55 protein-coding genes (1 of these 55 running past the window's edge) are annotated in these 57153 nt (G+C 62.5%); 24 read left to right on the top strand and 31 right to left on the bottom strand.

Translation table 11 applies throughout. The features are described from left to right. The 6 genes from QCE64_RS15040 to QCE64_RS15015 form a co-directional block, all read left to right on the top strand. Window positions 1-1298, top strand: partial view of a cytochrome c gene (locus tag QCE64_RS15040; RefSeq protein WP_310004589.1) — the 3' portion only. It extends 76 nt beyond the left edge of the window; the window shows 1298 of its 1374 coding nt (coding positions 77-1374); its start codon lies beyond the left edge, outside the window; it ends in the stop codon at window positions 1296-1298. Between the two features lie 222 nt (window positions 1299-1520). Beyond that, complete coding sequence (locus QCE64_RS15035) at window positions 1521-2294, top strand: class II aldolase/adducin family protein (RefSeq protein WP_310004587.1); 774 nt, start codon at window positions 1521-1523, stop codon at window positions 2292-2294. Window positions 2295-2305: 11 nt separating this feature from the next. After that, the gene (locus QCE64_RS15030; protein WP_310004585.1) at window positions 2306-3289 is read left to right on the top strand and encodes an aliphatic sulfonate ABC transporter substrate-binding protein; all 984 of its coding nucleotides are present in this window, start codon (window positions 2306-2308) and stop codon (window positions 3287-3289) included. Window positions 3290-3308: 19 nt separating this feature from the next. Next, entirely contained in the window at window positions 3309-4124 is an 816-nt protein-coding gene (locus QCE64_RS15025) for an ABC transporter permease subunit (protein ID WP_310004583.1), read from the top strand. Window positions 4125-4127: 3 nt separating this feature from the next. Further along, window positions 4128-4850: an ABC transporter ATP-binding protein gene (locus tag QCE64_RS15020; RefSeq protein WP_310004581.1), complete on the top strand. Its 723-nt coding sequence runs from the start codon at window positions 4128-4130 to the stop codon at window positions 4848-4850. 24 nt (window positions 4851-4874) lie between these two features. Beyond that, entirely contained in the window at window positions 4875-6062 is a 1188-nt protein-coding gene (locus tag QCE64_RS15015) for an acyl-CoA dehydrogenase (protein ID WP_309922523.1), read from the top strand. 51 nt (window positions 6063-6113) lie between these two features. Here the strand turns inward: QCE64_RS15015 and QCE64_RS15010 are convergent, their stop codons facing one another. The 7 genes from QCE64_RS15010 to QCE64_RS14980 are packed head-to-tail and all read right to left on the bottom strand — an operon-like array spanning window position 6114 to window position 13977. Next, on the bottom strand, window positions 6114-7412 hold the full coding sequence (locus QCE64_RS15010) for an NtaA/DmoA family FMN-dependent monooxygenase (protein ID WP_310004578.1): 1299 nt from the start codon (window positions 7410-7412) through the stop codon (window positions 6114-6116). Between the two features lie 14 nt (window positions 7413-7426). After that, entirely contained in the window at window positions 7427-8656 is a 1230-nt protein-coding gene (locus tag QCE64_RS15005; RefSeq protein WP_310004577.1) for an acyl-CoA dehydrogenase family protein, read from the bottom strand. Between the two features lie 19 nt (window positions 8657-8675). Continuing rightward, window positions 8676-9746 (bottom strand): ABC transporter substrate-binding protein, encoded by a 1071-nt coding sequence (locus tag QCE64_RS15000; protein WP_309922532.1) that lies wholly within the window; start codon window positions 9744-9746, stop codon window positions 8676-8678. A gap of 43 nt (window positions 9747-9789) precedes the next feature. Further along, complete coding sequence (locus QCE64_RS14995; RefSeq protein ID WP_310004576.1) at window positions 9790-10608, bottom strand: ABC transporter permease; 819 nt, start codon at window positions 10606-10608, stop codon at window positions 9790-9792. Then, complete coding sequence (locus tag QCE64_RS14990; RefSeq protein ID WP_310004575.1) at window positions 10605-11510, bottom strand: ABC transporter permease; 906 nt, start codon at window positions 11508-11510, stop codon at window positions 10605-10607. The genes QCE64_RS14995 and QCE64_RS14990 overlap by 4 nt, the downstream gene beginning before the upstream one ends. Continuing rightward, entirely contained in the window at window positions 11507-12583 is a 1077-nt protein-coding gene (locus QCE64_RS14985; RefSeq protein WP_309922539.1) for an ABC transporter ATP-binding protein, read from the bottom strand. The genes QCE64_RS14990 and QCE64_RS14985 overlap by 4 nt, the downstream gene beginning before the upstream one ends. 26 nt (window positions 12584-12609) lie before the next feature. Next, window positions 12610-13977 (bottom strand): LLM class flavin-dependent oxidoreductase, encoded by a 1368-nt coding sequence (locus QCE64_RS14980; protein WP_310004574.1) that lies wholly within the window; start codon window positions 13975-13977, stop codon window positions 12610-12612. A 248-nt stretch (window positions 13978-14225) separates the two neighbouring features. Here QCE64_RS14980 and QCE64_RS14975 point away from each other — a divergent pair, with 248 nt between their 5' ends. Beyond that, window positions 14226-14975 carry an SDR family oxidoreductase gene (locus QCE64_RS14975; protein ID WP_310004572.1) on the top strand — a complete coding sequence of 250 codons (750 nt, stop codon included), beginning with the start codon at window positions 14226-14228 and terminating at the stop codon, window positions 14973-14975. A 24-nt stretch (window positions 14976-14999) separates the two neighbouring features. On the opposite strand, the gene QCE64_RS14970 is transcribed toward QCE64_RS14975, so the two are convergent. The 6 genes from QCE64_RS14970 to QCE64_RS14945 all read right to left on the bottom strand — a co-directional run bounded on the left by QCE64_RS14970 (window position 15000) and on the right by QCE64_RS14945 (window position 19522). Continuing rightward, window positions 15000-16268 (bottom strand): FAD-dependent oxidoreductase, encoded by a 1269-nt coding sequence (locus tag QCE64_RS14970; RefSeq protein ID WP_310004570.1) that lies wholly within the window; start codon window positions 16266-16268, stop codon window positions 15000-15002. A 67-nt stretch (window positions 16269-16335) separates the two neighbouring features. Next, window positions 16336-16860, bottom strand: coding sequence for a DUF4142 domain-containing protein (locus tag QCE64_RS14965; protein ID WP_309932832.1), 525 nt, complete (start codon window positions 16858-16860; stop codon window positions 16336-16338). 223 nt (window positions 16861-17083) lie between these two features. Next, the gene (locus tag QCE64_RS14960; RefSeq protein WP_310004568.1) at window positions 17084-17818 is read right to left on the bottom strand and encodes an LrgB family protein; all 735 of its coding nucleotides are present in this window, start codon (window positions 17816-17818) and stop codon (window positions 17084-17086) included. Continuing rightward, a complete protein-coding gene (locus tag QCE64_RS14955; protein WP_309922557.1) occupies window positions 17815-18186 on the bottom strand; it encodes a CidA/LrgA family protein in 372 nt (123 codons plus the stop codon). The genes QCE64_RS14960 and QCE64_RS14955 overlap by 4 nt, the downstream gene beginning before the upstream one ends. A gap of 167 nt (window positions 18187-18353) precedes the next feature. Continuing rightward, window positions 18354-18575: a hypothetical protein gene (locus QCE64_RS14950; RefSeq protein ID WP_309922560.1), complete on the bottom strand. Its 222-nt coding sequence runs from the start codon at window positions 18573-18575 to the stop codon at window positions 18354-18356. Between the two features lie 65 nt (window positions 18576-18640). After that, window positions 18641-19522 carry a LysR family transcriptional regulator gene (locus QCE64_RS14945; RefSeq protein WP_310004566.1) on the bottom strand — a complete coding sequence of 294 codons (882 nt, stop codon included), beginning with the start codon at window positions 19520-19522 and terminating at the stop codon, window positions 18641-18643. 100 nt (window positions 19523-19622) lie between these two features. On the opposite strand from QCE64_RS14945, the gene QCE64_RS14940 reads away from it, so the two are divergent. Further along, entirely contained in the window at window positions 19623-20564 is a 942-nt protein-coding gene (locus tag QCE64_RS14940; protein ID WP_309922565.1) for an AEC family transporter, read from the top strand. A 100-nt stretch (window positions 20565-20664) separates the two neighbouring features. Further along, a complete protein-coding gene (locus QCE64_RS14935; RefSeq protein ID WP_309922568.1) occupies window positions 20665-21447 on the top strand; it encodes an SDR family oxidoreductase in 783 nt (260 codons plus the stop codon). Between the two features lie 5 nt (window positions 21448-21452). On the opposite strand, the gene QCE64_RS14930 is transcribed toward QCE64_RS14935, so the two are convergent. Genes QCE64_RS14930 through QCE64_RS14915 form a run of 4 tightly spaced genes read right to left on the bottom strand, consistent with a single transcriptional unit; the run spans window position 21453 to window position 25813 of the window. Beyond that, window positions 21453-21671, bottom strand: a complete 219-nt coding sequence (locus QCE64_RS14930; protein WP_309932681.1) for a hypothetical protein — start codon at window positions 21669-21671, stop codon at window positions 21453-21455. Between the two features lie 17 nt (window positions 21672-21688). Continuing rightward, window positions 21689-22522: an ammonia-dependent NAD(+) synthetase gene (gene nadE / locus QCE64_RS14925; RefSeq protein WP_310004564.1), complete on the bottom strand. Its 834-nt coding sequence runs from the start codon at window positions 22520-22522 to the stop codon at window positions 21689-21691. A 22-nt stretch (window positions 22523-22544) separates the two neighbouring features. Continuing rightward, window positions 22545-24284, bottom strand: a complete 1740-nt coding sequence (locus QCE64_RS14920) for an ATP-binding protein (protein WP_309922574.1) — start codon at window positions 24282-24284, stop codon at window positions 22545-22547. Beyond that, window positions 24281-25813 carry an ATPase domain-containing protein gene (locus QCE64_RS14915; RefSeq protein ID WP_310004562.1) on the bottom strand — a complete coding sequence of 511 codons (1533 nt, stop codon included), beginning with the start codon at window positions 25811-25813 and terminating at the stop codon, window positions 24281-24283. Before QCE64_RS14915 ends, QCE64_RS14920 begins: the two co-directional genes overlap by 4 nt. A 433-nt stretch (window positions 25814-26246) precedes the next feature. Here QCE64_RS14915 and QCE64_RS14910 point away from each other — a divergent pair, with 433 nt between their 5' ends. The 4 genes from QCE64_RS14910 to QCE64_RS14895 all read left to right on the top strand — a co-directional run bounded on the left by QCE64_RS14910 (window position 26247) and on the right by QCE64_RS14895 (window position 29035). Further along, the gene (locus QCE64_RS14910) at window positions 26247-27122 is read left to right on the top strand and encodes a manganese catalase family protein (protein WP_310004560.1); all 876 of its coding nucleotides are present in this window, start codon (window positions 26247-26249) and stop codon (window positions 27120-27122) included. Window positions 27123-27188: 66 nt separating this feature from the next. Beyond that, window positions 27189-27569, top strand: coding sequence for a hypothetical protein (locus QCE64_RS14905; protein WP_309932686.1), 381 nt, complete (start codon window positions 27189-27191; stop codon window positions 27567-27569). Between the two features lie 39 nt (window positions 27570-27608). Continuing rightward, a complete protein-coding gene (locus QCE64_RS14900) occupies window positions 27609-27848 on the top strand; it encodes a hypothetical protein (RefSeq protein ID WP_310004558.1) in 240 nt (79 codons plus the stop codon). 17 nt (window positions 27849-27865) lie between these two features. Beyond that, the gene (locus QCE64_RS14895) at window positions 27866-29035 is read left to right on the top strand and encodes a zinc-dependent alcohol dehydrogenase (RefSeq protein WP_310004556.1); all 1170 of its coding nucleotides are present in this window, start codon (window positions 27866-27868) and stop codon (window positions 29033-29035) included. 55 nt (window positions 29036-29090) lie between these two features. On the opposite strand, the gene QCE64_RS14890 is transcribed toward QCE64_RS14895, so the two are convergent. From QCE64_RS14890 to QCE64_RS14865, 6 genes are all read right to left on the bottom strand, one after another. Continuing rightward, window positions 29091-29525, bottom strand: a complete 435-nt coding sequence (locus QCE64_RS14890) for a pyridoxamine 5'-phosphate oxidase family protein (RefSeq protein ID WP_309922588.1) — start codon at window positions 29523-29525, stop codon at window positions 29091-29093. Between the two features lie 78 nt (window positions 29526-29603). Further along, window positions 29604-31403, bottom strand: a complete 1800-nt coding sequence (locus QCE64_RS14885; RefSeq protein WP_309922591.1) for a methyl-accepting chemotaxis protein — start codon at window positions 31401-31403, stop codon at window positions 29604-29606. Window positions 31404-31500: 97 nt separating this feature from the next. Continuing rightward, on the bottom strand, window positions 31501-33279 hold the full coding sequence (locus tag QCE64_RS14880) for an ABC transporter transmembrane domain-containing protein (RefSeq protein WP_310004554.1): 1779 nt from the start codon (window positions 33277-33279) through the stop codon (window positions 31501-31503). 54 nt (window positions 33280-33333) lie between these two features. Continuing rightward, a complete protein-coding gene (locus QCE64_RS14875; protein ID WP_309922596.1) occupies window positions 33334-33657 on the bottom strand; it encodes a hypothetical protein in 324 nt (107 codons plus the stop codon). Window positions 33658-33674: 17 nt separating this feature from the next. Next, window positions 33675-34247 carry a sigma-70 family RNA polymerase sigma factor gene (locus QCE64_RS14870; protein ID WP_309922599.1) on the bottom strand — a complete coding sequence of 191 codons (573 nt, stop codon included), beginning with the start codon at window positions 34245-34247 and terminating at the stop codon, window positions 33675-33677. 88 nt (window positions 34248-34335) lie between these two features. After that, window positions 34336-35175: an oxidoreductase gene (locus tag QCE64_RS14865; RefSeq protein ID WP_309922604.1), complete on the bottom strand. Its 840-nt coding sequence runs from the start codon at window positions 35173-35175 to the stop codon at window positions 34336-34338. A gap of 96 nt (window positions 35176-35271) precedes the next feature. Between QCE64_RS14865 and QCE64_RS14860 the strand changes: the two genes are divergently transcribed. Further along, on the top strand, window positions 35272-36216 hold the full coding sequence (locus QCE64_RS14860) for an AraC family transcriptional regulator (RefSeq protein WP_310004551.1): 945 nt from the start codon (window positions 35272-35274) through the stop codon (window positions 36214-36216). A 6-nt stretch (window positions 36217-36222) separates the two neighbouring features. On the opposite strand, the gene QCE64_RS14855 is transcribed toward QCE64_RS14860, so the two are convergent. The 5 genes from QCE64_RS14855 to QCE64_RS14835 form a co-directional block, all read right to left on the bottom strand. Continuing rightward, window positions 36223-37320 (bottom strand): hypothetical protein, encoded by a 1098-nt coding sequence (locus QCE64_RS14855; protein WP_310004549.1) that lies wholly within the window; start codon window positions 37318-37320, stop codon window positions 36223-36225. Continuing rightward, window positions 37317-38264, bottom strand: a complete 948-nt coding sequence (locus QCE64_RS14850; protein ID WP_310005782.1) for an ATP-grasp domain-containing protein — start codon at window positions 38262-38264, stop codon at window positions 37317-37319. The genes QCE64_RS14855 and QCE64_RS14850 overlap by 4 nt, the downstream gene beginning before the upstream one ends. A 359-nt stretch (window positions 38265-38623) precedes the next feature. Continuing rightward, window positions 38624-39346 (bottom strand): class I SAM-dependent methyltransferase, encoded by a 723-nt coding sequence (locus QCE64_RS14845; RefSeq protein WP_310004548.1) that lies wholly within the window; start codon window positions 39344-39346, stop codon window positions 38624-38626. Then, window positions 39339-40331 (bottom strand): aKG-HExxH-type peptide beta-hydroxylase, encoded by a 993-nt coding sequence (locus QCE64_RS14840; RefSeq protein ID WP_310004545.1) that lies wholly within the window; start codon window positions 40329-40331, stop codon window positions 39339-39341. Before QCE64_RS14840 ends, QCE64_RS14845 begins: the two co-directional genes overlap by 8 nt. 202 nt (window positions 40332-40533) lie before the next feature. Continuing rightward, on the bottom strand, window positions 40534-40671 hold the full coding sequence (locus QCE64_RS14835; protein WP_309815055.1) for a hypothetical protein: 138 nt from the start codon (window positions 40669-40671) through the stop codon (window positions 40534-40536). Between the two features lie 458 nt (window positions 40672-41129). Between QCE64_RS14835 and QCE64_RS14830 the strand changes: the two genes are divergently transcribed. Then, window positions 41130-41969, top strand: a complete 840-nt coding sequence (locus tag QCE64_RS14830) for a helix-turn-helix transcriptional regulator (protein WP_310004543.1) — start codon at window positions 41130-41132, stop codon at window positions 41967-41969. 215 nt (window positions 41970-42184) lie between these two features. After that, complete coding sequence (locus tag QCE64_RS14825; protein ID WP_309932836.1) at window positions 42185-42874, top strand: response regulator transcription factor; 690 nt, start codon at window positions 42185-42187, stop codon at window positions 42872-42874. A 14-nt stretch (window positions 42875-42888) separates the two neighbouring features. On the opposite strand, the gene QCE64_RS14820 is transcribed toward QCE64_RS14825, so the two are convergent. After that, entirely contained in the window at window positions 42889-43845 is a 957-nt protein-coding gene (locus QCE64_RS14820) for a GlxA family transcriptional regulator (RefSeq protein WP_310004541.1), read from the bottom strand. A gap of 145 nt (window positions 43846-43990) precedes the next feature. On the opposite strand from QCE64_RS14820, the gene QCE64_RS14815 reads away from it, so the two are divergent. The 8 genes from QCE64_RS14815 (at window position 43991) to QCE64_RS14780 (ending at window position 55746) form a co-directional block, all read left to right on the top strand. Beyond that, entirely contained in the window at window positions 43991-44962 is a 972-nt protein-coding gene (locus QCE64_RS14815; RefSeq protein ID WP_310004539.1) for a nitrilase-related carbon-nitrogen hydrolase, read from the top strand. 38 nt (window positions 44963-45000) lie between these two features. Further along, a complete protein-coding gene (locus QCE64_RS14810; protein ID WP_310004538.1) occupies window positions 45001-45543 on the top strand; it encodes a carbonic anhydrase in 543 nt (180 codons plus the stop codon). 965 nt (window positions 45544-46508) lie between these two features. Continuing rightward, complete coding sequence (locus tag QCE64_RS14805) at window positions 46509-47147, top strand: BRCT domain-containing protein (protein WP_310004536.1); 639 nt, start codon at window positions 46509-46511, stop codon at window positions 47145-47147. 1157 nt (window positions 47148-48304) lie between these two features. Beyond that, entirely contained in the window at window positions 48305-48685 is a 381-nt protein-coding gene (locus QCE64_RS14800; RefSeq protein WP_310004534.1) for a hypothetical protein, read from the top strand. Between the two features lie 20 nt (window positions 48686-48705). After that, entirely contained in the window at window positions 48706-51180 is a 2475-nt protein-coding gene (locus QCE64_RS14795; protein WP_310004532.1) for an Hsp70 family protein, read from the top strand. Between the two features lie 2 nt (window positions 51181-51182). Continuing rightward, window positions 51183-52601 carry an ATP-binding protein gene (locus tag QCE64_RS14790; RefSeq protein ID WP_310004530.1) on the top strand — a complete coding sequence of 473 codons (1419 nt, stop codon included), beginning with the start codon at window positions 51183-51185 and terminating at the stop codon, window positions 52599-52601. Window positions 52602-52644: 43 nt separating this feature from the next. Continuing rightward, window positions 52645-54324, top strand: coding sequence for a hypothetical protein (locus QCE64_RS14785; protein ID WP_310004528.1), 1680 nt, complete (start codon window positions 52645-52647; stop codon window positions 54322-54324). Window positions 54325-54330: 6 nt separating this feature from the next. Next, window positions 54331-55746, top strand: a complete 1416-nt coding sequence (locus tag QCE64_RS14780; protein WP_310004524.1) for a hypothetical protein — start codon at window positions 54331-54333, stop codon at window positions 55744-55746. A gap of 157 nt (window positions 55747-55903) precedes the next feature. On the opposite strand, the gene QCE64_RS14775 is transcribed toward QCE64_RS14780, so the two are convergent. Then, window positions 55904-56656 carry a hypothetical protein gene (locus QCE64_RS14775; RefSeq protein ID WP_310004523.1) on the bottom strand — a complete coding sequence of 251 codons (753 nt, stop codon included), beginning with the start codon at window positions 56654-56656 and terminating at the stop codon, window positions 55904-55906. Between the two features lie 123 nt (window positions 56657-56779). Continuing rightward, the coding region (locus QCE64_RS14770; protein ID WP_310004522.1) for a transposase at window positions 56780-57153 on the bottom strand (374 nt) is incomplete at its 5' end.

Genomic DNA, 57153 nt, shown 5'->3' with positions numbered 1-57153 from the left:
TCGCGCAGCAACCGGCTTCCGCGCCGCGCGTCGAAACGAAGGTCGCGCAGCCGCAGGCGCAAGCAGCGAGCGACGCCGACCGCGCACTGATCGAGAAAGGCCGCTATCTCGCGGCGGCAGCAGACTGCGTGGCCTGTCACACGGCCAAGGGCGGAAAGCCGTTCGCGGGCGGGCTCGGCATCGATTCGCCAATCGGCCGCATCTACTCGACCAACATCACGCCCGACAAGCAAACCGGCATCGGTGACTATTCGGTCGAGGACTTCGACAACGCCGTGCGTCATGGCATCGCGAAGAACGGTTCGTCGCTCTATCCGGCGATGCCCTACGTCTCCTACGCGAAGGTCAAGCCCTCGGACGTGAAGGCGCTCTACGCGTACTTCATGCAAGGCGTGCAACCGGTGAATCAGGCGAACCGCGCAGAGGGCATCGTCTGGCCGCTGTCGATGCGCTGGCCGCTGCGCTTCTGGCGCATGGCCTTCGCGCCGGACGCAATCGCCGACGATACACCGTTGCCCGCCGATCCGGTGGCGCGCGGACGCTATCTCGTCGAAGGTCTCGCGCATTGCAGCGCATGCCATACGCCGCGCGGCGTCGGCCTGCAGGAGAAGGCGCTCACCGATGACGGCCACACCTTCCTGTCGGGCGGCGTGATCGACGGCTATCTCGCGAAGAACCTGCGCGGCGACAAAAAGGACGGTCTCGGAAGCTGGAGCGATGCAGATATCGTCGCGTTCCTGAAGAGCGGACGCACCGCCCATACGGCGGCGTTCGGCGGCATGGCTGAAGTGGTCGAGAACAGCACGCAGCACATGAGCGATGCCGATCTCGGCGCGATCGCCGCGTACCTGAAGACGCTCGCGCCCGTGGATGCCTCGTCGCAGCCGCTGACCGCGAACGCCGATGCAGCGCATGCGTTGCGTGCGGGCACGGATCGCGGCAATGGCGCAATGACCTTCGTCGACAACTGCGCGGCGTGCCATCGCACGAGCGGCAGCGGTTATGACGCGACGTTCCCGACGCTCGCGCTCTCGACCGTCGTCAACTCCGACGATCCCGCTTCGCTGATTCATATCGTGCTTCAGGGCGGCGCCATGCCGTGGACCAAGGCAGCCCCGACGCATTACGCGATGCCCGGATTCGCCGAACGCCTCACCGATCGCGATATCGCCGACGTGCTGACCTTCGTGCGCACGAGCTGGGGCAATCATGCACCGGCGGTGTCGGTGGAGCAGGTCGCGAAGGAACGCAAGGCGATCCACGCGTCGGCCCAACCGACGCGCGCTGAAAACCAGTAAGGCAGCACAGCGCGGGTATGACGATCACGTCACGCCCGCGCCTCTCCCCTCGCCTGCCTCTTCGATCCTCGCGTCATAAGCTCGACGCGCACGCCCTGATATAGATCGAACAATCCATTCGTTTGAACGCTGCTTCGGCTGACTTATGGTCGTGCCAGTGCCGCGCGCCACTTTCACCGCGCCTGCGGCTGCACGATCCGTCACTGCAGGGAGTTCACACGCATGGCTGAAGCAGACCTTGCCGAGGTCGAACGCACTGGCCGCATCGATCTGGCCGCGGCGCATCGCATCGCGGTGATGCAGGACTTGCACGAAGGCATTGCCAATCATTTCTCGCTGTCGCTGCCCGATCCGCGCGGACGCTTTCTGGTCGCGCCGTTCGGACGTCACTGGTCCGAGATCAAGGCAAGCGACTTCCTGACGCTCGACTACGATGCGCAGCGCATCGCGGGCGAAGGCGTGGTCGAGCAGTCCGCGTTGTGCATTCATCTGCCGATTCATCAGGCCGATCCCGTACGCCACGCCGCCGTGCTGCACACCCACATGCCCTACACGACCGCGCTCACGCGTCTGGCCGATCAGCGTCTGCTGCCCATCGGTCAGGCGGAGTTGCTGTTGCTGCGCCATATCGCCTACGACGACGAATACAACGGCCTCGCCTACGACATCGGCGAAGGCCGGCGTCTCGCACGGCGGCTGGGCGACAAGAGCATTCTGTTCCTCGCGAATCACGGCGTGATCGTCACCGGTCGCAGCGTCTCGCAAGCCTATGACCGGCTGTATCTGCTCGAACGCGCGGCGCGCTTCCAGATCCTCGCGTATTCCACCGGCAAGCCGCTGCGGCTGCTGTCACAGGAGCAGCAGGACCGGGTGCATCGTCAATACACCGAGCACGCGCGCGAAGGCGCGGCGTGGTCCGGACGTCCCTATCACGTCGAACATTTCGAGGCTCTCAAGCGGCTCGTCGATCGACACAACCCTGGCTATGAACATTGAGCGACGACAGCATGACATTCAGACCCGATCGACCTGCATCACGCAACCGTCGCAAGCTCATGGCGGGCGGCCTCGCCGCCGCGGCGGGCTTCATGATCGGCGGACCGGCGCGCGCCGCGACGGTGCTGCGCGTGGGCGACATGAACTCCATCGGCTGGAAGGCGTTTCTCGAAGCCTCCGGCGAGGCCAAAAACCTGCCGTATGAAATCGAATGGAGCAAGTTCCCCGCAGGCCAGCAGGAACTGCAAGCCTTCAATGCCGACGCGCTCGATGTCGGCCAGACCGGCGATGTCGTGTTTCTCTTCGCCTACGCCGCCGGCTGCCCGGCTCGCGCGGTCAGCGCCATCACGTTCGCGCCGAGCTTCATTCCGCTGCTCGCGCAACGCGATTCAGGCATCAAGCGCGTGGCTGACCTGAAGGGCAGGAAGCTCGCGGTGAACGCAGGCGGCGGCCCCGAACTGATGACTTACGGCCTGCTGGAGAAAGCGGGCCTCAAGCGCAGCGACGTGAATATCGTATTCCTCGATCCCACCGCAGCGAAGCCGGCGTTCGCATCCGGCGCCGTCGATGCATGGCTCACGTGGGCGCCCTACTCCACGCTCGCCATCCAGCAGAACGGCGCGTATCCGATCGCCAATCTGAGCGATGTGCCGAACCTCTTCAGCGGCAACAACTTCCTGCTGGTTCACGAGAAAGCGGCGCGCGACAAGCGCGATGCGATCCGCGACTTCCTCGCCCGCAGCGAACGTGCGCAACGCTGGGCGCTCGCCAACGTCGATGCGGCAGCGGCCGCGCTCGTCAAGGACACGAAGCTCGATCCCGCCACCGCGCGCTCCCTGCTCGCCGACTTCAAGCCGACGCCCGCGCCGCTCAACGCAGACGTACGCCGCGCGCTGCAACAGTCGGCTGACGGCTTCTATCGCTACGGGATGATCAAGCAGTCGATCGGCAATATCAGCGCGGCCTTCGACGGACAGCTCGCCACCACCGCCTGAACCTTCACGGAGATTCGTCATGTCTCATCCAACGATCGCCGTCGATGCGCCACGTGCGCCGCCCGCACGGCGCAGGCCGCGGGTTCGCTGGCAGCGCTTCGCGGTCCCCACCGTACTGGTTCTGGCATGGGAGCTTGCCGCCACGACCGGCTTCGTCAGCGAGCGGCGCTTCTCGTCGCCTTCGCAGATCGCCGCCACGCTATGGCAACTCGGAGCCAGCGGCGAGCTGGGCATGCATCTGCTCGCGTCGCTGGCGCGCGCGGGCACTGGACTCGCCATCGGACTCTCGCTCGGCGTGGGGCTCGCGCTGCTGGCCGGGCTCTCGCGACGCGGCGAAGACGCCGTCGATGCGCTCCTGCAAATGGCCCGCACCCTGCCGCACCTTGCGCTCGTGCCGCTGTTCATCCTGTGGTTCGGCATCGGCGAGACGCCCAAGATTGCGCTCGTCGCGCTCGGCTGCATGATCCCCGTGTATCTCAATCTGTTCTCGGGCATTCGCGGCGCCGATGCGAAGATTATCGAAATGGCCGGCACGCTCGGCCTCACGCGCACCGAACAGATTGTCCATATCGTGTTGCCGGGCGCGCTGCCTTCGTTTCTCGTCGGCCTGCGCTATTCGCTCAGCATCGCGTGGCTCTCGCTGGTGGTGGGCGAGCAGATCAATGCGTCGAGCGGCATTGGCTATCTCGCGATCAACGCGCAGAACTTCATGCGCACCGACATCATCATGGCGTGCCTGCTGATCTACGCGCTGCTCGGTCTCTTCACCGACGCCCTCGTGCGCGCCGCCGAACGGCGTCTGCTGGCATGGCGGCCCGCAATCATCAAGGACTGAGTCATGGCGACCTGCACTCCAACCGAACCTCTGATCCGCGTGCGTCAATTGACGCGCCGCTTCGGCGAACACACCGTGCTCGACCGCCTGGATCTCGACATCGAACGCGGCGCCTTCGTCGCCTTGCTGGGCCGCTCCGGTTCCGGCAAGTCCACCTTGCTGCGCACGCTGGCCCGGCTCGACAGCGCACCCGCCGGCACCGTCCAGGTACCCGACAAGCGCGCCGTCGTGTTCCAGGAACCGCGTCTGGTGCCGTGGAAGACGGTCGAACAGAATCTCGCGCTGGGTCTGCGCAAACCCGATGCACGCGCCGTGATTGCCGCGGCGCTGAAGGAAGTCGGCGTGGCGCACCGGCTGGATGCGTGGCCGCTGACCCTGTCGGGCGGCGAGGCGCAACGCGTCGCGCTCGCGCGTGCGCTGGTCCGCGATCCGAAAGTCTGGCTGCTCGACGAACCCTTCGCCGCACTCGACGCGCTTACCCGCATCCAGATGCAGCGGCTCATTGCGCAGGTATCGAAGGCGCACGACGCGACGGTGCTGCTCGTCACGCATGACGTCGATGAAGCGCTGCTGCTCGCGGACCGTGTGGTGATGCTGGAGCATGGCCGCATTGGCAGCGACATCGAGATCGATCTGCCGCGTCCCCGACGTCCGACTGATCCCGCCTTCGCCGCCTTGCGCGAACGTCTGCTGGCCGCGCTCGGCGTGGCCGCTGAAACCGCCTGAAGCTCCTTTACCTCATTTGAAACCGTGACTACAGCCCAACTCGAACTGAGCGACCTGCGCGCATTGCTGCCGTGGGTTGCCGAACAGGAAGCCACTCCGCACCGCGACACCGCCGCCTTCAAGGCGACGATGCAGCGCCTGAAAGACGCGCGCCTGGGCGCCTTGCGCTTGCCGCGCGACCGTGGCGGCGCGGGCATCACGCTCGTACAGTTGTTCGACTTCGTCATCGATCTGGCTGCCGCCGATCCGAACGTCGCGCATGCGTTCCGCAACCCGCTGAACTTCGTCGAAGGCCTGTTGATCGATCGCGCACGCGTGCCGGTCTATGAGACCTTCATCGATCGTGTCGCTCGCGGCGAGACGTTCGGCTCATCGGCGACGGAACTGGGCAAGCGCAACGTCGGCAACTTCGACTACGAAACCGCCGTGACGCAAGGCGCAGACGGCCTGCGCCTCAACGGCCAAAAGTTCTACAGCACCGGCAATCTGTACGCGGACCATATCCATGTCTATGCCGTCAATGCGCAAGGCAAGCCGGTCAAGGTCGTCGTGCCGGCGACACGCGCGGGCGTCCATATCGCGGATGACTGGGACGGCTTCGGCCAGCAGTTCACGGCGAGCGGAACGACCACCTACACCGACGTGCGCGTGACGCCCGACGAGATCATCGACAACGAGAACGTGACGAAGCTTCCTTATGTGGCGACGTTCGCGCAGTTGTATCTCTCGGCGGTGGTGGCGGGCGTGCTGCAACGCGTGGTCAAGGATGCCGCGCTGCTGCTCAAGTCGCGCGAACGCAACTTCTATCACGCGGTCGCGGAAGTGCCGGGCGACGATCCCTTGTTGCTGAGCGTGATCGGACGGCTCGAAAGCGTCGCGCATCTGGCGCGCGTCGGCGTACTGGAAGCGACGCAATGGCTGGAACGCGGCTTCGCGAGCGCAGCGTCCGGCGATGTCTCGTCGCATGCCTTCGAGCAAGCAGCCGCGAGCACGGCGAAGTCCAAGGTCGTCATCGATGATCTGGCCATCCGTGCCGCCGGGGAACTATTCGAAGTGGGTGGTGCATCGAGCACGCGCATTGGCAAGCGGCTCGACCGGCACTGGCGCGCATTGCGCACGGTGACCGCGCACAATCCGCTGATCTACAAGGCGCTCGCGATAGGCCGGCAGGCGACGCACGACACACCGCTGCCCAACCTCTCATACTTCTGATCCATGCAACTACGCCGGCGCAGTGCCGGCGTGATTGCAACAACAACCACATCATCCCGCGCGCACGCGTTCACGCAAAGTCGCGTGTTCGTAGGTCTCCGGACGCAGACCGCGCCGCTTCAACTCGGGCACCACGAGATCGACGAACTCGTCCATGCAGGCCGGCAGCGCATGCGTGATGCAGATGAAACCATCGCCGCCGCCTTCGTCCAGCAGCTTCTCCAGCTGATCCGCCACCTCAGCCGCCGTGCCGACCACATGCGGCCCCTGACCCGCCGCGAAATGCCGCGCGATCTCGCCAAGCGGCGTTTCCGGCGCGAAGTCCTCGGTGATGGTCGCAAGATGTCCGCGTATGCCGCTCGTCCCGCCGATATCCGGAAACGGCGCATTCGCATCGAAGCGTGAAAGGTCCGTGTTGAGAAAGGCCGAAAGCATCGTCAGGCCTGCTTCCACCGTCACGTTGCTGCGAATCGCCTGCTGCTTCTGCAAAGCTTCTTCGCGCGTCTGCCCGACGATCGGCACGATGCCCCACAGGATGCGCACGTCATCGGCGTGGCGTCCGGCTTGCGTCGCTGCGCCCTTCACCTTGTCGACGAACTCGCGCATGCCGCGCGCCGAATGCCGCAAGCCGAACACGAGATCCGCGTGACGGCCCGCGAAGGCCGCACCCGCACTCGACGATCCCGCCTGCGCGATCAGCGGCCTGCCCTGCGGCGAGCGCGGCACGGTGAAGCGTCCGTGGCTCGAAAAGAACTCTCCGTCGAAGTCGATCTTTGCGACCTTCGACGGGTCCGCGAACACGCCCGACGCACGATCCGCGACGATTGCATCCGGCTCCCAGCTGTCCCACAAGGTCTGGCACAGGCGCAGATATTCATCGGCACGGCGATAACGCGTGTCGTGTTCATCGAGCGCCTGGCCGAACTGGCGCGCTTCCGGCTCGCCAGCTGTCGTGACGAGATTCCAGCCAACGCGACCTTCGGTCAGATGATCGAGCGTCGCGAACTGGCGCGCGACCCAGTACGGCGGCAGGAACGCGGTGCTCAAGGTCGTGACGAGGCCGACATGCTGCGTCACGCGCGCCATGATGGAAATCAGCGGCAACGGATCGTGACGCGGACACTGCACGGCCCAGCGCAGCGTGTCGTCGCTGTCGCCGCGATAGGTCTCGTAGATGGAGTAGGAATCGGACAGGAAGATCGTGTCGATGCCGCCGCGTTCCGCCGTGCGCGCGACATGCTCCCAATACGGCGCGCGATCATAACGATAGCCCTGGAACGAACGCGGCAGCCGCCATTGCCCGACCGTATGCGGCGACGCCGAATGTGAGAGAAAGAAAGCCAGCAGCACGGTTCGCCTCCTGGTCAGCGCGTGGACACGTTGGGGCGCTCGACGCCCAGCACATGCCGCGCGACGATGCCCTTCTGCTTGTCGACGGAATCGTGCAGCGAGAGCGTGCGCGCATTGCGCCAGTGCCGGTCCGCCGCCACGCTGCGAGTGGCCGAGCGCGCGCCGCCGATCTGGAACAGGCGCGATCCCGCTTCGATCGAACTGCCGCTCGCATGCACCTTGGCCTGATAGACGGCAACGAAGACATCGGCGATATCCGCTTCGCCGCGCGTGAAGGCGTCCATCTTGCGCGCCGCCTCGGCAATCAGCGCCCGGCTCGCCGAGAGCGCGATGCGCACGTCCGCGACATGCGCCTGGAGCGCCGGTTCTTCGGCCGCGCGCGCATAACCGTTGGTCGGCTTCTGCACGTGATGGATGAAGTGCAGCGTGTCGTCGAGCGCCGCTTCGCCGATGCCCGCGAGAATCGCCGCGAAGCCGAGCTGATAGAACGGCGCGAAGATGGCCGCCGCCGGCACGCTGGCCGGATTGCCGACGATCTGCCGCGCCTCAATGATAGTTTCTTCGACAATCAATTTGCCGCTGGCCGTCGAACGCTGACCGATGCCGTCCCACGTATCCAGCACGCGCACCGCTTCATGCTCACGTGGCAGCACCACCAGCACGGACTCGGGCGGTCGGTTCGGGTCCGCGCTCACCGTCGCGCACTGGAACAGCGCGAAGCCGCAACCCACCGAGCCTGTCGCGAACGCCTTCTCCGCCTTCACGCGCCAGCGGCCGTCGGCGAGACGTTCGGCGCTCGACTTGATGTTGATGCGCTTGTTGTCATAGGTGAAGCGCTCGTCCGGTTCGGCGGCCGTGAAGCAGAAGGTCGCGCCTCGCTCGCGCACCGCCTGCGCCACTTCATCGACCAGCGTAGCTTCGCCCAGCAGTTCGAGCGAGAACAGCGCGCCCGTCTGCACGGTGAACAACTGCGCCGTGTTGCTGCATGCACGGGCTATCGCGGTAACGGCATCGAAGTAATGCGCGAAGCTCGTCGTGCGGCCGAAGTCCGCACCGCCGCGTGCGCTCGACAATCCCGCAGTGAGCAAACCGGCCTCATGCAGCGAGCGAATCTGCTCGTACGGATAAGACGCGGCTTCGTCCACTTGCGCCGCACGTTGCTTCAGCAGTGGCGTCGCAATGTCGAGCGCGCGGTGCAGGCGCGCGGGAACATCGTCGGCATGCGCCGGGTCGATCTGGTTCATCGCCATGCTCCTCGTCCTGTTAGCGGCCCGACACGATGGTCCGGTTCCACAGGTCCTGCGCACGTTCATGCGCGGCCCAGAACTTGTCCCAGTTCGGGTGATAGAGCGTCTTGGCCTGCTCGGGCTTGTAGATGAGCTTGGCGGCCAGTTGCGGATCGCCGTCGATGACCGGCGTCAGCAGGCGATTGGTCGGGCCGTAGTAGAAGTCCGTCGCATTGCCCAGCTGATACAGCGCGCCATGGATCTCGTTGAGGAACTGCGCGGCGAGCTCGGGATGCGGCGTGCCCTTCACGATGTCCGCCGTCGAAGCAAAGGCAATCGAGCCTTCCTTCGGACGCACCGCGCGCGCGGGCTTGTAGGCGTCCTGCAGCGCATAGGCGCGGCCATCGGCGATGACGGTCAGCCAGATATCGCCCGATTTGATGAGCTGTTCCGCCTGCTGCGAGGTCTGCCAGAAAGTACGCGCCTTGACCCTCGCAATCTCGGCGACGGCCTTGTCGAGATTGCCTTCGTCGCCGCCATTGAGTCGCGAAGTTTCGATCAGCAACGCGCGCCCCGCGCCGTTCGCGAGATCGGGCAGCGCGACGTGTCCCGCGAGCTTCGGGTTCCACAGGTCCTTCCACGAAGTCGGCGCGGGAATGCCCGCCTGCGCGAACTTGTCCGCGTTGTAGACGAAGATCGCCGACACGAAATCGAAGTCCGGGCCATAGCCTTGCGCGTTCTTCGCTTCGTCGAAAGCGAAGCGCGTATTCGGCACCTTCGCGGGATCGAACTTTTGCAGCACGCCTGCCTTGATGGCCTGCGCGCGCACGTCGCCATCGAGCAGCACGACGTCATAGGGCACGTTGCGGCCGTTCGCGGCGATCAGCTTGGCGACGTGATCGATCGACGCCCCGTCGATGAACTGCACCTTCACGCCGGTCTTGTTGGTGAAGATGTCGCCCGCATACTTGATCTGCGTCTGCGTGGACTTGCCGCCCCAAGACGACACACGTAACACGACGTCCTTCTGGTCGGCGCCTTGCGCATGCGCGACGTACGTGAAGAGAGAGGCGACCAGCGCCAACGCGAGTTTGCCGAGTACTTTCAAAATAAGCCTTTCGTAGAGAAGCGGATGGATCGATGAAGCGCACTCAGCGCCGGGAAAACATGCGTTCGAGATGGAAGAAGCGGTTGAGCACGAGCGCGAGCACCGCCCAGAAGGCGACGATCAGCGTGGACAGCGCGGTGATGGCGTTGTCGAATTCGACTTCCATCGCGTTGAAGAGCTTGACGGGCATTGTCGGACGGCCTGGGTCGCCCATGAACCACGCGACGACGACATCGTCGAAGGACAGGACGAACGCGAACAACATGCCCGCGATCACACCCGGCGCGATGAGCGGCGCTGTGATGCGCCAGAACACCTGCCACGGCGTGGCGCCGAGGCTCTGCGCGGCTTCGTCGAGCGCGTTGTCGTAGTGCGCGAAGCTGGCGATCACGGCGCGGACCACGAGCGGAAACGTGAAGACGGCCTGCATCAGCACGATGGCGGCCGTGTTCCCGTTCAGGCCGATGTCCTGGAACTGCGCGGCCAGCATGAAGAACTTGAAGCCCGCCACCGCGATGACGATGGTCGGCACGCCGAGCGGCGCAACACACAGCGCATTGACGAGGCCGCGGCCCGCGAAGCGCCCGCGCACGATCGACAGCGCGAGCGGCACGCCGACGGCAGTAGCGAGCGCCGTGGTCGCCGCGCCGAGCCAGACGCTGTAGCGCAGCGCGTCGTACCAGCCGGGCGCAATGCCGCGATACCAGCCAAGGGTCCAGTCGCTCGGCGGAAACGCGAGCGCGCCGCTCTTCGAAAACGATGCGCCGACAATGCCGACGAACGGCAGCAGCAGGAACACCGGCACCGCGAAGATCGCGATGCGCAGCAGCCATTTCGGCAGGAAGGAAGCGACGGCGTTCATGTGCGCGCTCCGCTCACGCGCAGCGCGAGCCACATCGACGCGAGCGCGGCGAACATCGTGAGCATGGCCGCGGTGGAGCCGACCGGATAGTTGAGTACGTTATGCATCTGTTGATCGATATAGAGCGCCATGAACATCACGCGATGCCCGCCGAGTATTCCCGGTGTCACCAGCGCGCTGATCGCGGCCATGAAGACCATCGACGCGCCCGCCGCGAGTCCGGGCCGGCACAGCGGCAGCACGACGCGCAAGAAGGCTTGCGCGGGCGTCGCGCCGAGATTGATGGCGGCCTCTTCGAGCGCCGGATCGATCTTGCGGATCGCGCCGGTCAGCATCAGCACCATGAAAGGAAACTCCACGTGCACCATGCCGATCAGCGCGCCGATATAGTTGAAGATCCATTCGAGCGGCGTCTTGATGACGCCGAGCGCGAGCAGCACGCTGTTGAGCATGCCGTGCTCGGTCAGCACCGGAATCCAGCCGAGATTGCGGATCACCGCGCTGATGAGCAAGGGCAGCACGGTGACGAAGAGCATCGGCGTGCGCCAGCGTGAGTGTGTGCGCGCCAGCCAGTAGCTGAACGGAAAGCCGCACACCGCGCAGATCAGCGCGGTCAATGCGCCGAAGCCCAGCGTATCGAGCAGGATATGCAGGTAGTACGCGTCCGACAGGAAGCGCACGTAGTTCGCGAGAGTCCAGGCGTCATCGACCCGTCCCAGCGAACCGCCGCCATGCAGCGACAGCACCAGCAGATAGCCCAGCGGCGCCACGAAGAACACGCCGAGGAAAGCGAGTCCCGGCAACGCGAGCGCGCCATAGACCGCCTGCCGCCGCCGTTCCAGGGAGGGCTGCGCAGGTGCACGGGCGAGCTCCGTCGCGACGAGCAGCGTGTCGTCGCTCATGCGGACACCTCGTCATGCAGCAGGACGCCGTCGCCGCGTTCCCAGCCCAGCGCGACATGCTCGCCGGGCGCGGGCGCGGCGCGGCCGGTGGTGCGCACGATGAGCGGATCGCCCGCAGATGTGCGCACTTCGAGATACCAGCCGTCGCCGGCATAGGTCGCGAGTTCGACGCGGCCCTGCACGCGGTTCGCCGCGCCTTCGCCCATCCTGATGCGTTCCGGCCTGAGCGCCAGCAGCAGCGGATCGCCGGGCCGGGGCGCGGGCCGGCCTTCGAGATCGACCTCGAAGGTTCCGGAGGACCTGGCCCGCACATGCAGGAGGCCGTTGCCGTCCACGTGCGACGCCGCGACTTCGAGCAGATTGATCTTGCCGATGAAACTCGCGACATGGCGATCCACCGGCCGGTCATACAGCTCCTGCGGCGAACCGATCTGGCCGATGACGCCCTGCCGCATCACCACAATGCGATCCGAGAGACTGAGCGCCTCGTTCTGATCGTGCGTAACGAAGATCGTCGTGATGCCGACTTCGCGCTGAATGCGCTTGATCTCGGCCTGCAATTCCTCGCGCAGCTTCTGGTCGAGCGCGCCGAGCGGTTCGTCGAGCAGCAGCACGCGCGGATTGATGACCAGCGCCCGCGCCAGCGCGACACGCTGTTTCTGTCCGCCCGACAGTTGCTCCGGATAGCGGTCGGCATAGCCGGACAGGCGCACGAGCGCGAGCGCCTCGGCCACGCGTGTCCTGATCTCCTTGCCCGCGAGCTTGCGGATGCGCAGGCCGAACGCGAGATTCTGCGCCACCGTCAGGTGCGGAAACAGCGCGTACTGCTGGAACACCATGCCCGTGTTGCGCCGGTGCGCGGGCACGCGTGTCACGTCCTCGCCGCCGATATGCACCGACCCCGCATCCGGCTGCACGAAGCCCGCGACCATGCGCAGGCAGGTGGTCTTGCCGCAGCCGCTCGGGCCGAGCAGCGTGAGGAATTCGCCGTCGCGCACGGAGAGCGAAACCGAATCGACGACGGGTGCGCCGCCATAGCGCTTGACGACGTTGTGCAGCTGGACAGTTGCCATGATGAATCCTTCTTCGCAAGCCGCGTTCAAATGGAGCGATAACGCGCGCCCGGATGGGTGTCGCGCAGATGCGGCCCGCGGCCCGCGAACAGCTTTTCGCGCAAGGTGCCCTCGGCATAAGCCGTGCGATAACGCCCCCGGTTCTGCAACTCGGGCACGACCAGATCGACGAAGGCATGCAGGCTTTCCGGCATCACGGTGCGGCGGAGGTTGAAGCCGTCCACGCCGGTTTCATCGGCCCATGAGATCAGCTGATCAGCAACCTCGGCGGGACTGCCGACGATGAACGGTCCACGCCCGCCGGTCTGGTCGAAGCGCGTCATGTCGCGCGGCGTGATGGGCCGCCCGGCCCGTTTCGTCAGATTCTCGACGGTCGATTGCAGCGCGTTGCTCTTCACATAGCGGATCGGTTCGTCAAGATCCATGGCCGCGAAGTCGATGCCTGTCCATCCCGATACCAGCGCCAGTTGCCCGAGCGTATCGACGTATTCCGCGTATTCAGCGTGCAGTTCGCGTGCTTCCTGCGACGTGGGCGCCACCACCACGGTCGCACCGAGATAGAGCAGCAGATCGTCGGCGGCGCGGCCGGCATCGACCGCATGCGCGCGGATGTCGCGCGCCGCAGCCGCCACTATGGCGGGCGTCTGGCCTTCGAGGAACACGCACTCGGCATGCTTGCCCGCGAACGCCTTGCCGCGTCCGGATGCACCGGCCTGGTACAGCACCGGCGTGCGTTGCGGCGAGGGCTCGACGAGATTGAAGCCATCGACGCGGAAATACGGCCCTTCATGCTGCACACGGCGGATGCGCGACGGGTCCGTGTACGGCTTGCCCGCGCGCCTGTCGCGCACCACGGCGCCATCCAGCCAGCTTCCTTCCCACAGCTTGTAGACGGCCTCCAGAAAGTCTTCGCCGGCCGCATAGCGTTCGTCGTGCTCGCGCGCCTTGTCGAGTCCCATGCCGCGCGCCGCGCTCTCCAGATAGCCAGTGACGACGTTCCATCCCGCGCGTCCGCCGGTCAGGTGATCGAGCGTCGAGAAACGCCGCGCGAACTGGTACGGATGCTCGTAGGTCAGGTTCGCCGTCACGCCGAAGCCCAGGTGCTTCGTCGCATGCGCCATCGCGGGCACGGTCAATAGCGGATCGTGCGACGGCGATTGCGCAGCCGAGAACAGCGTGGCGTCCACGCCGCCGCCATGGACATCGTAGATGCCGAAGACATCGGCGAGGAACATGCCGTCGAACAGGCCGCGCTCGGCGGTCTGCGCCAGCTCGACCCAATAGCCGAGCGTGTTGTGTTCGAGCGAGCGGTCGCGCGGATGCCGCCAGAATCCGGCCCACGAATGCGCCGGGGCATTCATGTGAAACGCGTTGAAATGCAGATGTGTGGTCATGTGCGGGCCTGCGGTCAACAGTCAGCGGTCAGCGCCGACGAATTCGGAGCCATACAGACTAGGAGCGCGCGGGCCTGCGACCAACCAAGTTCATCTGCTAAGTAAAGCGCGCCGCGGCTGCATTGGGCATGGCAAGCCGGGTGGATAACTTAGCCATGCGAGGATCGGAAGCTTTCGCAAAATCATCCGTTGGTTCCGTTCGCGCGACGCAGCACCATGGCAGGCTTTCAGCCACGGTGACTTCAACCATGTCCAGTCAGGATCGGGAACACTTCAAAGACCGCGTGTACTGGGTCACGGGCGCTTTCGGCGCGCTCGGCGCGGCCACCGTACGGCGGCTCGCCGAGGCGGGCGCGCATGTGGTGGCGTCGTCGCGGAATGTCGACGACACGCTGTTCGCCGACTTGCCGCGCGTCGTGCCCTTATCGGTGGATGTCGCCGACGACGCGCGCGTGCGCGAAGCATTCAGGCAGATCGAAGAGCGCTTCCAGCGTCTGGACGGCCTCGTGCTGAGCACGAATGTCGGCGCGTTCGGCGATTTCCTCGATCTCACCGACGCCGACTGGCAACGCGTCATCGACGCGAAGCTGCTCGGCTCCGTGCGGCCCCTACGCGCCGCGCTGCCGCGTTTCATTGCGCAGGGCACGGGGGCGGTCGTCGCGATCTCGGGACGCGGCGGCATCGCGCCGCCGCCGAATCACTTTCCGGGTTCGAGCGTGAATGCAGCCCTCGACTTGCTCGTGCAAGGACTCGGGCGCAAGTACGGGCCGCATGGCGTGCGCGTCAACGCCGTCGCGCCGGGGCCGATCCAGTCGCCGCGTTTCGCGTCGATGGCGTCGGGCCAGAACGACGCGGAGCCCACGCGTCTCACCGCGCTCGATGGACCGGGCACGCCGGAAGACGTCGCGTCGGCGGTAGCCTATCTGCTGTCAGATGAAGCGCGTTTCGTCACCGGCACGCGGCTGTATGTGGATGGCGGCGGGCCGCCTTATGCTTGAACCTTCGCTTCGGGCCGTGCGTCACTAGCCGCCGAAGCGCGACATCGAGAACGGATCGAGTTCGGGCACAGCCTCGCCGTGAATGGCCTTCGCCAGCAGACGCCCGGTAGTCGCGGAACCCGTCAGCCCGAGATGCCCGTGACCGCAAGCAAGCCATAGCCCGGCGTGACGCGGCACCGCGCCGAGCACGGGCATGGAGTCCGGCATGCAGGGCCGGTGGCCCATCCAGGTGCTCGATCCACCGAGCAGATCGAGCGCGGGCAAGCCTTCCTTCGCATGCCGCGCCAGCAACGCCGCGCGGCGCGGATTCGCTTGCCGCACCAGTCCGCCGAATTCCACCGTGCCCGCGATGCGCAAGCCGGTGTCCATCGGCGTGATGAAGACCTTGCGGTCGGTCAGCACAACGGTGCGGGACAGGCGCGTGCCGCTCTCCGGCACGTGGACGTGATAACCGCGTTGCGATTCCAGCGGCACACGCACGCCGAGCGGCGCGAGCAATTGCGTGGACCAGGCGCCCGCGGCCACAATCACGTCGCGCGCGAACAAGGTCGAATCGTCCGCGAGGGTCAGCGCCCAGCCTTGCGCCTCCGGACGCAATGCCTTCACTTGCGCGCGCCTGAAGCTCACGCCCGCCTGCATGACGGCGCGCGCAATCGCAAGCGCATAGCCGTGTGGATTGAGCACCGAGTGATCGTTTTCGACGAACAGGCCCAGCGTGTAGTCCCGTGAGACGTCGGGCTCCATGTCCTGAATCGCGCCGCCCGACAAACGCGTGAGCTTCGCGCCATGTTCGGTCTTGAGCGCCCAGCCAAGCGCGTCCTTGGCCAGTTGCGCGTCCGAGCGGTAAAGGTGCAGTTGTCCCGTCGTCCGCAGGCCGGCTGCATAACCGGCCTCTTCCGCGAGTTCACGGTGATCCGCTTCGGCACTGTCGAAGAACGCACTCAGCGAGCTCGCGATCTCACGGACGCGGCTCTCGCCCGCCGATCGCACGAAACGCCAGAGCCAGCCCGCTGCATGCGGCAAGTAGGACGGCGGCAGATAGAGCGGGCCGTCCTCGTCGCGCAGCATCGACATGGCGTTCTTCAACACGCCCGGCATCGCCAGCGGTGCGACGGAATGGTAAGAGAGCGCGCCCGCATTGCCCATGGAACATTGCGATGCAGGCTCGGCGCGATCGATCAGCGTGACGCTGCGGCCCAGTTTGCGCACGTGATGCGCGACCGCCAGGCCGACGATGCCTGCGCCGATGACGGCGACGTCAGTGGAAACCGAAGAGGAAGGCGTGCTGTGCATCGAAGAGAGAAAGGTGAACGCGTCGATCAGGACTCTAGCATCGACGCGTCACCGCTACCGCTCCGACTTACTGCACGCCCTTCATGGCCGCCAGATCCTGCGCCATCTTCAGGTGCTTCTGGATGGTGGGCAGCGCCTTCTGAGCGGCCTTCCTGAGATCGGCATTCTGGCCTTCCTGCGCTTCCTTCTGGAACGCGGCAACCGCCTTCTCATGTCCTTCCACGCCGACCTTCTGGATATACATCTTGTCGAACTCCTTGCCCTTCAGCGGCTTGAGGGCATCGATCACCGAGGTATCCGAGTTGTCCTTCGGCACCGCGACACCATGCGGCGCGGCCATCTTGAGCTGCAACGTCAGCTTCGTATGGTCGATCATCATGTGATGCGCGAAGTTCTTCACGTCCTTGTCCTGCGACTGGCTTGTCGCGAGCTTGGCGGTATCGATCTCCGTGGAGCTGGATTGGGTGGCGGCCTGGACGAACGCCTTGTCGACTTCAGGCAGATCGTTGGCCTGCGTGGTGCTCGCGGCCTGCGTTTGCGCCATGGCGGCAAGCGGCGTCATGCCGATCAGCGCGGAAGCACACAGGGTCATCAGGGCGGGGCTGGCTTTCATGAGAGTCTCCTCGGTTGACATTCACAGGGGTCCTGATGCGACAGCAATGCGAATGCCACGTCGCCTGTGCCCTTCCTGCTTCCATTGCTCTTGGTAACCGGCGAAAAAAAAGCCCGCTGAAACACCGCGGGCCAAGCCATCAACAACGTCACGTCCCGGAGCGGGGACAAACACTGCCGAGCAACGTACGGACCTGCCCGCGTTAAAACAGCCGCGACAGGAACGGCAGCAGCACCGGCACGACGAACGCCGTCAGGATGCCGTTCAGCCCCATGCCGAGTCCCGCAAACGCGCCCATCTCCTCGCTGACCTGAAAGGCGCGCGCCGTGCCGATCCCATGCGACGCCACGCCCAGCGCAAAGCCGCGCGCCTCGACCTCGGTCACGCGCAGCAGGTTGAGCAGACCCCGCGCAATCACCGCGCCGAACACGCCCGTCGTGATGACCAGCACTGCCGTCAACGACGGCACGCCACCGATTTCCTTCGCCACCGCCATCGCGATGGGCGTCGTCGCGGACTTGGGCGCCAGCGAGGCGATCGACTGATGCGATGCGCCGAGCAGCTTCGCCACGGCCACCGCCGAGACGATCGCCGTCAAGGAACCCGCGACGAGACTGACGACGATGGGTATCGCCAGCCGCTTCAGATTCGGCAGCTGGCGATAGAGCGGCAGCGCCAGCGCGACGGTCGCGGGTCCGAGCAGGAAGTGCACGAACTGCGCGCCGTCGAAGTAGGTGTCGTAGGGCGTCGCGCTCGTCTTCAGCGCGACGACGACGATCGCCACGGCAATCAGCACCGGATTGGCGAGCGGATTGAAGCGGCACGCGGCATAGATGCGCTGCGCGATCAGATAGGCGAGCAGCGTGATGGTGAGTCCCAGCAGCGGCGTGGCCGCGAGGTAGACCCAGATTGCGCCGAAACGGGGAGCCGGGATCATGCGCGGCCTCCGGTCGGATCGGACAAGCGGCGTTGACGCCGCAGCATCGCGCGCATGACGAGCGCGGTGACGGTGATGGCCAGCGCCGTGCTGATGGCGACGGAGAGCGCGACGGCCAGCACGTCGCCGCGCAACGCGCTCGCCGACACCATGATGCCGACGCCCGCCGGCACGAACAGCAGCGACAGATGCCGGAGCAGTTCAAGCGCAGTGCCTTCGAGTGCGGCGGCTTGCGCGGGACGCAGCGTCATCCAGGCAAGCAACAGAAGCATGCCGACGACGGGACCGGGAACGGGAATGCTGAAGAGGTAGGAGAGCCCTTCTCCGAGACACTGGAAGACGAGCAGAGTGGCGATGGCGGCAAGCATGATGGGGGCCTCGGGCGTGGGATAGGTCGTGACACCTGTCCCGCGCTCGGCGCAAGCACGGCATGCATGGCATGCACGGCAACATGCACGCGGCAGCCGCACCGGCCGAATGCGGGGCGATCATTCTACTGCCGCTGCTGCCCCCATCGCTGCGCTGACTTCGTTGATCAGCCGCGCGCTTCCGTGCCCTTCAACTCGTCATGCTTGTGCGAGTGAGTCGCCCCGTACTTCAGTTCGAAATGCGCGCCTTTGCCACTGCGCGTCGGCGGGAAGTGCTCGCCTTCGACACAGGTGACTTCGAACGTATTCTTGCCGTCATCGTGGACCACGGAATAGATTCCCGAGACCTTCACGATTTCGCCCGGCTTGTAAGCGGTATCTCCGGCCATATCGACCTCCATGAAATTGACGTAGCTCTTGCACAGCAAGCCGCATACCGCTGGACTCGACCGTTTCAAGCTTCCGCCCCTTGCACCAGCTCGATGAACTGCTTCAGGCAGGGATTGCGATTTGCGCGCGACCACACGAGCACCTGCTCGACGCACGGCGCATCGACGAGTTCGCGGAACACGACGCCGGCCAGCCTCGCCTTGCTCATCGACCGCGGCACGAGCGCCACGCCCGCTTCCTCGTTGACGAGGCTCAGCACGGTCTGCTGCAACTGCACCTCGAAGCCGACGACCGGTTCAAAACCGCCCGAGCGGCAATGCTGGTCGATGACGGCCCTGAACTTGGGCGCCACTTCTTCCATGGCGAGCACGAAGGTTTCTTCCGCAAGTTGCGCGATCCTGATGCGCCGCTGTTTCGCCAGCCGATGCCCGCGCGGCAGCGCCACGCACAACGGCTCCGAGAAGATGGTCTCGGTCGTGAGGCTCCTGTCGAAGATGCCGGGAAACATGATGGCCGCGTCCAGGCTGCCGTCGACGACCCGCTGCGACAGATCGTTCGAGACGACCTCGCGAAGACTCACATCGACATCGGGACAGGCCGCGCTGAAGCGCCGCGCATAACCGGGCACCACGCTGTAGGCGGCGCACATCGTGAAGCCCAGCGACAACGCGCCCGCCGTTCCCGCCGCCGCCGCCCGGCAGTTCGTCTGCGCCTGCTCCAGCGCGGCTAGCACGGCTTTCGCATCGATATGGAAGCGCTCACCGGCGGCCGTCAGCGTCACGCCACGCGGCCCGCGTTCGATCAGCTTCACGCCCAGTTCCTTTTCGAGCGCGATCAACTGCCGGCTGAGCGGCGGCTGCGACAGATGCAGCCGCGCCGCTGCGCGCCCGAAATGCCGCGTCTCGGCGAGAACCACGAAGTAGCGCAAGCGCTTGAAATCGATCATCGATGCAAAAAAGGTTTCGAAAGGGGTCGAAGACGGTATTGGATTGTATCTCCCCTAGGGATTACCCTTGCTCCGTTCTTTCTTTCTCGATAACTGCATCATGCTTTCGACGCTTGGGATCCTGCTTCCCGTCTTCGCGCTCATCCTGGCGGGTTTTGTCTGCCGCAGGCGCGGCGTGCTCGGGCCCACGGCCGCCTCCGAACTCAACCGCTTCGTGGTCTGGCTGGCCTTGCCGGCATTGCTCTTCAACACGATGGCGCATGCCACGTGGAAACAGCTCGATCAGCCCGCGTTCATCGCCGTCTTCAGCATCGCCGGCGGCGTGACCTTCCTGCTGATCCTCGCCTACCGGATGATCAACGGCCTGCACCTCGCGGACGCGAGCATCGACGCCATCGCGGGCGCTTATCCGAATACCGGTTACGTGGGCTTTCCGCTGTGCCTCATGGCATTCGGCCCGGAGAGTCTCACGCCGACCACCATCGCCACGATCCTGATTGCATGCGTGCTGTTCGCCGTCGCGATCGTGTTGATTGAACTGAGCCTGCAAGCCGAGCGGCGGCCGCACAAACTCGCGAGCAAGGTGCTGGTCTCGCTGGGCAGGAATCCGTTGATCGTCTCGCCGCTGGCCGGCGTGTTGTTCTCGGCTGCGCATGTTGCGCTGCCCGATAGCGTGGTCGCGTTCCTCAAACTCCTGAGCGGCGCCGCAAGTCCGTGTGCGCTGGTCAGCCTGGGTCTGTTTCTCGCCGAGCGCAGGGCCGCGGTTGCTACACAACGGAGTGCGCTTCTGCTCACGGGCACCAAGCTGCTCCTGCAACCCGCGCTTGCATGGTGGCTCGCCGCGCGAGTCTTCTCGATGCCGACGCCGATGGTCAACATGACGCTCGTGCTCGCCGCATTGCCCACGGGCACCGGGCCATTCATGCTCGCGGAGTTCTATCGACGGGAAGCGCAGGTGACGTCACGTACGATCCTGTTCACCACGCTTGCCTCGCTCGTGACGCTTTCGGTCATTCTCGTGTACGTCCGGTCGGGCGCTTAGCGCGCCGAGGCGTCATCGTCACTCGTGAATAAACCCGAAACGGAAGTGGAACGACACTTGCAGCACCGCAGGCTCCATCACCCCTCTCTCCACATCCGTCATGAACGACTTCAACAACACCGCCCGCTTCGAAGCGAAAACCGTCATCGTGACGGGCGCAGGCTCGGGTATCGGCGAAGGCACGGCGCGGCGCTTTGCAAGCGAAGGCGCTTCGGTTGTGCTGGCCGGCCGCACACGCGAGAAGCTTGACCGCCTCGCGCGCGATCTCGATCCGGCACGCACGCTCGTGCACACATTCGACGCCTCGAAGCCCGACGACGCAAAGCAATTGATCGACGCGGCCATCGACCGCTTTGGCCGCATCGACGTCCTCGTCAACAACGCGGGCGTGGCGCCGACAGGGCGCATCGACGAAGCCTCGCTCGACGACTGGCGCGCGGTCATGTCCACCGATCTCGACGGCGTGTTCTATTGCTGCCGTGCCGCGATCCGGCATCTGATCGATTCGCGGGGCTGCATCGTGAATGTGTCGTCGGTATCGGGACTGGGAGGCGACTGGGGCATGAGTTTCTACAACGCGGCCAAGGGCGCCGTGACCAACTTCACGCGCGCCCTCGCCATGGATCATGGCCGCGATGGCGTGCGCGTGAACGCGGTCTGCCCTAGCCTGACCGCGACCGATCTGACGCAAGACATGCTCGGCAATGAAAAGCTGATGGCGAAGTTCGAAGAGCGCATTCCGCTCGGCCGCGTGGCGACGCCTGAAGATATCGCGGCCGTCATCGCCTTTCTCGCAAGCGACGACGCGCGCTTCGTTACCGGCGTGAATTTGCCGGTGGATGGCGGGCTCAGCGCCTCGAACGGACAGCCGCCGCAGGCGTGATGCTTCTAGAAGCCGTGCAGGTGCCGGATGTCCTCGAATGCCTGTTTGACGGCCGCATCTGTCTCGGGTGAGTGAGGCTGCCAGTCCCATCCTGTTGCTTTGGGCTCCTGGCATCCGCGCGGCGTCAGGAAGACGACGAGGTCCGGCGTATAACCCTGTTTATCCGGTAGAAGCTCGTTGATCTGCTTGATGAAAAGATCAGGGGCAATGGGCGGTAAGGACATGAAAGCTGAAAGGAAAGTTACGCGCCGACTTCCACCGGCAATGCGCGCTTGTGACGCGTTGCCAGGTAGAAGCGGCGGATCGTCGTCAGGATTGCTTCATTGACTTCCCTGCCCTCCAGGAAGTCATCGATGTTTTCGTAGGTGATGCCGTAGCTGTCCTCGTCCGGACGCTGCGGCGTGAGCGTTTCGAGATCGGCCGTCGGCACCTTCATGGCGAGCTGCGTCGAAGCGCCCATCGACATCGCCAGCGCGCGCACGCGACGCTTCGTCAGACCCGAAAGCGGCAGCACATCCGCGCCGCCATCGCCGAACTTGGTGAAGAAGCCCATCAGCGATTCAGCGGCGTGATCCGTGCCGACCACCACGCCGGCTCGCGCGCCCGCTATCGCGTATTGCGCGATCATGCGCTGGCGCGCCTTGATGTTGCCGAGTACGAAGTCCTTCTGGAAGTCATCGGCATACTGCGCGCCGCCCAGTTCGAGCGCCGCGAGCATCTCATCCGATGCGCCCTTGACGTTGACTTCGAGCGTCTCGTCGGGCTGTATGAATTCGAGCGCGCGCCGGGCGTCGTCTTCATCGCGCTGCACGCCATACGGCAGCCGGACCGCGACGAAGCGTGCTTCATACGCTTGCGCGCGCAGACGTTCGACGGCCAGTTGCGCGAGCCGCCCCGCCGTCGATGAATCCACCCCGCCGCTGATGCCCAGCACATAGGTCCGCAATCCGTGCGACATCAGGTAATCGCACAGGAAGCCGATGCGGCGTTCGCGTTCGCTGTCGACAGCGAAGCTTGCCGCCACGTTCAACTCGCGGATCACCTGCGCTTGCCACGCTCGCCCGTCTTCGCTCATGCTTCCTCCCTGATCGCTTCGACTACGATGACGGTCGCGCCGTGGAGCGCCGCAGCCTCGCGATATGCCGGCTCAGCTCAGCCAGCGAAAACGGCTTGCGCAGCACTTCCGCGTTCGCCACGCCATCCAGCGCCGCCGTATCCGAATAGCCGGTCACCATGACGACGGGCAAGCCGGGCCGGATTTTCTGCGCAGCGCGTGCCACCTCCGCGCCGTTCATCGCGGGCATGGCGTAATCGACGACCAGTACGTTCGGGAAGTCCTCGCCGATCATCGCAAGCCCTTCGGTGCCGCTGCGCGCATCGCGTACTTCGAATGCGTCCATCTCGAGGCCGGCGACCAGCGATTCGCGCACGTTGTCGTCGTCATCGATGATGAGGACAGACGTCCCTTCCGCGCCCGCTGCGTCCCCCGCGGTCCCGTCCGCTACGGGCAGGGTCCCGGCCGGCTCTTCTCTTTCCGATCCGGCGACGGGCAGAAGAATCGAAAAGGACGCGCCCTTGCCGAACTCGCTGTCCACCTTGACCGTGCCGCCGCACTGGTGAGCGATCCCCCAGACCTGCGCGAGCCCGAGCCCGGTGCCCTTGCCCACCGGCTTGGTGGTGAAGAACGGATCGAAGATACGTTGCCGCGCTTCTTCGCTGATGCCCGTGCCCGTATCCGACACCTTGATCTCGACATACTCGCCAGAAGGCAGGTCCGCGTCCGGCTCGTCCAGCATGCGTGTAGACGTGGACAGCGTGATGACGCCGCCGCCCGGCATGGCGTCGCGTGCGTTGTTCACGAGATTCAGTATGGCAAGTTCGATCTGGTTCGAATCCGCAATCACGAAGTGCGACTCCGCCGCGAAATGCGCTTCGATCGTATGCGACACACCGAGTGAGTGACGCGCCAGGTCCATGAGGTCGCGCATGCGTGCGTCGATGTCCACCGGCTGCAGGACCAGCTTCTGGATGCGCGAGAACGCAAGCAGCTGGCCGGATAGCTTCGAGCCGCGCTCCGTCACGCGCAGCGCATTGTTCAACAGCGGCAGGACGGCGTGATCGCTGTCCAGCTTCCGGCGCGCGAGTTCGAGATTGGCGACCAGCGCCATCAGCAGGTTATTGAAGTCATGCGCGATGCCCCCCGTCAGCCGGCCGACCGCTTCCATCTTTTGCGCGTGCGCCAGCGCCTCTTCCGCGCGCGTGCGCTCCTGCACCTCTTCCGTCAGCCTGCGATTCGTCTCGCGCAGTTCATGCGTACGGGCTGCAACTTGCCGTTCGAGCTCGGCATGACTGCGCGCCAGCCGCCCTTCGGCTGCGCTCAGACGCTCGTTCATCGTCGCCGCCGCGCGCAGTTCGTCGCGAATCTGGAACTGTCGCTCGCGGCCGGAGAGCGCGGCCTCGACGGCACTCGTCAACGCAAGTGAACTCGCGGGCCGCTCGATATAGACGAGGTTGGTCATGCGCGCCGGCAGCCGCCCCGCCAGACGGCGATGATGCGCGTGCTCGAAGCGGCTGCGCTGCGTCAGGATGATGAACGGCACGTCGGACCATGACGGCTGCGCATCGAGCTTGTTCGCCAGCACGGAAAGGTCCGCGCCGGACAGCGACTCGTCGGTGAGCAGCACGCCGCCCACGTAGGGATCGATAGCCTCGACGAACGCGTCGAAGCTGTGCACGGTCGTCGTGGCGATTGCACGCTTGCGCAGCAGCATTTCGGCTGTCTGCGCGTCGCGTCCGAAGCGCGCGAAGATGACGATAAGGCGCGAGAATGCCTTCATTCCAAGGGAACGCCGTTCTCGCCGCCAAACTGGACCGAATCGCGCTGCTTGCCGAGTCCCGCCGCACCGCCCATGTAGGTGGGCGTGCCGCTCAGCACGCCGTTGAAGCGCGTCAGCGGTTCACTCAACTCCAGCCCGCGCGAGCTGATGACCAGTTCGCGAATCGTACTCTCGTGCAGACTGCCGCGATTCTTGAGCACCGAGAGCGCCTTGCGCACACGCCCTTCGGCTTCAAAGAAACGCAGCAGGATGACGGCGTCGGCGATATAGCTGATGTTCAGCGAGCCCGAATGCATGTTCCCGATCAAACCCTGATGCGGATTGACGAGGAAGGTCGCGACGCCCTGCTGGTTCAGGAATGACAGCAACTCGTGTAGTTGCAGGATGAGCTGTTTTTCCTGCGGCATCGCGGCCACATAGCCGTTCAGGCTGTCGATGATGATGAGCCGCGCATCGTTGTGGGTGACTTCCGAACGCACGAGGCTCGTGAACTCGCCGGGCGAGATCTCGGACGGGTCAACCTGCCTGATTTCCAGCAGACCAGCATCGATGTGCGGTTGCAAGTCGATTCCGATGCCCCTCGAACGCACGAGCAGCGTGCCGATACGTTCGTCGAATTCGTAGATGACGCAGCGCTCGCCGCGTGCGCACGCCTGCGCCGCATATTTCAGGGACAGCGTAGTCTTGCCGGTACCGGCGGGGCCCGTGATCAGCGTGCTTGTGCCACGCAGCGGGCCGCCGCCGAGCAATGCATCGAGCGCCGCCGAGCCGCTCGGCAGGACGTCCCCGACGAATTCGGCGTGATGTTCCAGCGCAATCAGGCGCGGAAAAATTTGCAGACCGCCCTCGCGGATCGCGAAATCGTGAAAACCTTCCCGAAACGCGCTTCCCCGAAGCTTCTGCACTTGCAGGCGCCGCCGCGCGACGCCGAAGTCGAGCGTGAGGCGCTCCAGCGTCAGCACGCCATGACAGAGGCTGTGCAGATCGACGTCATGCATGCCGCGCGCGCTCATGTCGTCCATCAGCAGGACGGTGGCGGCGTTGTTGTTGAAGAAGTGCTTGAGCGACAGCAACTGGCGCCGAAAGCGCAGCGGGTCCTGCGCGAGCAGGCGCAATTCCGACAAGCTGTCGAACACGATGCGCGACGGCTTGACGCGCTCGACGTGTTCCGTGATATGGCGGATCACCTCGCCGAGTTCGATCTCCCACGAATGCAGGATGCTCTGGTCGCCGTCGATGCCGAGCTTCAATTCGGCTTCTTCCATCTCGAAGACGGTGATGCCGTCCATCGACCAGCCGTGCGCGTTCGCCACTTCATCCAGCTCCTGAGAGGTTTCCGAGAGCGTGATGAAGAGCACGGTCTCCCCGGCGGCCACGCCGTCCAGCAGGAACTGCAGACCCAGCGTGGTCTTCCCCGAGCCCGGCGCGCCCTCGATCAGATAGAGCCTGCTGGCGGGCCAGCCGCCGTTCAGGATGTCATCGAGGGCCGTGAGGCCGGAAGAAATGCGGGGAGGTTTCGGGTCTGTCATGGATTCGAAGCGATAGCTTTGTCGATCGATGGAATCTGTTTCGCCCTGAGTGGCATCCTCAGGTCATCGGGGCGCGATATTCAAAGTGTAACGTGTACTTCTTTCCAAGTGCACGTCCGATCGAATCGGTCAGCGGAGTGTGCCCGGCGTGACCGATGTCATATGCATGGTCGCTCGATCCGTGGGCACAACCGTTGCTCGACTGATCATGCAACCGAGCATCGATCACTCAAGGCTCGGCTCATCTTCGTTGAACAGCGGCTCGCCGCATCACGCCAGCGCACGTCCGTCGCGCTGAGACTCGGAAAGCAAGACTGCAAGTGACGCCATGGCGCTCCTCTCGGTCAATTTTTCGAGTACCCACTTTTCATCTTCGACATTTGCGCAGTCCGCGCAAGGACTGCGCTCGTCCCTACGATAAGGAGCTTCCGCCATGTTCGTGCACAACAAGCGTTTGCAATACACCGTTCGCGTTGCTTCCCCGAATCCGGGGCTGGCCAATCTGCTGCTCGAGCAGTTCGGCGGGCCGCAAGGCGAACTCGCCGCCGCTTGCCGCTATTTCACCCAGGCCGTGGCCGAGGACGATCCGGGCCGCAAGGACCTGCTCTTCGATATCGCCACTGAAGAACTCAGTCACCTCGAAATCATCGGTTCAATTGTCGCCATGCTGAACAAGGGCGCCAAGGGCCAGCTGGCCGAGGGCGTTGAATCCGAGGCAGAGATGTATCGCTCGCTGACCGGCGCGGGCAATGACTCGCATATCACGTCGATTCTCTATGGCGGCGGCGCGCCGCTGACGAACTCGGCGGGCGTGCCCTGGACCTCGGCCTATATCGACACCATCGGCGAGCCGACCGCCGACCTGCGTTCGAACATCGCCGCCGAAGCGCGCGCGAAGATCGTCTATGAACGCCTCATCAACGTGACTGACGACCCCGGCATCAAGGAAGCGCTGGGCTTCCTGATGACGCGTGAGATCGCGCACCAGAAGTCCTTCGAGAAGGCGCTGCATTCCATTCAACCGAACTTCCCGCAAGGCAAGTTGCCCGGCAATCCAGAGTTCACGAGCGTCTACTACAACATGTCCAAGGGCGAAGACATGCGCGGTCCGTGGAACGAAGGCGGCGACTGGCGCTTCATCGAAGACCCGCAGCCGGCCGTGGATGGCGGCGATGGACTGGCGACCGTGAATGTCTCGGAGCAGGATGTGGAGACGCTTCAGGCCATGGCGTCGCGCACGGCGTCGGACCCGGCGGCGGATCCGACCACGGGTGCGGATCTCGGTGCGGGCCAGGCCAACCAGGTGTAAGAGTGCGCCTCGGAGGCGGGTGCCGCCTCCGAGGCATTGCTTCGACGACCTTATTCAGGAGTAGCCATGCTGTCACCTACGCTCAACCCGCCGAGCCTTGACTTTTACCGCGCCAACGTCGAGACCTGTCTGCGCTTGTCGCTGACAATGAACGACGCGCTGAGGCAGTTCAGCGAACTCAACCGGAAGACGATCGACACGGCACTCGCCGGAGAAGCTGATCAACCTGCGTTGTTTGCCCGCTGGCCGAGCTATGCGCTGAACTACGCGACGGAAGCAATGGAGACGTTGCATGCCACCGCGGCAGACGTCATGGCGACGCTCGTTACCCCTCGCGGCACCGACCACGCGCGGATCGTCTACGACGTCAGTGATACCGCCGACGCGCCGCGCCCGAATGTGATTCTCGATGCGGAAGGCGAAGTGGTGAAGCGCCTGACGCCTTGAGGGGCGCCGTCTTCTTTACACAGCCACGAAGGAGCGACCATGAACAACGAACCTTCCGATCCCGTCGAACGGGCCGACCAGCGGCGCGAGGAACTCGGCGCCGGCGATGTCGATGAAAAGCCCGACGGAACCATACGGCAGCGCGAACACGGCAACATGGACGCGAGCCTGGTTCCAAAGGGCAAGGATCATCCGGAAGAGGGCGCCTATACGCCCGAGCACGATCACAAGGATCCGGATCTCGAACCCGATCCTGCACAGTCTTCTCATTCACAGTAAGGCGCCAGGAGGTAGACATGAAAGCACTCGTCTGGCATGGCAAGAAAGACATTCGCTACGACACGGTTCCCGATCCGGAGATCGAACACGGGCGCGACGCCATCATCAAGGTCTCGACCTGCGCCATCTGCGGCTCGGACCTTCATCTCTTCGACGGCTTCATGCCCGGCATGAAACACGGCGACGTCATGGGCCACGAGTTCATGGGAGAAGTGGTCGAAGTGGGCCACGACAACACGGCTTTGAGGATTGGCGAGCGGATCGTCGTGCCGTTCACCATCACATGCGGCGAGTGCGATCAATGCAAGCGTGGCAATTTTTCCGTGTGCGAGCGTTCGAATCGCAACAAGGACACGGCGGAGAAGTTATTCGGCCACACGACTGCTGGCCTGTTCGGCTACACCCATTTAACGGGCGGTTATGCCGGGGGTCAAGCGGAGTACGTGCGCATTCCCTTTGCGGACAAGACGCACATCAAGATTCCGAACGCACTCACCGACGAGCAAGTGCTCTTTCTCGGCGACATCTTTCCGACCGGCTGGCAGGCGGCGGTGAACTGCGAGATCGAGCCGACTGATACGGTCGCGATATGGGGCGCGGGCCCCGTCGGACAGATGGCGGTGCGCAGCGCCGTGCTGCTGGGCGCGAAGCAGGTGGTGGTCATCGACCAGGTTCCCGAGCGCCTGGCCATGGCGCAGGCAGCGGGTGCAATTCCCATCAACTTCAAGGAAGAAAGCGTGCTCGACCGGTTGCGCGACCTCACCCAAGGCAAGGGACCGGAAAAATGCATCGATGCGGTCGGCATGGAATCGCACGCAACGCGCTCGTTCGATGGCATCTACGATCGCGTCAAGCAAGCCGTCATGCTCGAAAGCGACCGGCCGCATGTGCTGCGTGAGATGATCTACGTTTGCCGGCCGGCGGGTGTGTTGTCCGTTCCCGGCGTTTATGGCGGACTGATCGACAAGATCCCTTTTGGCGCTGCAATGAACAAGGGGTTGACCTGGCGCATGGGCCAGACGCATGTCAATCGCTGGAGCGAAGACTTGCTGAAGCGTATCGAGGAAGGTCAGATCGATCCGTCGTTCGTGATCACGCACCGCATGAAGCTCGAGGACGGACCGCAGATGTATGAAACGTTCAGGGACAAGGAGGATGGCTGCATCAAGGTGGTGCTGACGCCTTGAACGCCTGGAGGTAATTACCGCGCCATCAGCAAGGATGGCGCGGTTGCATCGCAAATTACAACACGATCTCGCCGTCTTCCTCGCCGAGCCAGTAATGCACGCGCTCGGCGCTCACCTTGATCAGCACGATACCCGGCGTTGCAAAGCCATCCGAGAACCACTTCGCGATGTCTTCGTTCCAGTGCTCCTTCATCGCGGGCTTCTCGCGGATCAGTTCGGCGTTGCCTTCAACGGCCACGAACAACTGCGGCTTCCCGCCCGCGCCCGTCGCGCCCGTGAACGACAGCCCAACCTTCGCGTCCGCCTTGATCTCCTTCACCATGTGCGTCTCTTCCGACGTGAAGTAGTAGCTGTCGCCGTCGAAGCGGACATCGCGGTTGTTGCTCATCGGCCGGACGGCGATGTTGCCATTCAGCGCGCGCGTGGAGAGCATCGCGAAGTCGATGTCCGCCATCTTCTCGGCGACTTGTTCGAGGGTCAATGTAGTCATGGCTCATGCTCCTGATAGTGGTTGTCAGAGGGTCATGAGCCGGACTCACGCAACCGGCATGCCACGCGTCAGTCAGAACTACGACAGCTTGAACTCGCTCACGGCCATCGCCAGTTCCATCGCCTGCGTCTGCAAGGCCGAAGCCGCCGCCGCCGATTGCTCGACGAGCGCCGCATTCTGCTGGACCATCTGATCGAGCTGGGACACGGCCTTGTTCACTTCCTGGATGCCGCGGGTCTGCTCGTTCGCCGCATCCGTTATCTCTGCCATGATGGTCGAGACATTCGCCACACTGCCGACAATCTCGTTCATCGTCTCGCCCGCGCTGCGAACCTGGGTCGAACCGGACGCCACGGCATCGACCGTCGACGTCACGAGGCTCTTGATCTCCTTCGCCGCCTGAGCGCTGCGCGCAGCAAGCCCGCGCACTTCCGACGCCACCACCGCAAAGCCGCGTCCCTGTTCGCCGGCACGCGCCGCTTCGACGGCCGCGTTCAACGCAAGGATGTTGGTCTGGAAGGCAATGGCATCGATGACACCGATGATGGAGCCGATCTGGTTCGACGAATCCTCGATCTCGGTCATCATGGTGATCGCCTCGCCGACCACCTGACCGCCCGCCGACGCCGTCGCCGCCGCCGATGCTGCCGTCACGTTGGCCTGATTGGCGGCCTTGGTGGAGTGCGCAATGGTCGAGCTGATTTCCTCCACCGACGCCGCCGTCTGCTGCAAGCTCGCCGCCGCCGATTCCGTGCGGCCCGACAAGTCCTGATTGCCCGCCGCGATCTCGCTCGATGCAAGCCGCACCGATTCGCTCGAATCCCGCACGCGCGTCATCACGTCATGCAGCTTCTTGATGAAGGTGTTGAAGGCACGCGCGATCTGCGCGACTTCGTCGTTGCCGTCGGCGGGCAGCCGTTGCGTGAGGTCGCCCGTGCCCGAGCCGATGGAATCCATCGCGTCGCGAATCGACGAGAGCCGCTTGAGCGCAATCGACGTCACCAGTCCGACAATCAGCGCGCCGAGCGCAATGATCACGAACAGCGCGATGGCAGACGTGACGATCATCGAGCGCATGCCGGCAGTGGCTTCGGCCTTGTCGAGCGCGATGATCAGGGTCCAGTCCGTGCCGGGCACCGCGCGCGCATGAGCGAGCACGTCCTGCGTGCCGGCGTGGGTATCGAGCGGCTCGGCTGCGCCGATCAGGTTCTTCAACGCCGTGCCCGACAGGTCCGGGAACAGGTCCGTGAGCGGCTTGCCGGTCAGCTTGCGGTCCGCGTGCGCGACGATCGAACCCTTGCCGTCCACGAGCACGGCAAAGCTGGCGGGCGTCGGGTGCACGGAGAGCACGTTGTCGATGACCGAGTCCATCGCGACCGCGCCCGAGACCACGCCCGCGAGCTTGCCGTCACGCTTCAGCGCCTGCGTGAACGCGACGATCAGCTTGCCCGTCGATACATCCATGTACGGCGCCGTGACTACCGGGCCACCTGCGCTGACCGCCGCCGTGTACCAGGGGCGCGTGCGCGGATCATAGTCGGGCGGGAGCTTGGTGGGTTCGGAGAAGAGCGAAGTCTTGTCCTCGTAGCCGGCGAGCACGTTGACGAAATTGCCCGCCGCTGCAATCTGCTTGAAGAGCGGCACCGGGTCCGGCGAGAGCGCCGCATCCTGGATCGACACGATCATCTGCTTCTTCGACGCAATCCATTCGCCGATCCCGCTGACATGGCCGCTCGCCACGGCGGACAGGTTCTCGCTGATCGTCTTGTTGTTATAGGAACGCGCGACCGTATAGCTGAGCGCGGCGTTGGCAATGAGCGCGATCACCAGCACAGCAATGCTGGCCGTGACGACGCGCGAACGAATGGTCGAAAACATGTATCCCCTTAAGTGCCTGCTGAAAAGTTATTTTCAGACATTACGGCCCTGTCAGGAGAAACTTGAGACGCGAGCGGCAGAGTTTTAGCGGAATGTTCTAAACGGCGTCGCTGGCGGCCATTGCACCAAACTGGAGCGCTGCAAGCTGGGCGTACAAGGGCGAGTCGCGCAACAGTTCCGAGTGACGTCCTTGCGCGACGATCCGCCCATGCTCCATCACCACGATGCGGTCGGCCTGCTGCACAGTGGCGAGCCGGTGCGCGATGACCAGCGTCGTGCGGTTCTGCGCGGCGTTATCGAGTGCGGTTTGCACGAGCCGCTCGCTGGCGGCGTCGAGGGCGCTGGTGGCCTCGTCGAGCAGCAGGATGGGCGGATTGCGAAGAATGGCGCGTGCAATGGCAATGCGCTGCCGCTGCCCGCCCGAGAGCCGCACGCCGCGCTCGCCGAGGAAGGTGTCATAGCCTTCCGGAAGCTGCTCGATGAAGTCCGCCGCAGCCGCCATGTCCGCCGCGCGGCGCACCTGCTCGGACGACGCATCGGGCATGCCGTAGCGGATATTGTCGAGCACGCTGCCAGAGAAGATCACCGAGTCCTGCAGCACGACGCCGATCGACTGCCGCAACGTGTCGAGCGACAGATGCCGCGTGGGTACGCCGTTGATCGAGATGGTGCCCGACTGCGGATCGTAGAAGCGCAGCAGCAGCTGGAACAGCGTCGTCTTGCCCGCGCCGGAAGGCCCGACCAGCGCGACGTGTTCACCGGGACGCACCGCGAGCGAGAACGCTGAAAGCGCCTCGATGCCCGGACGCGACGGATACGAGAAGCCCACCTGATCGAAGCGGATGCCCTCGCCTTTGGACGGCATCGGCACGGGCGTGGACGGCTCCGTGACCGGCGAGCGCGCAGCGAGCAGTTGCATGAGCCTGTCGGTGGCGCCGGCGGCGCGCTGGAGATCGCCCCAGACCTCGGCAAGCGTGCCAACGGCGCCCGCCGTGAACACTGCATAGAGAATGAACTGCGACAACTGTCCCGCCGACATCTGTCCCGCCAGCACCGCCTGTGCGCCGAGCCAGAGCACGAACACGATGGCCGCGAAGACGAACACGATGACCACGGCGGTCAGCGCGGCGCGCGCGCGGATGCGGGCCAGCGCGGTCTGAAAGGCCCTTTCCACAGCCGCGCCGAAGCGCTTCGACTCGACCGTCTCCTGCGTGTAGGACTGCACGGTCGGCATCGCGTTGAGCACTTCGCCGGCCAGCGCGCTGGCGTTCGCGACCGTGTCCTGACTGGCGCGCGACAGCCGGCGCACGCGCCGCCCGAAGAACACGATGGGCGCGACGACCACGATCAGCACGGCAATGATGTAGCCGGACAGCACCGGGCTCGTCAGCACCAGCATGCCGATGCCGCCCGCCGCCAGCAGCGCGTTGCGCAAGCCGAGCGAGAGACTGGTGCCGACCACGGTCTGGATCAGCGTGGTGTCGGTGGTGAGGCGCGAGAGGACTTCGCCGGTTTGCGTGAACTCGAAGAACTGCGGGCTCATGCGCATGATGTGATCGTAGACCGCGCGGCGCAGGTCGGCGGTCACACGTTCGCCGAGCCATGACACCCAGTAGAAGCGCAGCGCCGTCGCGCCCGCGAGAATCAGCGAGACGATGAAGAGCGCAATGAAATAGCGATCGATATGCGCGCGGCTGCCGCTCGCGAAACCGCGGTCGATCAGATAGCGAAAGGCCATCGGCAAGGCGAGCGTCGCGCCCGCCGAGGTCAGCAGCGCCAGGAACGCGAGCGCCCAGCGCCCGGCATAAGGGCGCAGGAACGGACCGAGCGCGAAGAGCGGACCCAGACGGCGGGTGGAAGCTTCAGCAGATGACATGAGCAGGAATGAGCGGTGAATGAGCCGATGGTATCAATCTATCGAGTGACGGATTCACAGACCGCTTTCCGGATTGCCGCGCGAAGCGGCGCTCATCTTGTCGCGCAGTTGCTCGCGTTCTTCTGGCGTCATGCGCTGCCAGCGTTGCCAGTGCCGGCCTCCGTGACAACCGCCGCGTCCGCCGCGTGCCCGAAAGCCGCCGAACAGGATGCGGCACAGAACCAGCAGGCCAAGTGCGCGCGGATAGTCGATCATCTGGGCATCGACAAAAAGTCCCGGCACGACCCAGTTATACAGTCGCATGACCACCCAGCCCACTGCCGCGATGAAAAGCACGAACAGCACTGCCTTGGCGAAAAATTTGCGGCGAAACCTCATGTCATCTCTCCTTCCGTTCAAGATTCGAAATCGTCGTGGGACGCCTGCAAGCGGGCACGCAGATGCAGCACCGCATAACGCTTGCGCGCCAGTAGCGTATTGATGCCGATGCCCGTCGCAGCCGCAATGTCCTTGAAGCTGCGGCCGTCGAGTTCATGGGCGATGAAGACATCGCGCTGAGTGGCAGGCAGTTCGTCGAGCGCGGCCTGTAGCGCTGCAAGCAGCGCGGCGCGTGCGTACGCGGCCTCGGGGCCTGCTTCCGGCGAAGGCAGCGCGAGGTCGAGCCGGTAGTCTTCATCGGTCTCGTTGTCGTCGATGGGAAGCGGTGTTTCCTTCTTCTTGCGAAACCGGTCGATGATCCGGTTGCGCGCGACGCGGAACAGCCATGCGCCCATCTGCTCGATCGGATCCGTCAGCCTGTAGGCCTCGACCAGTTCCTCGAACACGTCCTGGAGAATGTCCTCGGCGTCGTCCTGATCGATCACCCGCCGGCGAATGAAGTTGCGCAGCCGCGGCCGCTCACGGGCGACGGCAGCGGCGATTTCACGATCCTGTTCCGGCAGTGGACTCGGGGTGTGCGGCGTTTCCATACCCGTGATGACGTTTCGGGGACGGAGATATTGTGGCGTGCCCGGATTATTTTTTATTTCTTTGACCGGGCAGGCAGTGACGCTTGCTTCAGCCGTCCGTCGAGACCGTCACGGTTTCCCACTCGCGCAACTCGCTCTCCATGGCGGACAGCTTGCCTCTCACGAGCCCGAGCGCATCGCTGCCGAGCAGGAGATGCGCAGGCGGATGGCCGGACGCGATGGCGGTGAGCATCGCCTGCGCCGCCTTGCGCGGATCGCCCAGTTGCTTGCCGCTCTTCTCCTCGCGCGCCTGGCGGATCGGATCGAAGACCGCATCGTAATCCGCGATGGAACGTGGCGTGCGACGCATCGAGCGGCCCGCCCAGTCGGTGCGGAAGGAGCCGGGCGCAACGGCGGTCACGGCGATGCCGAACGACGCCACTTCCTTGCCAAGCGCTTCGGAGATGCCTTCCAGCGCGAACTTGCTGCCGCAGTAATAGGTGATGCCGGGCATGGTGATGAAGCCGCCCATCGACGTGATGTTCAGGATGTGGCCTCGCCGACGTTCGCGCATGAAGGGCAGGACGGCCTTCATCATTGCGACCGCGCCGAACACGTTGACGTCGAACTGCTTGCGCATCTCGGACAGCGGCGATTCCTCCATGACGCCTTCGTGACCATAGCCGGCGTTGTTCACGAGCACGTCGACAGGACCGATGGTGCGCTCGATCTCGGCGACAGCAGGCTCGATGGCGTCGAAGTCGGTCACGTCCAGCACGCGCGCGAAGGCGCTGTGGTTCGAAGACAAAGCCTCGAATTCACGCTTCGCTTCTTCACTTCTCACGGTACCGACGACCTTGTGTCCCGCCGCCAGCGCCTCCACTGCGAGCGCCCGGCCGAAGCCGCTGCTGACGCCCGTGATGAGCAGGGTTTTCTGGGTGGATGCCATGGAATATTTTCTCCGTGATGTGTTTCGGAGTAGGCAGAATAGTATGCTTTGGCGAGACGGATCAGCCACAAATCGCTATTTATGTTGCCTAAAACTATGAGCAATCAGTCCTCATCCGGCCGCAAACGCACGATTGCGCTGCTGCGCTCGCTCGCGCCCGACGAAGGCTATAACCTCACTACTTTGCCCAGTGTGCGCATCCTGCGCTCGGACCGGCCGCTGGCACGCACGCCGGTCCTGTATGACCCGGGCATCGTGATCGTGTGTCAGGGACGCAAGCGCGGCTATTTCGGCGAACGCCTGTATTTGTACGACGAGGATCATTATCTGGCGGTGTCCGTGCCCGTGCCGTTCAGCATGGAAACCGATGCAAGCGCCGAGCGCCCCCTGCTCGCACTCTATCTCCATCTCGACTTCACGCTGGCAGCGGAGCTTGCGGTGGAGATCGATCGCACGGGCGTCGCGGCGGCCGTGCAGGCGCCGCAAAGCATGATGTCCACGCCCATGGACGATGCAATGCAGGGCTCCGTCCTGCGCTTCCTCGAAGCGCTGCACAGGCCATTGGACGCCGCCGTGCTGGGTCCGGGCCTGCTGCGCGAGTTGTACTTCAGGGTGCTCACCGGCGCGCAAGGCAGCGCGATGCGCGAGGCGCTGGCCATGCGCGGACAGTTCGGGCGGATCGGCAAGTCATTGCGGATGATCCATGCCGGATATGCGCAGGCGCTCGACGTCACGCAACTGGCCGAGGAAGCCGGAATGAGCGTGCCGAGCTTCCATAGCCACTTCAAGACCATCACCCAGGTCTCGCCGATGCAGTACGTCAAGTCGACGCGCCTCCATCAGGCACGCTTGCTGATGGTGCGAGAGGAACTGACGGCGGAGGCCGCGTGCATGGCCGTGGGCTATGCCAGCGCCTCGCAGTTCAATCGCGAATTCAAGCGCTTGTTCGGACTGACGCCGGCGGCGGAAACCCGACGCATGCGCGAGAGTTTTGCCATACCGGCGGCGTTCGATGGTGCGGAGTATGTGTCGTCGCATTGAAGTGCGTCAGGCAGCGGTCGATTCAGTGCGTCTCGCATCGATGCAGGCGGCGTGGAATGCCTTGGCCACGCGCTGAAAAGGCGAAGCGTCGTGCACGTCTCTTGCAAGCATGAAATAGCAAAGATAAGGAAAGATCTGCTCGCTCAGCATCTGACTGCATTCCACCGGCAGCATCGCGGTAATGTTATCGATGGCCATGATCTCGATGCCCGACTTCGCGCGGCAGACCGGCTCGGCAAAACTCGTCGGGGCCGAATACAGCGGAATGGGATTGCGCGGATGCGTTGCTTCACAACTCACGTCGCCGATCAACCTGATCTTCGTATGCGGGCCGATCATTGCATCGTTGAGGAACAGCGGCGTATCGGCGGCCAGCTTGATGCAATTGAAGACGAGTTCGTAGTCGTGAACCCGCTCACGAAGTTCGGGATGATCCTGCGTGATTTTCGGTGAGCGATCGTACGCGAGTCCGAGTTCGTCGAGCAGCCACGTCACGCCGCTGCCGGATTTACCCTGATGTCCGATCACCAGCGTGCGCGGCGCGCGGAAATCATCGCGCACAAGGGCTCGTGCATAGCGCACGAGTTCATTCACGCTCGTGAATTGCTCCGGCACATGGTAGCGCCCGGCGCGAACGCCTTGCTTTTGCTTCCAGATGTCGAGGCACGCCGTTGCCGCGGCCATGCCGGCGAGATAACCTGCGCCGCCCGTGACCAGTTGCGCGCTGAAGTTGTCCTTGATCTGTTCGAGGTCGTACAGGAAGCCGCCGCCGCGTTCGAAGCGTGCGAGCAGACTGGCCGCTCCCTGCTGCCGTTCAAAGGCATGCGCGAAGTACATATGCCGATGCCGCAGCGGGAACGTTGCATCCGGCAATTCCTTGAGGCCGAGAACCAGCGTGTCACGATGGGAGAAACGCCAGCTGCCGCTTTCGACGAGCGTGCATCCCACGTCCGAATAGGCGGAATCGGGATAGATGCGTTTCTCCGATGATTCGACGCATACGGTGAAACCGTTCTTGACCAGAATGCCCGCATGAACGGGAATCAGCGGGGTCCGACGTTCCTTTGTTCTGTATTCGGCCCGTAGCCACAAAGTGTGGTTCATGCTGCGTGCTCCCATTCAGAGTCTGCGCCGGCGTTCGTGGCTTCGCAAAAGAAGCTTGTTTCCATCGCGCGGAAGTGAGCGTAGTCGCGGGCCAGTTCTTGCGGGCTATCCGCGACGAGCATCGCGTAACCGGGATGTCCGAACGTCTGCCCGGTTCGTTCGAGCCTTGCGCCCTTTGCGAATGTCAGCTTGATGCTCATGAGGCCCGGCACGGACAGGAAGCGCGCGAGGTGGGGCTGTTCGGCCACCGTACCGGCAAACTGCGAATTCATGTAGATGAAGCGGGCATGACGCGCGGGCGCCGTCACGCACGCCGCCTGTCTCGCCTCGAAGAGATGAGGCGCGATCACACTGTCCGCCAGTACCGAGACCTGGCTATAGCCATGGCATTGCTCGACGACCGAGTAGTCGATGCCACCCGCCAGCCTCGCACCCGTTTCGATCAGACGAGGACCGTCTGCCGTCAGCATGACTTCGGTGTGAGCCGCGCCGTTGTGGATCTGCAAGGCATCGAGAACGTCGTGCACATAGGCCGACAGAACGGAAAAATCGGGGGCGTCGCGGCGCACCGAGTCCGCGTATTCGTCGATGATCTGCGTGCCCCGGTGATGGTTCACTTCATGCCAGATATCCGTCACGAAGTGCCGCCCTGCTACCGACACGGTATTCACGACGAAGTGGCGGCCCTCGAGATATTCCTGGATGACATATTCATCCTTGGTCTCGCCCACCACATTCAGGCGGCCGATATTGCGCTCGAAGATCGCGGCAATCTCGGCCTTGCTTTCGCAGATGCCGACGCCATCCGAGTACGCGCCGAGCGCGGGCTTCATGACCACGCGCCTGAAGCCGGACGTTTCATACCATGTCAGGATGGCGTCGAGATCATGCGAATGAAATTGCGCCGCGCACGGAACACCATTGAGGCGCAGCGCCTCGACCATGTGGTACTTGTGACGATGCAGGCGTGCACTTCCGGCAGGATTGCACGGAACGTCGAAGAACTGCGCCAGCTTGTTCGCAGGAATGACGCCGCTGTCCCCCGCCACGACGATAGCCTTGACCTGATAGGGCTTCAGCTCGGAGACGAGTTGGAGGATTGCCGCGTCATCGTGCGACGTCAGCTGGATCTCGCGGCTGCACCAGTCGGGGCACGCTGAAGCGGCGTCTGCTGCCATCGGACCTGTTCTCACATGCACGCATTGATAACCACGCCCATGCAACGTCGGCCCGATATAGAAACCCTTGCGGTCCGCACCGACGATAACAATGACCTGCCTTTGAAGTTTCACGGAAAGTGCCTCTAGGAAGATAAGGAGTCTGCGCGCGCGGGGGCCTTCCTGATGACGACGATCGTCTGGCCGGCTTCGGTCGCCGCGCTCACGGGCAAGGTCCTGAGCAATTGATTGAGGCGCCAGCGCAGGTAATGATCGTGGGACAGCTTGTCGATCCAGGGCTCGAGATCCGCCAGCCATTGCTGCACGTTCCAGCGTGCAATGTGCAGTTCCTGATGCACTTCGGCGGACGCTGCGGCGAAGTCGATCGATTCCAGAATCTCGCCAGCGGAAAGACCGGCGCGATGAAAGAAGCCAAAGCTTTGCAGCAGTGAGTTCGACCACTCGCATAGTGTGTAAGTCGTGCGCTGCGAGGCGATCGTCTGGTCGAGCCATGGCTCGCAAATGACAAGACCGTAGCGGGCCACGCGCGCGCCTTCCCGGATGGCGTCCGTCGGATTGGCAATGTGGTGCAGCGAGTTGGCGATCAGCACCCAGTCGAAGGTGTTGTCTTCGAATGGGAGGCTGCGCATGTCGCACGCTCGTGCATCGACGCCGGCGTGCTTCAGGGCAGACAGTGAAGGCTCGTGAACGTCCACGCCACTGACGTGGATGTTGTGCCCGTGCTTCAGGGCAAGCAGCGTACGGCCTTCGCCGCATCCCATCTCCAGCAGCGTGTCGGGATACGGCTTCAACTGGCTCAGGCGTTCGACGAGACGTTGCTCGAGCACGCGCAATGGAGAATCACACATGACACAGGGTCTCCGTCATTGCATCGAAAAAGCGCTGGCCGCACGGCGTGAATGCCGCCGATGACCGGAGGATCGAGTCTCCCTGAATGAACTTGTCGAGATAGATCGCCTCTCGTGCAGCAAAGGACAGCGGCAGCGCGGACAGGCTCATGCGATCCATCTCGGCACGCGACGGACAGGGCGCCTCGGTGTTGCGAATAGCATCCGGCGCGTGCCGATAGGCATGCAGCAGACGGAAGAACACGAAATGCGCATGCAGAACGCCCTTCAAGGGCCGCAGCGTCTGTCGTGCAGGCGACTCGGCAAGCGCCGCTCCATTCGTCAGCAGCGGATCGAAAGTCATGAGCATGTTCAGATAGATATGCGCTGACTCGTGAACAATGCGATCGAAGTAGAAGAACTGCGTGGACTTCTCGGGCGAATCCATCGGCGGCCGCACGAGGACCGTACCGAACGCCGCAAGACTCGATGCGGCTTCGGCGGAAAACGACTGCGGCATCAACTGCACGACGGAAACCAGACTGGAGAGCTCGTCCGCGAGATGAGGCTCGCTCGCGGCGAGCGCCATTTGCAGCGTCGCGAGATGACGGCGCGCCGATGCGGCTGTCCAGCGGGGAATGCTGTCGGTGTATCCGGGGTACGTAACGGATTCTTGAGCGTCGATCGCGAGATGACTTGCTTCGGACAGCGTCGCGGTCCGGTGAGCGCGCATGAAAGACAGCGCGATTTCATCCATCCGTTCGCGAACTTCAAAGCGATCCGCGTAAGGCATGTGCAGACACCTGCGCAAGGCTGCACAGCGCGCGGCGACGGCACGACCGTCCGACTGCGCCATGCCTTGAAGCAGCGTGAAGTAGTCGAAGTACAGACGCGGAGAAAAGCGGCGCGCGGTGTCCAGTCCTTCGACTTCATCCTCAAGACCGGCAGCCGAATCCGGCAGCAAACGAGCAATCGGCGGCAGAACCTTTTGCAGAGAGTCTTTCATGTTCTCCTGCAAGGCGGTCCGTATGAGGGTGCTGCGTCCGGAGGATGGCAGCACGAGGTCTTGGCACAGGTCCGGTTCAAGGAGAATTCGGGGAGTGGTTTTCATCGGACTGGCGAACGCTCGACGCGTCCGCATGAACGGAAGAATCGCGGGGCGGCGAGCCGCTACATGACGTCGTAGCGACTGCGCGCCCCGCGTGCGGTCACATCAGGTACTGGACAGTGGGAACGAAGTCCGTGCCGTCGGCGACGATGCCTTCGGGCAGCGTGAACGCTTGTTCCTGCGGCGCGATGAGGTCGTTGATGACTTGCTCGTTGGTCAGATTCACAGTTGCATTCATGATGCTTCTCCAAAGTGAGGTGAATTGGATCAATCTGCTTTCTCAGGTGAGAACCAGCGTCCAGTCATGAATGTAGGCCGCATCTGTTAGCGCAAAGTTATGGGTGTGACGGTTGCCTCGAGGGTTGGGCGCCAGCCACGCGGAGGGATCGGAAACCATCCAGCCCGCGACACGCACATGCCGAAAAACGACGAGCCGTCCCGAACGTTCGGATTGAATTGCTGCGATGCGACATCTCCATGACCAGTTGCACGATCGTGCGAATACCGAATCATGAAATTGTGCTGAAATCGTCGCTTTTCTTGGGTCAGAGCGCCAAGACTGGCCTGATTGGCGTTCTTAAGATAGCGCCCACTGAACCACTGGTATTCAAGTGGACATATGGCGGTTAGTAAGCTTCTAGTTGGTACAGAATTGGTTCAGACGGAGTGATGCGGTGCTCGCACCGCGCATTTCCAGTGATAGACGACCTGCGCTCAGTCGACTATCTGCTCATGGTGCTCGAGCGCGATCCCTACGGCATCGTTTTCAAGGCTATGAGCAATCTTATGAACCCGCGAGACTGTGCAGGCATTCTTCCCTTCACTCACTGTGTGCGCTCGGCTGGCACCGAGGACTTCGGCATCGGCTTGATTGGTGCGCTTGAAGGACTGGTCGAGATCGATCACTGCGCACTGGTGAACGTCAAGCCGCGTCATGCGGAAATGGCGGCGTTTGCGAGCCGCCGCAGGGGCGTTGGCGCTCGACTGACAGAGGCCTATATCGGCGGATGCTATCGGGAAGATCCGCTGGTGCGCGAATTCTCTGTCTCCGGAGATGCCTCATGCACGCCGGCGATGCGGTCCCTGATGCCCGCATACACTTTCAATGAAGCTTATTTCGAACGCTTCTTCGTGGAGCCGGGTCTGGTGGACAAGTTGTCCATCGTCGTTCCCGATGTGGAGCACACCTCTTATCTCAGCCTCTATCGCTCGAAGGAAATGGGCTGTTTCACGGATCAGGACAAGGCACGCATCTGGGCCTTCACTGAGTTGCTCGCTTCGCTCGTTTCCATTCACACACGGCTATGCGCCACGCCTCGCGTGCCACGGGAAGTGTCGGTGAAGTGGCACACGGCTTTATCGGAACGCGAGCGCTGTGTCGCGAAGCTGCTCGGAAGCGGTGAGACCGCGAAGACCGTGGGCGCGATGCTCGAACTCTCTCCGGCCAGTGTGGTGACGTACAAGCAACGCGCGCTTGCCAAGCTTGGCATCGCGACGCAGCGGGAACTCGTTGCGCTGACGGCATTGCTCGGCTGATGCACCTCGCATGTCTGTCCTGTTTCGATAGGACAGACATGAACAAATGATCGATCTACACTGCATTTGCTCGACTGATCGCACTCAATAAAACGCGGCGCCGGGCTCATCTTCTGAAGCGTCTGTTCACCATAGTTCGGATCTCGAATGAACGGATGCTGTTCAGCCTCCTTGAATTGATTGCGACGGACCGTCGCCAGGAAAGAAGGGACATCATGCGCGTGTTACTCATTGAAGACGATCTGCAAGTCGGTCAAAGCCTTTTTCGTGCGCTGAAGGAAGCGGATTATCAAGTCGACTGGGTGCGCGATTCGCGCGCCGGCGGTCTTGCGATTCATGCGGCTTATTACGCTTTTGTGCTGCTCGATCTTGGACTCGAATGCGGCGGGGGTCTTGATTTGCTGCGTGCTTCTCGTGAAGCGGGTAACAAGGTGCCTGTTCTGACCTTCACGACGTCAAGTGACCCGCATGCACGTGTGCGCAGCCTCGATAGCGGCGCGGATGATTGTGTGATCAAGCCGTTCGATGTGCGTGAAGTGCTCGCCCGCATTCGTGCTGTTCTGCGGCGCCAGGCGGGATATGCGACGTCGCGTATCGGCGATGAACAGATCGGACTCGATCTCGATCATCGGACGCTGTGGAGGGATGGGGCGGCTTCGTTGCTGTCGGCGCGGGAGTTCGCGCTGATGCATGCGTTGTTTGAGCGGCCTGGTGCGATTCTCTCGCGCTCGCAACTGGAAGAGCGGATTTATGGGTGGGGCAAGGAAGTCGAGAGCAATGCGCTCGACGTGCTCATTCACTCAATGCGCAAGCGGTATGGGCGTGCGCTCATTCGGAATGTGCGCGGGATGGGATGGATGCTGGTTCGGGGGGAACAGGGTTCTCGTGCGGCCATGGCGCATTGATGTGATAACGCTCGCTAGCTGTCTGTGACCGGTTCCCGCCGGGCGCTTCTGCGCAGGACGTCTGCGGGCACACCAAAGGTGCGAAGGAACGCGCGGCGCATCCTTTCCCGGTCCGCGAAACCCGTTTCCTGCGCCACCACGTTGATCGTGTGCCGGCCTTGCTCGATCATGAATCGCGCTGCTTCCAGGCGAAGCTGTTCCACGGCTTTGGCCGGTGATTGCCCCGTCTCGGCAGCGAAGGCTCGGCTGAACTGACGAGGACTGAGGTTGGCCACGTCGGCCAGTTCCTCGATGGTGAGCGGATTGCGCAGGTTGCGGCGAATGTGCGTGAGGACCAGTTCGATACGGTCGGACTTGGGCGTCATGTCGAGTAGCGCGGAGTGCTGCATCTGCCCGCCGAGACGACGCTGATTCATGACGAGGAGTCGCGCCACTCTCTTCGCGGTCTCCGCACCGAGGTCGTTTTCGAGCAATGCCAGTGCGAGATCGATGCCCGCCGTCATTCCGGCCGACGTCCAGATGGGGCCGTCGTTAATGAAGATCCGGTCTTCCTGCGTAATGACGTCTGGAAACCGTGCCCTGAACTCTGCTGCATGCGCCCAGTGCATGGTGGCGCGCCTGCCGTCCAGCAATCCGGCTTCGGCCAGGACGAATGCGCCGCTGCATATCGATGTGATCCGTCTCGATGCTCTTGCTGCCTCTTGCACGAAAGCCACTACGGCGGGAGCCGATGACGGGATGCTCATCTCCGTGATCGAGCCCACGATGACCGTGTCGAACGCGGCATCGCCGAACGCTTCAGTCTCCAGCTTCATGCCGCCCGATGACTCGACAGGACCACCGTGTTCAGACAACACGTGGACGTCGTAGCTCTGGCCTCCGTGCGGCAGATTCGCGACCTCGAACACCGTCAGGGCGGCGAGGCTCATCATCTGGAATCTCTTCGGCACTATGAAGCCAACACGGTGCATGGTTGATCCTGCGGTTCTGCGGTTTTGCGGTTTTGGGGCGTGGGGATGTCATGAAAGGTGGCAACAACGACATGGATCGTAATAGCTCGCGACGCTAAGGTACAAGCACTTCTCTCACCGCTTCGCAGCAACAAGGATCGCCGCCATGTCGAAAATCATTCGGGCCGCCGCCGTTCAGATCGCACCTGTTCTCTATAGCCGGGAAGGGACCGTTGATAAGGTCATAAGGAAGATTCTGGAACTCGCTAAACAAGGCGTTCAGTTTGCGACGTTTCCTGAGACTGTCGTTCCCTATTATCCGTACTTTTCTTTCATCGAATCGCCGTTTGCGATGGGGGCGGAGCATTACAAGCTGCTCGAGCAAGCGGTGACGGTGCCTTCGGATATGACGCGCGCCATCGGTGAGGCGGCGCGGCAGGCGGGCATGGTGGTGTCCATCGGCGTCAATGAGCGCGACGGTGGAACGCTCTACAACACTCAACTGCTGTTTGATGCCGATGGCACGCTCGTGCAGCGGCGTCGGAAACTCTCGCCGACTTATCACGAACGAATGGTATGGGGAATGGGCGATGGGTCCGGGTTGCGGGCTGTTGATACGGCTGTGGGGCGGGTTGGGCAGTTGGCCTGCTGGGAGCACTACAACCCGCTCGCCCGTTATGCGCTCATGGCCGACGGGGAAGAGATCCATTCGGCCATGTATCCGGGGTCGTTTGCTGGGGATCTTTTTTCGGAGCAGATTTCGGTGAATATCCGGCAGCATGCGCTGGAGGCTGGGGCGTTCGTCGTCAATGCTACGGCATGGCTCACTTCTGAGCAGCAACAGCAGATCTTGCGCGATACCAATACGACTCAAGTCGGGCCGATTTCTAGCGGATGCTTTACCGCGATTGTTTCGCCTGAAGGAGAGTATTTGGGGGGCGCGCCGTTGAGGGAGGGTGAAGGGGAAGTCATCGCGGATCTGGACTTCTGGCAGATCGATAAGCGCAAACGGATGATGGATTCACGAGGACATTACAGTCGGCCGGATGTGCTCGGGCTTGTCATCGATCGGGAGCCGAAGTTGCATGTTGTGGAAAGGTCGGGGTTTGCGATGGGTGATGAGGCGGAGATTGTTTGAGCTTAGTGTGATTTGAGTCACTTATAGGAGCAGACAAGATGGACTTCAACGATGTCATGCTGGAACGGAACGCTGAATTCGTAGGTGCCGAGTTCGCAGCGGAGCTGAAGATGATGCCTTCGACGGGGACCATCGTCGTTGGTTGTGTTGATCCTCGGGTTGATCCTGCGTACGTGCTTGGGTTGAAGCAGGGTGAGGCGGCTGTCATTCGCAACGTCGGTGGGCGGGTCAACAAGAACCTGCTAGAGACACTCGCGGTGCTGAGAGTCGTATCGAAGGCCGCAGGTCGGCCCGATGGGGCGCGGAATCTTGTGCTGCTACAACATACGGATTGCGGGATCATCGGGTGCTATAAGCATGCGCCCGCTTTGCTGGCGAAGCATCTCGATGTACAGGTGGATAAGCTTGATGGACTCGCTGTCACCGATCCGTATGAGGCTGTGGCGATTGATGTCGCTGCGATTCGCGGGAATATGGATCTTGACGATAAGCTCGTCGTCTCGGGGGTGGTTTATGACGTTAAGACGGGGCGGGTGAAGGTTGTCGTACCTCCTGAGGCGTTGCGGGAGACTTCGGGCTGAGATGGCTGGCCGCCGTGACTTTGCGCCGTTGGGTCATGCAATCTAGTTCGAGCGCGCAAGGCCAGTATTCAGTGTGAGCGGTGGTCGCGTTCAGTCGCATGCAGCATCAGCAGAACGGCGACCTTCTATGCAAACGCACCTCAATTTATTGAGATGATCTCGCCAGCCCTTCCCTTTAGCCAATTTGACGCGTACTTGCCTATTCGCAACTATCGAAGATACGACCAAGACAGGAGGATCGATAACCTGATCGTCACAGAACGTGTACGGTTCGATGGAGCGTTTGGACTAAATCTCCAAGGTCACTGAGCACAGAGTGTTCAATCAGCTGTGGTCGCGGCCTTCGGCCGTTCTTTCGGAGGAAGGCTTGTTAGCCCTTGAATCGCGTCCTTGTAAGCCAAATGTTCGGCGAATCTTCAGCGACTATTCTCTATTCCGGCCTCGTCTTTTTCAGATGCGAGAGAGGAATTTAGTTGAGTTGTGAATGCTGAATGCTTTTTCATGGATGACGTCAGGAGAGCATGAAATGTTATCGGCTCGTCAGACGCCGCCTAGAGGAGATGGTCTAAATTCCTTCGCAAACAACATAAGCCCTGTGGTTTCGCTCGAAACTCAATGCGGATGTTGACAAAGGCATGAAGTCGCTACAAATTAGCGTTCGCGCGCGTTTGAAGGAACACTGAGAGCCAGACTGCTATACACTGCTGCGATCAAAGATAAATGTTGCGCGAACTCGCACATAGAACAGCCGGAAACGCAGCGCCGCGACAACAAAAAATAATCAGGGAGAACACCGTTGGATTCCGCGTCGTGATTCATCGCTTTCCCAAAGCGCGAAGATCGCGGCTTTCCATTGGAGACATGCTGTTTTCCTACCGGGCAGACCTTTTTGTGATGCGTGGGCGTGACCAGGCGGCACGGTAAGGTCTTCATCGATACCTGCCCGAAGAAATAAAAGGGACTACATGAGCACGCAGTTAGATAGAGACGGACAGCCCCTGATTCGCGCTTTCCGAGGACAAGCCGTAGCAGAGCGGAAACTCGATGAGCTGATTGGTATCGTCAAGGGGGTATTGGCAGACGGCGTCGTCTCTCAAGGCGAAGCCGAATTTCTGCTTCAGTGGTTGGAAGCCAACCGTGAGGTGGCGGCCATATGGCCGGCCAACGTTATCTATCCGCGCCTCGCAGAAGCACTGGCGGACGGCGTCCTCGACCTGCGTGAAGAAGGAGAGTTGCTCGAACTGCTCTTGCAGACTGTCGGTGGCAATGAAGCGCCATCTCAGGGAGATGCCTCTGATTCGACGATGCTTCCGTTGACGCGCCCTGCCCCTGCCGTAGTGTTTGCAGATCGCAGCTTCTGCTTCACCGGGAAATTCTTTTCGGGCACGCGCGATTGGTGTCGCCGCCAAGTCCACGAGCGAGGCGGAATTCCCGCCGACGGAATCACAAAGAAGCTGCACTATTTGGTCATTGGGGAAATCGGCTCTCGCGACTGGCTGCATTCGACATACGGCACCAAGATTCAGAAAGCGGTATCGCATGCGTCCGCGGGGGCGGCGCTGGCGATTGTTAGCGAGGAGCATTGGGCGAAGCACCTGGGTTGAACTGGAGCGCGGTCTCTCGACGTGGAGCTTCATTCTCGAGGCCGCTTCGGTGTCTCACAGGTCCGACGAGGGACTGGTTCTCGGACAGACCAGAGGCGGAATTCGGGAAGCTGTTCGACCATAGCCAACGCTCGCCATTCTTCCTCCGTGCGGCTGCAGTTCAACGTGTCGCTGTCTTTCGCGATGGGTAGCAGTCGACATCGGCTTCCACGAACGGCGAATGAGTCTTGACGACCCGCAAGAGTCGTCCGCGAGTCGAATCTCCAAGGGTCGCTTTCCGGCTGTCCCAGCCACCGATTAGCTCGGCGGCGAGGTGCCAGCTCTTGACGTTCTAGACGAGCTGTCACGTGCTGGATGACGCAGGCACAAACGGGTTCGGGAGAGGTAGAAAACGAGTTCCCTGCCGGGTCCGGCAACCGTCGGTCGAATAGACGGCTTGAAGAGACATAGCGACTACCGGGACGGTGGGACCGTAACGCAAATCGACGCTCGAAGTAGAAAGCCAGCCAGACGGTTGACTTTCACTCGCGGCACGTCTAGCTGGAACTGGAGCAACAGTGATCTTCTTTTTTGGCACAACCGGCGTTTTTATGCGGCCTACCGACGGTGTCTGCGGCAGCTTATGCAACTCGATGCCGGCAGCCCGCGCAGTCGCGAACGAGTTCAAACGGCGAGGCGACTTCTCCATCGACGCCGAGCATATTCGGGCCGAGTAAAGAAGTAGCCGCGAAATAGGAATTTGCATAGTAGCCGCCCTCCAGCCACCGTTTGCTCACGTGACTTTTTCTTCGCCCGCGCGCTACTCGGCAACGCCCTCTCGAAACCCTTTGCGGACTAAAGCGACCTGTCGATCGCGGTTCGAGCGCGTTACGCACACTAAAGCCGCGTCTTTCATAATGCTTCTTCCATTCTTACAAATTGCGACGTCATACTGGCGCGGGTTCGAACCGGAGATCGCCTGGCTACGGGGGCAGGTGTCTCCCAAATGCTATTCCTACAGCGGTTTTCGACTCAAGAAGCATGACGAAATGCCGATAGTCCTTTGAAAAATGAGTGAGGCAGCTGTGAACCAAAACCAAGGCACAACGGACACTCTGCCTGGCGCTAGGGCGGTCTGTAACTGCTTTTAAGCAAAGATTATGTACTGGGAGGAAAGGATGATCGGAGCGCATGAAACGGTGAAGGAGAGCGCCGAATTGAAGGCGTTGATCGATGTATCAATCGAAGGTTGGCGGTTCGTTCGCGTGTTCAATCGCCTCGCGGAACGGCTTGAGTTGAATGAAGTGGCGCGATATACCAATCAGGCCCGCTACTTCCTAAAAAAAGTCGATGATGGGCTCAAACCCTTTGGTTTGCACATCGTGAGCGTCGAAGGTCAGATTTACGATCCCGGCATGGCCATCTCCGCATTGAATCTCGCCGACTTCGGTCCGGAAGACACTCTTGTCGTGGAACAAATGCTCGAACCGATCGTCATGGGGCCCGACGGCCTGGTGCGCGGGGGAACGGTCATGTTGATGAAGGCGGAGCAAGCATGAAACACTACGTCGGCATCGATTTGGGCACCACCAACAGCGCGATCTGTTCTTACGACGGCACCGACGTCTGCCTCTACAAAAGTCCCGATCAGAACGATGTGACGCCATCGGCCATCTTCGTCGACAGGCGGAACAACAAGTACGTCGGCAAGCGCGCCTACGACAACGCAGCTCGCAATCCGGAAAGCGGGGCGGTCCTGTTCAAGCGTTTTATGGGCACGAGCACGCCGATCCATCTGGCCGCGGCCAATATGACCATGACGCCTGAGGCTTGTTCAGCCGAGATCCTGCGCGTCCTATACGGCTATTTGCCGGAAGGCATTCGCAACGATCCGGACACGGGAACCGTTATCACCGTTCCCGCCGCGTTCAATCAGATGCAGAAGGACGCCACCATGGCCGCCGCGGAAGAGGCGGGTCTCGGCAAGGTGGCGCTCATGCAGGAGCCGGTGGCCGCGGTCATGACCGTGATGCGCCAGCGCAAGAGCGACGGCATGTTCCTCGTCTACGATCTGGGCGGCGGCACGCTGGATATCGCTATTGCCGAGAGCATCAACGGGCGCGTGAGTCTGCTTTCGCACGGCGGCATCGCGATGTGCGGCGGGCGGGACTTTGACCGGCTGCTTCTGGATAACATCGCCAAGCCGTGGCTGCTCGACAATTTTGATCTGCCTGAGAACTTCTCGTCCGATCCCCGTTATGCCACGTTGCGGCATATGGCGAGTTGGGCGATCGAGCGCGCCAAGATCGAACTATCGTCAAACGAAGAGTCGATCATCTCGCTTGATGACAGCGAATTGCGTATGCGCGACGAATCAGGCAACGATATATATCTCGATATTCCGCTGACTCGCGCGCGCTTCGACGAGTTGATCGCCGACCGGATCGAGGAATCGATTCAGGCCGCCCGCGATGCGATGAGCAAGGCGAATGTCAGCCCGCATGACATCGGGCGCGTGGTGTTCGTGGGCGGCCCGACGCAGTACAAGCCGTTGCGCGACAAGGTGGCGTTCGAACTCGGTATCGCCGCCTCCACCGATGTCCGTCCGATGACGGCCGTAGCGGAAGGCGCGGCCGTATTTGCAGAATCAATCGACTGGTCGAGTCAGAACCGTGGCCGCAAGAGCGGGCGCGGCGCACTGGCTGCGGGCGGTGCGCTCGACTTGACGTTCAACTACCAGGCGCGCACGCCGGACACGAAGGCCAAAGTCGTTGCGAAGGTCGGCGGAACAATCACGGAAGGCGCAGCCTTCCAGATCGATAGTCTCGACACCGGCTGGTCTTCGGGTCGCGTTGCACTGAAAAACGCCGCCACAATCGAAGTGCCGCTCGCCAAGCCGGGCGAAAACCACTTCAAGGTCTTCGTGTTCGACGCCGCGGGCGGTCCGTTGATGCTGAGCAGCGACCGGATCGTGATCGCCCGCACGGCAGCGCAAATCGATGCGATTCCCGCATCACATTCAATCGGCGTCGAGGCGCGTGAGAAGGTCGGCGGACGGGTCGGGCTCGAGTATCTGGTTCGCGAAGGCGATCAGTTGCCCAAGCGCGGCACCGTCGCTTTCAAGGCCGACGAGACATTGAGCGCGGGCGGTACGGGATCGATTAATTTCAAGCTGTGGGAAGGCGAAATCGAGGATCCCGTAACGGATAACCGTTTCGTCGGGAAGTTCTCGATCGAAGCCCGGGACTTCGATTCCGGCGTGATCGTCAAGGGCGCGGAACTGATCTGCGAATACGAGATCAACGATTCGGGCGCGATCGTGCTGGAGGTTTCGGTTCCGTCGATTGGCGGCTCGTTCAACAGCGGCCGCAACTTCTATTCGCGCCTTGAAGGCCAGATCGACTTCACGAAGGCCGCACACCGGATCGAAGACGAGGCCGCCCGGCTCGACGACCGTTTGCGCGAGTTCTCGTCGCTGGTGGAAGACGACGCCCGTCTGTCGCGTGCGCACGAACGCATCGCGCGAGCGGCAGAAGTTCGAGGGGGTTCCTGTGATCCGGAATCTGCCAAACAGGCCATGGACGATTTGCAGGAAGCCAAGCGTTTGATGGCGCAGGTGCGCAAAGAGAACGCCAAGGTCATCCGGCGCATGGAACTTGACAAGACCGTCGGTTTCTTCGATGCCCACGTGCGTAAGTTCGGCCGTCCAGCCGAGATCACCTCGTTCGATAATCTGGCCAGAACGGCACAGCGCGCGATCGAAAGTTACGGCGGCGACTTCGAGTCGCATCTGAGCGAAATGCGCTCAAAGAACTTCGCCATTCTCTGGCGGCAGGACTGGTTCGTCATCGACCGGTTCAAATGGCTTTCCGAGGATGCCTCGCTGTTCCCGGATGCACAGGAGCATCTCGCATTGTGCCGTGCCGGACAACAGGCGATGCAGAACAACGAGATCGACAAGTTGCGCTCGGTCGTCAGCAATCTGGACGCGATCAGAATCTACTCGTCGGCCGAAGACGACATGATCGCCGCGTCGAACATTCTCGTAGGCTGACCGTGACGATCGAAAGCTGGTTGCCGGTGGGCTGCGAACTACCGGACGGTGCTTCGTGCGGCCGTCCGCTGTATGGCGCCGATGCGTGGCAGATCATCGCGACGCGCGGCGCTGGCCGTGCCTTGCTGGTGACGCAGGCGTTGCACGACAAATGGGCCGCCGCCGGGCTGACCCGACCGGGTGATCTGTTGCGCTTCCAGTTCGGCGCGCAGGCCTTCTATGAAGTCTCGTGCGGACCAAGCAGGCGGCTCGAATCCTTGGCTGATTTTGCTTCGCCGTCGGGTAGGAGCGAGGCATTCGCGTTCGCGAGCGCGCTGCGCGAAACGCGTTCGATCGACGCCACGAGTGCGTTGCAGGACGCGCTTTATGTCGAGACGCTCGGCAGGTTGCTTCCCACCTACGACGCGCAGGCGTCCGTGACCGACGACGTGGTGCTCGGCGCCTGGCTGACTGGTGGCGTTCAGGTGTCGGCGCGGTTGATCGGCCGGTTGCAGCGCATGCTCACTTGGATCGATGCCGTCCGGCTGCGCGATGTGGTGCGCACGTCGGGCATCGAAATCGACGAAATGGCGCAAAACGAGCAGGACGGCGCGGCGTTGGCAACCACCGGCTCGCACGCAAAGCTGTCAGCCGGCCATGCCTCGGCTGACGTCTTTCGCCTGTTCGGACGCACCGGGCTGGAGTCGTTTTTTCACGAGCATGTGATCGACATCGTGCAGAACCGGGCGCGGTATCAGGCATTGGGCATCGAATTTCCTGCGCCCACGATCCTTCATGGACCGCCCGGCTGCGGCAAGACCTTCGCGGTCGAGCGGCTAATCGAGTATCTCGGCTGGCCCGCGTTTCACATCGAAGCCTCGACAGTGGCGAGCCCCTACATCCACGAAACCAGCCGGAAGGTGTCGAAGATGTTCGAACTGGCGATCAAGAGCGCGCCGTCGGTCCTCGTGATCGATGAGATGGAAGCGTTTCTGGCTGATCGCGAACATGGCGGCGGCGGAAGCCATCACCGGGTCGAAGAAGTTGCCGAGTTCCTGCGGCGCATTCCAGAAGCCACGCGCAACGAAGTCCTGATCATTGGCATGACGAACCGGATCGAGATGATCGACCCGGCAATCATGCGGCGCGGCCGTTTCGATCATGTGATTTCAGTGGACTTTCCGAACGAGCAGGAGGTCGGTGCATTGCTGGAGCATCTCCTTGCCAGTCTACCGAAGGACGCAAGTGTCGATGCCGACGAACTCGGAAAGGCGCTCGCAGGGCGGCCGCTGTCCGATGTTGCGTTCGTCGTTCGCGAAGGCGCCCGACTGTCAGCGCGCTCCGGCGCCGATGAACTCTCCCAGGAATATCTGCTGGGCGCGCTCCGGGCTACGCCGTCGCGCCAGGACGCGCCAGCGGCACGACGCATCGGCTTTGTTTGAGCAATCGGGTACTCGGAACACTGTCTTTCGAACAACCGTTGACATGCTGCATACAGTTGAAATGCAAATGAACAGTAAAATGACTGAGACGGCGCTGCAGAAAAATCCGTTCTGCTTGCTCGGACTTTCGACGCGAGACAACCGCCATCGAATCGTCGAGATGGCCGAGGAGCGTGCGCTCTATATCGACAGCGAAGCCTGCCTGAAGGCGCGCGCCGACCTCATCAATCCCCGGTCCAGACTGACGGCCGAGTTGGCATGGCTGCCCGGCGTTTCGCCGCGCGTGGCTGAGAACATCACGCACGCGCTCGAAGCGAATACGATCAGCGCCGACCTCTACGAACGCCTCGCGCCCTTGCCAAAAGCCAATGTCATGGCGGCCGTGTGCGAGCGAAAGACGGGCAGTGAGCCGGTCAGCGCGATTGCATCGTTTATCTGCGCATTCGTCGATACCGTCGAGGCGGTCGACCTCGAAGACGTGCTGCGGGATATCAACGAAGACCGCCTGCTTGCAGGTTTCCCGGACGTTCCGATAACCGACGCCGTCGAGCAGGATTGGACGCGTCGTCGCAAGGACTATCGTACGGCGCTGAAGAACATGCTCGACGGCATGCAGGCCGATACGCTCGTTGAAGCCATCACGCAGGCGGTCGAGCGTGCCACCGGCGACGGCGAGCGACATGCGCCTTTGTTGCTCGACGAACTGGTCGATGCATACGAAGCGGAAACCCAACAGTTTCTCGAAGCCGAGGCAACGAATCTGCGTACGCTGATCGGCAAGGCGCTCGCCGATGCGTCCGGTGGCCTGGCGGCTGTGAATCCGACGCTCGACCGGATCGAGCAGGTTGCGAGGAACTGGGTATCAGTTGCGAAGCCGATTCAGGTTTCCGCCCGATCGCGTGGGATGTCGCATCAGTCAAGCACGGACGTAGCGACGCGGATGCGAAGTCTGGGCGTCGACTTGAACAATGAGCACGGCCTGCTGGATTGCGCCGACCGCATGACACGTCTGCTCGGGAATCTGTTCGTCGATCTGCCCGAGTTTGGCGACACGCTCGCCGAGGACGCCAAGGCGATTAAAGGCCTGCGTCAGAGCGCCACGGACACGCAACGTCAAAATGCCGAGTGGGAGCGGGAGATCGCGTTCGAGGCGGACGTCGGCGTCGTGTTCAGGGATCGGCTGGCCGTGGCTTCGCAGGGCATCACCTGGAAGGGGCGGCAATTTCCGCTCGATTCGATCCGGCGCGTCCGCTGGGGAGGCGTGCGCCGTTCGGTCAACGGCGTGCCGACCGGTACCGACTATCACGTCGCCTTGTCGATCAAGGATGCAGGCGAGCAGAACATCAACTTGAGAAAAGAATCGACGTACACAGGCTTCACCCAGGCTCTATGGCGCGCGGTCTGCGTCCGCCTGATGATCGACATGCTCAACCGACTGGAGAAAGGCGAGACGCTTCATTTCGGTAGCTTCTCGGTCGAGGACGGCGCGATCACGCTGCCGCAGCACAAGTTCTGGAGTAACAACGCGCCTTTGCGGCTTCGCTGGAGCGACGTGCATGTGTGGTCTGCCGATGGCCGGTTCGTGGTCGGAAAACGTGACGACAAGAAAGTGCACGGCTCGGCATCGTACATCAAAGATTGGGACACGCACCTGATCGAGCATCTCATTCGCGGAGCCTTTAAAAAGGGCGCTGCGAAGCTGACCGATTATTTGAAGGGCTGACGGAATATGAGCCAATCCGAGGCAAAAAAGGGATTTGCAGCGCTTAACTCGATGGTGTCGGACATCGAAGCGACCGTGGCCGCGCGACCCGCTTCGCGGGCAGATGATGCAAAGGCTGCGACGGTCGATACACCGCCAGCGGCAACCGTCGAACCGTCTTCATCGACGCCGGCGGAGCCGGAGCGGGGTTCGGGGCTCTGGATGCTGATCGTGCCGGTCGTCCTAATCATCTTGTTGGCGATCTTCGTGCTCGGGACCAATTCGAAAAATGAATCGAATCCCGGCAGCACGCTCGAATCGTCGGCTTCGACACCTGCCGCCTACACGCCAGTGCCCGTCGAGAAGACGTCTGCACCGGAGGTCCAGCCTAGCCAGGTTCCCTCGGAGAGCATGCCGCCGGCCGGGAGGGAACTGGTCTTGTCGGCGTCCCAGATTCGCTATTGCTTATCCGAGAAGTTGCGCATTCAGGTGTGGCGTACCCGGATCGAGTCGACTTCGGAGCCCTCGCTGCAACCGTTCAACGATGCAGTGAGCGACTACAACTCGCGCTGTTCCGACTTCCGCTATCGAGGCAACACGCTCGAAACGATCCGCGCCGAAGTGGAGGCGAATCGCGCGGCGCTCACGCAGGAAGCGATATCGCGCGCGGAGCGTTTCGAGGTCAGCGCGGCGCCGCTATCCATGCCTGTTCCGCCCATTCTTCCGACGACGTCGACGATCCCCGCGGCGCCAGTCGATTTCGCCAACATTCCGGGCAAATCGTCCAACTTGAACGATTCGACGAGCTTTCCGGTTGCAGCGTCGCCCCAGACCTTCACCACGAGCTTTGATTGCACCAAAGCCTCAGTGGATGCGGAGCACATCATCTGTGGCGATGCAGAACTGGCGGCGTCGGATGTCGAACTCGCCAGCCTCTTCGCGCAAGCGCAAGCGGCGAGCGTCGACAAGGATGGGTTCAAGCAGCATGTGCGCCAGCAATGGAACGATCGTCAACGATATTGTCACGATCGCGACTGCCTGGTGCATTGGTACGAACGGCAAAAGACGTGGCTGACGGCGGTGGTGAGCGGCCAAGTCCTCTCCAATGCAAAACCTGCAGACGCAGCGATCCACTGGGCGCAGGCGTTGGCCCAGCAGCACGCGGACGCAGAAGCCGCCTACGATCTTGCGAAGCGGCACCTCGACGCCGTCCACGCGTCATGCCCCGATGCCATTCTGATGCAACAAACCCCACAGAAATCGGGTCCCTACAAGCCGGTCGTGCTGTTTCTCAGCAGGCAGTGCGGATACATCGTGAGCTATTGGCCCGACAGCGGTGAAGAACAGATTTCGTTCGATCGGACCATGATCGAAAACTGGAGCGGATATTGTTCGACGCGCGTCGGACCTCAGACCACGTGCATCAAGGGGAACGGTGCATGAGTTGCTCGGAGAGGCGATGGAAGTCCGAATCCGAACGACCATCAACATACCATCCGGGCGCTGAAAGCTGTCCCCTTGTATCTGGACATTTGGCAATCCCTTTATGAACTGCGACGACGGCCGCGCAAAATCCCCGCTTGTGTAGCCGTCGCAACGGCTACACTTCATCGTTGATGACCAGCGCAGGTGTGACTTCCGACCCATTTGGGACATTCGTTTGGCCGAGAAGCGGACGCTTGAATGCCATGGGCCGCGCCATACCGATACGGAACATGTCTAGTTCCATGCCGCAACACTGTTGTCGCGATATGCGGTTCTCCTGAGCTCTGCATGCGGACTGCAACATGTGCGATATTGATTTGACCGGACGACAAATTCCGTCGATCGCAGCCTTTAGTTTCGAGACCAATGCGGCTCGGACGGCTGCCTTATCCTTCTCTTCCCTTGTGCACGAATATGGAATCACTCGATTGAAACCTAGATCAAAAGGGAGATCACCAATGCTGCCAAAAGCAGTGTTGCAGACCATGACAATGCGGTCGGGTCCAAGTGCATTAAGTGCATAGCCAAGTTCGACCATGACATTAGAGTTCGCCTGCCTCTCTGCAACCAAGGACACGTCGGCGATGAAAACATCACATTGCTTAATCTTCTCAAGGATCGTGTCGAAGATCTTCGGAGAACCTGGTCGGCCGTTTGTATCACTGTCGACCCGAAGCGAATCTTCGACATTCATTTCAGCGTTGAGAGTCTCCACTGCCTTGTCGATGCAGGTAAGCACGAGTCCTCTGTTGGTGGAATTCGGCAAAGTCGATTGCCACGAGTAGAAGACCGTCCAAGGCCCGTTATCCTTGACCGTCGGTATCGTTGTCATACGCAGATACCGTTGAAGAGCATTCTTGATGTACAAGACCGCGTCTGCGTACTGCTGCTGCCCGTTCCCTCGGTTGAGTGTCGAGGCGCTTTGTAATCCAAGAACACTTTTTTTCAGGTTTAATGTAAGCGGCCGGCCAACCCATCTTGACGAGCGAGTTTAGGCGGCGGCCGAGAGTGGCTGCCAGCGATGCGGCAGCAGCGAGTCGATGTCGTTGGCCTTGTGGGTTGGCAAGCGCGTCAGCACGTCCTTCAGATACGCGAGAGGCTCAAGCCCGTTCAGTTGTGCCGAGCGGATCAAGCTCATGATGGCGGCCGAGCGCTGACCCGCACGCAGTGATCCGGCGAACAACCAGTTGGACCGGCCGACGGCCCACGGACGGACCTGGTTTTCGACCCAGTTGTTGTCGATCGGCACATTCCCGTCATCGAGATAGCGCGTGAGTGCGCCCCATCGTTTCAGGCTGTAGTCCAGCGCCTTCGCAATCGCCGAGCCCTCCGCAACGAGTTTGCGCTGCGCCATCAGCCACTCAT

Origin of the sequence: Caballeronia sp. LZ043, assembly GCF_031451075.1 — a bacterium.
Lineage (GTDB): Bacteria > Pseudomonadota > Gammaproteobacteria > Burkholderiales > Burkholderiaceae > Caballeronia.
Note: the sequence above shows the minus strand (reverse complement) of the source record. Positions and strands in the feature narration are given on the sequence as shown.

Bases quoted from the DNA above. Each gene is read 5' to 3' on its own strand.
- QCE64_RS14850 (WP_310005782.1), bottom strand. From the start codon at position 38,264: ATGGTCGAGGCGCTGCGCCTCAATGGTGTTCCGTGCGCGGCGCAATTT.
- QCE64_RS14845 (WP_310004548.1), bottom strand. From the start codon at position 39,346: ATGTGTGATTCTCCATTGCGCGTGCTCGAGCAACGTCTCGTCGAACGC.
- QCE64_RS14800 (WP_310004534.1), top strand. From the start codon at position 48,305: ATGATCGGAGCGCATGAAACGGTGAAGGAGAGCGCCGAATTGAAGGCG.
- QCE64_RS14975 (WP_310004572.1), top strand. From the start codon at position 14,226: ATGTCCAGTCAGGATCGGGAACACTTCAAAGACCGCGTGTACTGGGTC.
- QCE64_RS14785 (WP_310004528.1), top strand. From the start codon at position 52,645: ATGCTGCATACAGTTGAAATGCAAATGAACAGTAAAATGACTGAGACG.
- QCE64_RS14985 (WP_309922539.1), bottom strand. From the start codon at position 12,583: ATGGCAACTGTCCAGCTGCACAACGTCGTCAAGCGCTATGGCGGCGCA.
- QCE64_RS14950 (WP_309922560.1), bottom strand. From the start codon at position 18,575: ATGGCCGGAGATACCGCTTACAAGCCGGGCGAAATCGTGAAGGTCTCG.
- QCE64_RS15035 (WP_310004587.1), top strand. From the start codon at position 1,521: ATGGCTGAAGCAGACCTTGCCGAGGTCGAACGCACTGGCCGCATCGAT.
- QCE64_RS14885 (WP_309922591.1), bottom strand. From the start codon at position 31,403: ATGTTTTCGACCATTCGTTCGCGCGTCGTCACGGCCAGCATTGCTGTG.
- QCE64_RS14805 (WP_310004536.1), top strand. From the start codon at position 46,509: ATGAGCACGCAGTTAGATAGAGACGGACAGCCCCTGATTCGCGCTTTC.
- QCE64_RS15005 (WP_310004577.1), bottom strand. From the start codon at position 8,656: ATGAACCAGATCGACCCGGCGCATGCCGACGATGTTCCCGCGCGCCTG.
- QCE64_RS15030 (WP_310004585.1), top strand. From the start codon at position 2,306: ATGACATTCAGACCCGATCGACCTGCATCACGCAACCGTCGCAAGCTC.
- QCE64_RS14965 (WP_309932832.1), bottom strand. From the start codon at position 16,860: ATGACCCTGTGTGCTTCCGCGCTGATCGGCATGACGCCGCTTGCCGCC.
- QCE64_RS14895 (WP_310004556.1), top strand. From the start codon at position 27,866: ATGAAAGCACTCGTCTGGCATGGCAAGAAAGACATTCGCTACGACACG.
- QCE64_RS14810 (WP_310004538.1), top strand. From the start codon at position 45,001: ATGGACTTCAACGATGTCATGCTGGAACGGAACGCTGAATTCGTAGGT.
- QCE64_RS14930 (WP_309932681.1), bottom strand. From the start codon at position 21,671: ATGTCCTTACCGCCCATTGCCCCTGATCTTTTCATCAAGCAGATCAAC.
- QCE64_RS14900 (WP_310004558.1), top strand. From the start codon at position 27,609: ATGAACAACGAACCTTCCGATCCCGTCGAACGGGCCGACCAGCGGCGC.
- QCE64_RS14840 (WP_310004545.1), bottom strand. From the start codon at position 40,331: ATGAAAGACTCTCTGCAAAAGGTTCTGCCGCCGATTGCTCGTTTGCTG.
- QCE64_RS14865 (WP_309922604.1), bottom strand. From the start codon at position 35,175: ATGGCATCCACCCAGAAAACCCTGCTCATCACGGGCGTCAGCAGCGGC.
- QCE64_RS15020 (WP_310004581.1), top strand. From the start codon at position 4,128: ATGGCGACCTGCACTCCAACCGAACCTCTGATCCGCGTGCGTCAATTG.
- QCE64_RS14945 (WP_310004566.1), bottom strand. From the start codon at position 19,522: ATGATCGATTTCAAGCGCTTGCGCTACTTCGTGGTTCTCGCCGAGACG.
- nadE (WP_310004564.1), bottom strand. From the start codon at position 22,522: ATGAGCGAAGACGGGCGAGCGTGGCAAGCGCAGGTGATCCGCGAGTTG.
- QCE64_RS14870 (WP_309922599.1), bottom strand. From the start codon at position 34,247: ATGGAAACGCCGCACACCCCGAGTCCACTGCCGGAACAGGATCGTGAA.
- QCE64_RS14835 (WP_309815055.1), bottom strand. From the start codon at position 40,671: ATGAATGCAACTGTGAATCTGACCAACGAGCAAGTCATCAACGACCTC.
- QCE64_RS14940 (WP_309922565.1), top strand. From the start codon at position 19,623: ATGCTTTCGACGCTTGGGATCCTGCTTCCCGTCTTCGCGCTCATCCTG.
- QCE64_RS14825 (WP_309932836.1), top strand. From the start codon at position 42,185: ATGCGCGTGTTACTCATTGAAGACGATCTGCAAGTCGGTCAAAGCCTT.
- QCE64_RS14875 (WP_309922596.1), bottom strand. From the start codon at position 33,657: ATGAGGTTTCGCCGCAAATTTTTCGCCAAGGCAGTGCTGTTCGTGCTT.
- QCE64_RS14905 (WP_309932686.1), top strand. From the start codon at position 27,189: ATGCTGTCACCTACGCTCAACCCGCCGAGCCTTGACTTTTACCGCGCC.
- QCE64_RS14855 (WP_310004549.1), bottom strand. From the start codon at position 37,320: ATGAACCACACTTTGTGGCTACGGGCCGAATACAGAACAAAGGAACGT.
- QCE64_RS14915 (WP_310004562.1), bottom strand. From the start codon at position 25,813: ATGACAGACCCGAAACCTCCCCGCATTTCTTCCGGCCTCACGGCCCTC.
- QCE64_RS14935 (WP_309922568.1), top strand. From the start codon at position 20,665: ATGAACGACTTCAACAACACCGCCCGCTTCGAAGCGAAAACCGTCATC.
- QCE64_RS15025 (WP_310004583.1), top strand. From the start codon at position 3,309: ATGTCTCATCCAACGATCGCCGTCGATGCGCCACGTGCGCCGCCCGCA.
- QCE64_RS14920 (WP_309922574.1), bottom strand. From the start codon at position 24,284: ATGAAGGCATTCTCGCGCCTTATCGTCATCTTCGCGCGCTTCGGACGC.
- QCE64_RS14910 (WP_310004560.1), top strand. From the start codon at position 26,247: ATGTTCGTGCACAACAAGCGTTTGCAATACACCGTTCGCGTTGCTTCC.
- QCE64_RS14960 (WP_310004568.1), bottom strand. From the start codon at position 17,818: ATGATCCCGGCTCCCCGTTTCGGCGCAATCTGGGTCTACCTCGCGGCC.
- QCE64_RS14980 (WP_310004574.1), bottom strand. From the start codon at position 13,977: ATGACCACACATCTGCATTTCAACGCGTTTCACATGAATGCCCCGGCG.
- QCE64_RS14990 (WP_310004575.1), bottom strand. From the start codon at position 11,510: ATGAGCGACGACACGCTGCTCGTCGCGACGGAGCTCGCCCGTGCACCT.
- QCE64_RS14880 (WP_310004554.1), bottom strand. From the start codon at position 33,279: ATGTCATCTGCTGAAGCTTCCACCCGCCGTCTGGGTCCGCTCTTCGCG.
- QCE64_RS14995 (WP_310004576.1), bottom strand. From the start codon at position 10,608: ATGAACGCCGTCGCTTCCTTCCTGCCGAAATGGCTGCTGCGCATCGCG.
- QCE64_RS14890 (WP_309922588.1), bottom strand. From the start codon at position 29,525: ATGACTACATTGACCCTCGAACAAGTCGCCGAGAAGATGGCGGACATC.
- QCE64_RS14860 (WP_310004551.1), top strand. From the start codon at position 35,272: ATGAGCAATCAGTCCTCATCCGGCCGCAAACGCACGATTGCGCTGCTG.
- QCE64_RS14815 (WP_310004539.1), top strand. From the start codon at position 43,991: ATGTCGAAAATCATTCGGGCCGCCGCCGTTCAGATCGCACCTGTTCTC.
- QCE64_RS14970 (WP_310004570.1), bottom strand. From the start codon at position 16,268: ATGCACAGCACGCCTTCCTCTTCGGTTTCCACTGACGTCGCCGTCATC.
- QCE64_RS14820 (WP_310004541.1), bottom strand. From the start codon at position 43,845: ATGCACCGTGTTGGCTTCATAGTGCCGAAGAGATTCCAGATGATGAGC.
- QCE64_RS14955 (WP_309922557.1), bottom strand. From the start codon at position 18,186: ATGCTTGCCGCCATCGCCACTCTGCTCGTCTTCCAGTGTCTCGGAGAA.
- QCE64_RS14780 (WP_310004524.1), top strand. From the start codon at position 54,331: ATGAGCCAATCCGAGGCAAAAAAGGGATTTGCAGCGCTTAACTCGATG.